Below are 56,099 nucleotides of genomic sequence, written 5' to 3'. Positions count from 1 at the left end.
ACGTCGGTGGTGAGCAGGGAGGCGGTGGCGCCGGCGGAGGTGGTGAGGGTGACGTTGTTCAGGTCGGAGTTGCCGGTGTTGGCCAGGGTGACGAGCTTTTCGACCTTGTCGCCGGGCAGCAGGCCTGCAACGGGGACGTTGAGGGTGTTGTTCGCTCCGGTGCCCAGGGCGATGGTGACGGTTCCTGCGGTGACGGCCTGGGAGGCGGAGGTGGAGGAGGTGAACGCGCCGTAGGTGCCCATGCCGGCGACGGCGGCGGCGGTGCCGACCAGTGCGACCGAAGCGAGGATCTTGCCGGAGGTGGTCTTGAGGCTGATGGCCATGGGAATCAGTGTCCTTTCGGTTGGCCACCGCTACCGGCCGGCCTGTTTCTCTGTCTGCCTGTGTGGCTGACAAGAAATACTTTGCCGGGCCCGGATCAAGAACCAATCCTGTAATCGGTCAACAGTTCCTCAGGAAAACCTCAAGACTTTTGCACCGCTAATCGAGCAGTTTTGGAGAAGCCCCTACCCGCTACCGGGCCTACCGTTAGTGGTGTCAATCAAAAGACCAGGGGAGAGGATTGCCATGACGGACAACCAGGAGACGGCTACCAAGGAAAAGTCCTACGACGGCTTCACCGAGGAAGAACGCGCCGCGATGAAGGAGCGTGCGCAGGAACTGAAGAAGGCTCCGCGCAAGAAGGCCTCCAAGGCAGACGGTGAAGCGGATGTCTTGGCCAAGATCGCGGAGATGCCTGAAGCGGACAAGGCCATGGCCGAACGCCTCCACGCGATCGTCAAGGAGCACGCTCCGGAACTCACCCCGAAAACCTGGTACGGAATGCCCGCCTACGCCAGGGACGGGAAGAACATCGTGTTCTTCCAGAGCTCCCATAAGTTCAAGGCCCGGTACGCCACGCTCGGCTTCGAAGAGAACGCAAAATTGGACGACGGCGACATGTGGCCCACGTCGTTCGCTCTCACGGAAATCACTCCCGCCGTCGAGGCGAGGATCGTAGAACTCATCAAGAAGGCACTCGCCTAACGCCCCAGAACCGACGACGGTGGCGGGTTACCCACCACGGTGACCCGCCGCCGTCGTGCCTCCCGCCTGGAGCGGCGCCGCAGCCGCTACGTCGGCTGGCTGTTGGCGGGTGGAAGATCCGGATTCATCGATTCCAGGTCAGGGTCTTCTGCCGTCCACACCTGGACGATGGCCCACGCGACTGCGGCGATGGGGACGGACAGGACGGCTCCGATGATCCCGGCGAGGATGGTGCCGGCAGTCAGTGCCATCAGGATTACCAAGGCATGCAGCTGCAGGGACTTTCCCATGACCACCGGCTGGAGCAGGTCACCCTCCAGTTGGTTGACCGCAATCACTGCGATGACCACAATCAGCGCCACGATCGGACCGTTGGCCACGAGAGCCACCAAAGCTGCCAGAATGCCGGCGACGGTAGCGCCCACCAATGGAATGAAAGCGCCGATGAAGACGATGATTGCCAGGGGGATGGCCAGCGGAACCTGAAGGATGAGAAGCACGGCTCCGATCGCGACCGTGTCCACCAATGCCACAATCGCCGTTCCCCGCACGTAGCCGCCCAGGACCTCCATGGTCCGCTTGCCCACGCGGCGAAGCTTGGCTTCGCGAGTGCCCTTGAAAGGCCGCAGGAAGAAGTCCCAGATCTTGGCGCCGTCCTTGAGGAAGAAGAACAGTATGACCACCATGAGGCTGGCGCCGGCAAGGAACTCGGTGACGGCGGACAAGCCCGTCACCGCACCGGAACGCACTTGGCTGCTCTGGGCAAAGTCCACGACAGCCTGCCGGGCTTGATTGAGCTGTTCCTGATCCAGGGGGAAGGGCCCTGTGAGCAGGAAGTTTTCCAGCTCGTCCAGGCCTTCCGCGGCTTGGCTGATCAGCTCATCCCATTGGCTGCGCACCGACAAGACGATGACAGTAACCACTCCGCCGAGCACGATCAACAGGCCCAGAAATGCGACGGCGGTGGCGAGCCCCCCGCGCCAGCCACGGCGCCGCAGCATGTTGACGAATGGGCCGATGGCCGCGGCGAGGATGAGTGAGACAAGGACGGGGATTACCAGCAGCCGGATCTGAAGCAGCGCGAAAACCACCACTACGGCCACGAGCAGAATCAGGAGAATCTGGGCGGCCCGGATAGCCGTCCGACCCAGTGAGTCCTTCCACAGATCGGCCTTGGGTTTGTTGCGCGTGGAAAGGGGAGCCGTTTCCTCGGATCGCGTCATGTGAACTCCTGTTCGTTCGCATCGGTTAACCGATGTGATCAAACGTAAGCTTACTGACTATTTCCCTAGTGGGTGGGGTCGGGGTGTGGCGGGACGGGCCCCGGGTCCGGCACCGAGGGGCCCGGTGTTGGATTGGGGTCCGGTATGGGGCTGGGTGGAAACGGTGTGGTGGGGTCAGGTGGCGGCGGGACTGGCCCGGGGTCCGGAGGGAATGGCTCGGGTTCATGGGTTGGAGGAAGTGTCACGGTTTCTCCTAGTGGAACTCGGGTAGGTACTGTGCAGCCTACTCCCGCTCCGTTCCTATCTACAGGGGGTCGCCGTCCACCGGATGAGGACAGAAGCCGACCGCAATGGTGGTTAGCGTTGGTCAACAAGCAAAGGCAAACGGGGGAGGCGTGCAATGCGGATAGCAGTAGCAACACCGTCGGGCCACGTGGGCCGACACCTGGTCCCGATGTTGATCCGGGCGGGCGTGAGGCCGCTGGTGCTGGCCAGGGAGCCGGACAGCCTGGCGCTGAATGTCCGGGCGGAGGTTGATGCCGTCCGAGTGGACCTTCTTGATGCCGACGCTGTGGTCCAGGCGGTATCCGGCGTCGACTCCTTGTACTGGGTGGACCCGTCCCCGGTCGGCGATGAACCCCTGGCCGAGTACGGCCATGCCGCCATCAGTGTGGCACGTGCGGTTACCGAGGGCGGCGTGCGCAGGGTGGTTTTCCAGAGCAGCGTCGGAGCCGAAAAGAGGCACGGTGTGGGCGAAATTGATGGGCTCGCTGCCACGGAAGTCGCGCTGGACCAGACCGACGCCGACGTCACCCATCTGCGCTGTGGATACTTTTTCACCAACCTTGAGTACCAGCTCGATGCAATTCAAGCAGGCAAGCTGCAAGTGCTCCTGCCGCTGGATCAGGCCATGGCGTGGGTGGCTCCCCGGGACATAGCCGAGGTAGCGGCCTCCCGCTTGTTGTCCAGGCAGTGGCGCGGGCACCAGATTCAAGCGGTCCACGGGCCAGCTGACCTTTCGTGGCGACAGGTTGCCCGGATCGTTTCGGAAGCGACGGCCCGGCCTCTTGCTGTGGAGCGGATCACCGAGGATGCCATGCGGGCCGCGCTGGAGGGTTTCGGGATGAGCGTGGCCCGTGTCGACTCGATCATAGGGATGTCTGCAGGTTTCCTTGATGGGTTTGAGCCTGAGCAGAAGCGGTCCCTGCAGACCACTACACCGACTGCGTTGGCGGCGTGGGCGTATGACGAGTTGAGGCCGTTGCTGACTTTTTAGGTCAAATGACCTAAACTCGGATTCATGAACGATTCCCTCAGACTCGACCCCGCCGGTCCCGTGCTGGTAGTCGGCGGCTACGGCACCGTTGGCTCGGCACTTACACACCATGCCGCGAAAGAATGGCCGCTCCTCCTCACTGGCAGAAACCCCGACCGGGGCAACCACCTCGCCGGCGGGAACGTCGCCGTACGTCGATGGGACCTCACCCAGGCCGAGCCGTTCGAAGCCGGAGTCAGGGCAGTGATCGGCACGGTCAACGACCCCGACGACAGGGTGCTCCGCGCGGCAGTTGGGGCCGGGATTCCGTATGTTGACGTCACCCGCTGGACCAGCCGCGTCACCCGGGCCCTCACTCTTGCCACACTCTTGCGACCCCAAGCGCCCGTGTTGCTCAGCTCAGGATGGATGGGCGGCGTCACCAATATCGTGGCAGCGGCACTGGCCCAGGAGGTCGGCGACCCTGAGAAAATCGACGTCTCCATCCGCTACGACACCAACGACCAAGCCGGAGCGGACTCTGTCGACTTCATTGACCGGCTGGGACTGGACTTTGAAGTACGCAAAGGCGGTAAGGCCGCCGTCGTAAGTCCCCTCAGCGAGACCCGCTGGGTGGACATCGCCGGCCATCGCACCAAAGTCGCCCGACTCGATACCCCGGAGCAGTTCACCCTGCCGCTCACCCTTGGTGCGCATTCGGTGGCTACGCGGATTGGCTTCAGCTCCAATTCATCCACGACGGCGTTACTAGCCGCCAGGGCGGTGGGACTGTTCCGTTGGGGTAGCGGAGAGCGGTGGTCGCCGGTGCGGCGGTCCCTTCTCTATTCACCGGGATCCGGCGGAACCGCGCACGTTCGTGTGGACGTGGAAGGACCGGGTGGCAGCAGAACCGCCGTCATTTCCGATCCGAAAGGCCAGGCGCACCTGACCGCCGTGGGTGGCTTGTTGGGACTCCACGAAATACTTCGCGCCGGGGCGCAGCCCGGTGTTTCCTTCCCGGAATCCGCGGCGGACCCCGCCTCGCAGATCGCCAAACTCGAATCGTACGGTGTGACAATATTGAGGTCATGACCGAAAGCAAGGGCGCCCTGCGAAAGGTGGCGCTCCTTGACGCTGCGGAGGACGTGCTGGTCACCAAGGGCAACGCGAACGCAGCAATGCGGGACTTTGCCGCTGCCGCCGGCGTGCGGATAGGGCACCTTCAGCACTACTTCCCAACCCGGGCCGACCTCATCCGCGCCGTTCTTGAACGGACACTCGAGCGTTCCCTGCGGCGGCTCGCAGAGGTGGCTGGGCTGGACCTCGCTCCGGGTGCAGCGGGCAGCCTGTCCCGGGACGATTCCCACCGCCTGCTGACTGCGCTGCTCCAAGAGCATTCGAGCTTGGCGGACGTCAAGATACACCTTGAGATCTGGGCGTTGGCCGCCTCTGACGAGCAGGCGGCCAACGCTTTGAGGGCCTTCTACGCCCAGTATGCCGGTCACGTGCAAGGGGTGGTCCGGCGAGGCAGGTTGGAGCTGCCGGAGCCGGAGGTCGCGGGTATCGCCGCGGCGATCGTAAGCCTCTTTGAAGGTGCCGCCGTCACGCGCTCGGACGTTGCGGGGCTACGAACTGGAGAGGCCGACCAAACCATCATCCGAACGGCACAGTGGTTGATCCACGGACAGGAAGCTTCTCAGTGACTCAGGTGACGCCCACGGCAGCCCAACTCCGCTGGCAACAGCTTGAGTTCGGCGTCTTCATTCATTTCGGCGTCAACACTTTCGCTGGGAAGGAGTGGAGTGACGGCACTATCCCTGCGTCCACTTTCGACCCTGCAGACCTCGACGCCGGTAGCTGGGTTCGCGTGGCCAAGGAGGCTGGTGCGAGGTACCTGATCCTCACCGCCAAGCACCACGACGGCTTTTGCCTCTGGCCTACTGGCACCACGGACTACTCGGTGGCCGCCTCCCCGTGGCGCGGCGGCAAGGGTGACGTGGTCAGGGAACTTGCCGACGCGTGCCGGGAACAAGGGATCGGCCTGGGGCTGTACCTGTCTCCGTGGGACCGGAATGCCGAGTGCTACAGCGATCCCGTGGCCTACGACGACTTCTATATCCAGCAGCTTACGGAGCTGTGCACCGGCTACGGTCCCCTGATGGAGCTGTGGTTCGACGGTGCCGGATCGGTGGGCCGGGAATACGACTGGGGCCGGATCATCGCTGTAGTTAAGGAACACCAACCCGACGCCATGATCTTCAACATGGGCCAGCCGACCATCCGCTGGGTAGGCAATGAGAACGGCCTGGCCTCTGATCCAGTTAATTACGTGGTGGATCGGACTTCCGATACCCAATACACGGACTCCAGTTCCGAACTCAGCAGCCAACACTACCTGCCGCCGGAGTGCGACGTTTCCCTTCGGCGTGGCTGGTTTTGGCACCCCGACGATGAGCCGAAGACCACCGAACACCTCCTGGCCATCTACTACCAATCCGTCGGGATGGGCGCCAACCTCCTGCTGAACCTGCCGCCGGACACCCGCGGGCGCATTCCTGACGGGGACGTACAGGTCCTTAGGGAATGGAAGGCGGAGTTGGACCGCCGCCTGTCCGGCTGTGTTGAGGCAACTCTGGAAAGTTACGACGGCGGAGCCACCTTGAACTTCCCGGCTGCGGTCACGTTCAACCATCTGGAGCTCGTGGAGGACTTGGGCTTGGGGCAGCGGATCACGCACCACGTAGTCTCCACCGATGAGGGTCATCTTGTCGAAGGGATGACGGTAGGGAGCCGGCGCCTTCACCAGGTGCCCGTTGTCACCGCACAAAGCTTGCACGTGAAACTTAGCGGGGACGGCGGAAGGTTGGCCTCAGCTCGCGTTTATGGCGGTGCCCTGGATGCCGGCGTTCCGGGAATCCCTGACGGCTACGAGGCCCCGACGGACGCACCTGACTAGCTGCTTTTTCCTGACGTCTCGGGTTGTCCACGTAGGGCAGGTTGTCCACATAGGGCGGTTGGGGTCTGATGGTGTTTCGTGCTGGCTGGAAGAGTTGGGGCATGGAGCTGATTCGGGACGGGCAAGCGGGCGCAGACGCAGTGGGCGCGGACGCAACGGGCGCGGCGCTTGCTCATGTTGCGGGTTGTTGTTCCAGTGCTTCGCTGCCGCGGGTGTCTGATCTCATCACTCTCCTGCGCTCCGTTCGTCTGGGTGCGGGCAGTGGTGAGTTGGTGGATCAGGTCCGGGGGTTGGAGGAGTTGAAGTCTGCCATCACTGGGTTGCAGGCCCGGGCTGCGGTGGCTTTTGACCTTGCCCGGCGCGGGGAGCAAGAAGCCACCGGTGTCCCGGCGGCCGAGCGGGGCCAGGGGGTGGGTGCGCAGCTGGCGTTGGCGCGGCGGGAGTCCCCGAACAAGGGTTCCCGTCTGTTGGGGTTGGCGAAGGCGTTGGTGTCGGAGATGCCCCGCACCATGGCCGCGCTGGAATCAGGACAGCTCAATGAGTGGCGGGCCACCCTGCTGGTGAAAGAAACGGCCTGTTTGTCCGTCGAGGACCGGTCCGCGGTGGATGAGGAACTCGCCGCCGATACCGGGACCTTCGACGGTGCCGGGGACAAAGCCATCACCGCCGCGGCGAAGGCCGCTGCGTGCCGGCGGGATCCGCGCTCGGTGGCCCAGCGCGCCGCCCACGCCGCGACCGAGCGGACCGTGAGCCTGCGCCCGGCCCCGGATACCATGACCTACCTGACCGCGTTGCTCCCCGCCGCCCAGGGAGTGGCAGCCTACGCCGCCCTGACCCGGGCCGCTGATACTGCCCGTTCCGGTGGAGACGCCCGGGCCGCTGATACTGCCCGGACCGGTGGTGGTTCGCGGACTGGTGGTGATTCGCGGGCTGGTGGTGATTCGAGGTCCCGGGGCCAGGTCATGGCCGACACCCTCGTCGAACGGATCACCGGTAAGAGTGGCGGGATCGGCGGCGTTGAGCTTCAACTGGTTATGACCGACCGGACCCTGTTCCAAAGCGATTCCGAACCCGCCCGGCTCCAGGGGTACGGGATCGTCCCCTCGGAATGGGCCAGAACACTCGTCGGCGCAGGAGGGGAGTTCGCCGTCTGGCTCCGCCGTCTCTACACCGCCCCCGCCACCGGTGAACTCCTGACCACGGATTCCAAGGCCAGGTTCTTCCCGCCACGGCTGCGGCGCTTCATCGAAACCCGGGACGACACCTGCCGCACCCCCTACTGCGACGCGCCCATCCGCCACATCGACCACATCAACCCCTGGCACGCAGGCGGGACCACCACCCTGAGCAACGGCGCCGGGCTCTGCGAAGCCTGCAACCACACCAAAGAAACCCCCGGCTGGAGAAGCAAAACCACACCAACAGACACACCAGGCACCCACACCCTCGAAATCACCACACCCACAGGCCACAGCTACCGATCCACAGCCCCGCCCCTTCCGGGACATGCAGCAGGACCACGGACAGGCAAAATGCGGCCCCAGAAAACTTTTCAAAAAACTTCGTACCCCCCGTAACCCTTTGGCGTGCTGCGACGATTACGTCTTTGAAAGGGCCGAGCTGGAATTTGTCCCCCATCATGTTCCAGCTCGGCTCTTCCTTGTCCCGGGGACTTTTCCGCGGGGCAAGCGGGTCTTCCTTATGGATGGCCCGGCAGAGCAGTTACCCTTGGTGGGGTTGTCCGTCGAGCAAAGGCGGGTGACCTGGCTACAAAGCCACGGACCTGCCGCCGATCGAAAGTCCCAATCCTGTGACCGACGCATTGACCGATGAAGCGCTGCATGCACTCAAAGGCAATAACGCGGAATTGTTCAGCGCCGTCTACCAGGCGTACGCAGGGCAGGTGCTCGGATACTTGACAGCAAAAGGTGTCTCGGATCCGGAAGCGGTGACGCAGGACGTCTTCTTGGCCGTCCTTCCGCGACTGGATGATCTCAATGGCGGCATCAACGGCCTGCGTACCTTCATTTTCTCGGTAGCCCACGCACGCATGGTCGACGAGCATCGGAAGCAAAGCCGATCACCGGACTACCACGAGTTCGAGCCCGAACGGGATACGCGGGAATCGAGTTCCGCCGAGGCCGAAGCCCTGGTGAGGTTGGCGCCGTACGAGGTCATGGCGTTGCTGGACTACTTGGGCGACGACCAGCGGGAGGTCCTGACCCTCCGCATCGTGGCTGGCCTCACGGTCGAACAGGTGGCCGACATTATGGGGAAATCCGCTGGCGCAGTGAAGCAACTGCAACGGCGGGCCCTCATAACGCTCCGTGAGCATTCGGCAGTAAAGGAATATGTGTCGCCATGACATACAGGGACAACGAACGCGAAGCGATCGTGGACGAGCTGCTGCTCGACGCCGATCTCTCCGACCCCTCAGACGTCAGGCTGGCGCTCCTCTCCATTGGTTCCCTCGCCAATCTTCCTGCGCCTGCCCCCGGCGCGGAACTGGCCGCGATGATGGCCGGCCCGCACGACGAACTCACCAAGCGCCGTTGGCGGCACAAGCACCGCACCGCGGTTGTCAGTGTGGCCGTTGTTGCTGCAATGGGTCTGGGCGTCAGCGGTGTAGCTGCCGCCAGCTCCGGCTTTACGCGGGCGCCGTCCTTAGCTGGGCTCATGGGAAACTTCGTGCCGCAGTGGTCTGCCGCGACGCCGGTACTGCCTGCTCCGGACGCACCCAGAATCACCACGGAGCCCGCCCCGGTGGTGGATCCTGCGGCGGTTCCACCTGCAACTCAGGCTCCGGCGATCCCTGCGCCCGCCGATGCTGCGCCGGTGCCCGCCCAGAATCCAGTTATCGTCCCTGAGCCGGTGCCCGCCGCAGCAGTTCCGAACGCCGCGCAACAAGCCGTGCCCGTGCCGCCCGTGGCAGCGCCGAACGCCTCATCGAATGGTGCTGCCCCGAAACCGGTGGATGCCAAGCCCGCCGAGGCCAAGCCGGAACGCCCGGCAGCGGTCAAGCCGAAGCCTGCGCCGAGTGCTCCTGCAGCCGCTGCCAAGCCTGGAACCAGTGACAAGAGACCTGGCCATGCGTCCCCGTCGCTGACCGACAAGAAAGCGGACAAGGAACTGCAGTCTTTCCTGTACAGGCTCAAGCAGTGGACCAAACGCGGGGACCGTTAAGCCAGGACCTGCCGCTTGGAGGACATCACGCCGGTGTCCGAAGCCGGTGGAGCCCGCCGTGGAAGCTGCTGCCATCGCCGCAGATTATTCGGCAAAGCTGCTGGCACATCAGCGGGCGTAGGCTTGGGTCATGATGCATGTCAACGATCCGGCCGTCGTCGAGCGGTTGATGCGAACAAAGGGCACCTGGGCCGTCGTGGGTCTGAGCACCAACCAATGGCGCTCCGCCTATGACGTCTCGCTCTACGTCAGGGACACCATGGGCATGGAGATCATTCCCGTCAACCTGAAGGGCGAGGACGTGCATGGGGAGAAGGGGTACGTGTCCCTGGCGGACATTCCCGAAGCCAAGCACCCCATCGACGTCGTGGAATGCTTCGTCAACTCCCAACGCGTAGGGGCCGTCATTGACCAAGCGATTGCCATCGGCGCGAAAGCAGTGTGGTTGCAGCTGGGTGTTTTCGATGACGAAGCCACGCAGCGCGCAAAGGATGCGGGGCTCGACGTCGTGGTGAACTCCTGCCCGGCGCGCGAAGGCTGGCACTACGGCTTGTAATCCCGGGGTGGATTCTCCTGCTAGATTGCAGCTGAATCATTTCTTGAGTCTTGGGGGACAGCCATGTTCGGCGACCAATCTGCAGCGCCTTATTTCAGACCCAGCAGAAGGGCCGCTTTCAGCGTATTAGGCGCTTCCGTGGTGGCCGGTTTGACGGCCTGCACTGCGGCCGAAGGCGCGTCTGAAAGCTCGACGCCGGTGCTCACGCCCGGTGCCGCTGCGGAGTCGCCGGCTGTGCCGGCCGCCTCTGTTTCCCCGGCTCCGACTCCCACGCCGACCCTCACCGCCACCAAGCGCATCCGGAAATCGTTCATTCCGGACTACCAGCTGCCGCCGATTGTGGGTGGCCTCGCTCCGGTCATCACCAAAATCGAGACCCAGCATCCCGTGGTGTTCCTGACCATTGATGACGGCAACATCAAGACGCCCGAATCGGTCAAGCTCTTGGCCGAGTACGACTACCCGGCATCCCTGTTCCTGACCAAGGACACCATTGCCGACAACCCGGCTTTCTTCAACGCTTTCAAAGCCCAGGGCAGCTTGGTGGAAAACCACACGGTCACCCACAACATCAACATGGTGCGGCAGTGGGGCTATCAGCAACAGCTGACCGACATGGTTGGAATGCAGGAGTACGCCTTCCATCACTATGGCCGCCGTCCCACGCTGTTTCGTCCGCCGGGCGGTGCCTACTCCAATGTGATGCGCAAGGCTGTGGCAGACGCGGGCATGAAAGCAATCGTCACATGGGAGGCCAAGGCAAATGCCGGGAAGATGGATTACCAAGTGGGCAACTCTCTGCGTCCTGGCGACATCGTGCTGATGCATTTCCGCGCGGAGTTTGCTGCGGACCTTGCTGCGTTCCGTGCAGCCCAGTTGGCCGCGGGGCTTGAAGTGGTGCTTCTGGAGGATTTCCTGGGCGTGGCCTAGGACCAAAGTACTAGGCTCAATCCATGGATGTTTCCCGCCTCCGCGAGATCTGCCTTGGCTTCCCCGGCGCCTTCGAAGACTTCCCGTTCGGACCTGAGACGTCCGTGTTCAAGGTTCGTGCCGCCGTCGCTGGTGGGGCCCGCCACGAGGCCAAGATGTTTGCCCTTTCCTCGATGGACCCGGACGACTGGTCGGTGAGCCTCAAATGCGAGCCTGCCTTGGCGGAACAGCTCAGGGCAGCCAATCCGGAAATCACGGGTGCCTGGCACATGAACAAGACCCACTGGAACGGCGTACGGCTGGACGGCGCCCTTCCTGATGACATGATCCGGGACATGGTGGAGGACTCGTACGACCTTGTGGTGGCCACCCTGAGCCGCAAGCAACAAGAGCAACTTGGCTGGGCCCGGCTGGCGCACCCAAAGGGCAGTTGACACACCCCGCGAACACCCTCCCCACGGCGCTGACATGGGACTAGATTGATACTGCAACCTAAAGACCTCAGCTACGGGCTGGTCAGGAGCGGTTTGATGCTGGATCAGAAGACACTGGACCATCTATGGAATTTCCGCGATCCGGCAGCCTCTGAGGCCGCCTTCCGCAATGCAATGACAGAGGGCAGTTACGACGCCGACGAGCGCGCTGAGTTGGCAACGCAACTTGGGCGGGCCATCAGTTTGCAGGGCCGCTTCGAAGAGGCTGATGCGCTGCTGGATGACATCGACGACGACGAGCCCACCGTGGGCGTCCGCATTCTGCTGGAGCGCGGACGGGTTTTGAACGCCGGCGGCCGTGGCGCCATGGCTGTTCCTCTGTTGGAGCAAGCGGCTGAGATGGCGGACCACCTCGGTGAGGAATTCCTGGCCGTCGACGCCCTGCAGATGCTTTCCATCGCAGATGCCGCGAACTCCGAGGTGTGGATGCGAAGCGCGCTCGAGTACGCCTCCACGGCCCATGATGAGCGAACCAAGCGCTGGATGATTGTTTTGCACACAAGCCTTGGCACGTTTCTGCGCGGTAAAGGGCGGCTCACCGAGGCCATGGTTGAGTTCCAATTGGCCGAACAATGGGCGGAAAGACTGGGAACCGAGCGTCAAAGGGAGTTCGCACGCGAGGCCATCACGGAGTGCGGGAAGGCCCTGGCGGAGGGTCCGTAGAAAGATCACGCTTTGACAAATGTTGATCGAAACTGCCACGAAATATTGATTTTCGATCATCCGTGGTGAATTATGTCACAGAAGGTTGGTGCTGCCAGAGCGCCAACCCAGACTGTCTGACTGAACGGCTTTCCCGCCGCAACAGTCGACACTACGAGTCACTGGAGGGTTTAGAAATGAACGTTCAGCACCAGTCCGTTGGTCGCCGTGGATTCCTGCGCGGAGCACTCGCAGCAGCCGTGCTCGTGCCCATGGGGGGAACCATTGCCTCATGCGCTGCCGGAGGCGGCGGTACAACCACCGGCCCCACGGGTACTGTCTCCGACACCAACCCGTTCGGTATGGCAGAAAAAGCCACCCTCGACGCCGTGATCTTCAAGGGCGGCTACGGCATCGACTACGTCGAATTCGCTGGCAAGATCTTCGAGAAGACCCACGAGGGCTCCACAGCCAAGATCTCGCCTTCAACTGACATCGCCCAGGAACTGCAGCCGCGCTTCGTCGGTGGCAACCCGCCGGACCTGATCGACAACTCCGGCGCCAAGGCCATTGGCTTCAGCACCATCCTGGCCCAGCTCGAGGACCTCACCCCCTTGGTAGAGGCCAAGAACCTCGAGGGCAAGGTCATCAAAGACACCCTGTACACAGGCGTACTGGCTCCGGGAACCTTCGATGGCAAGCTTGCCGCCCTGAACTACGTGCTCACTGTCTTCGCCATGTGGTACTCGGATTCCCTCCTCAAGGAGAACGGCTGGACCGTTCCCAAGACCTGGGATGAGATGTACGCGCTGGGTGAGCAGGCCAAGGCCAAGGGCAAGTACCTGTTCGTGTGGGGCAAGGAAGCTGCCACGTATTACCAGGAAATGGCGATCGCCTCCGCTATCAAGGAAGGCGGCGACGAGGTTCGCCTCGGCTTGGAAAACCTCACGGCCGACTCCTGGTCGCACCCGGCCATCCAGTCCGTTTTCACCGCACTGGACAAGATCGTCAAGGCCGGCTTCTTCAAGCCGGGCGGCTCGGGCACGCAGTTCACGGCAGCCCAGGCACAGTGGAGCAACGCCCAGGAAGCAGTGTTCTACCCGTCCGGTTCGTGGATTGAAAACGAAATGAAGGACCAGACCAAGTCGGGCTTCAACATGATGGGTGCGCCTGTGCCCACCGCAACCGCGAGCCCCAAGATGCCGTACACCGCACTCCACAGCGCTGCCGGCGAGCCGTTCATCGTCCCGTCGCAGGGCAAGAATGCTGCCGGTGGCAAGGAATTGCTCCGCATCATGCTCTCCAAGGAAGCTGCCACCAACTTCGCCAAGACCAAACTGGCTCCCACCATCGTCAAGGACACCGTTCCGGCCGATGGCTTCGGTTCCACGGCGCTTGTCTCGCAGACCAAGCTGCTGGGTGACGCAGGCGAGGACATCTTCACCTGGAACTTCGTTGACCTCTATGGCACCAACAAGGACCAGCTGGTTGTCTGGAACTCTTTCCTTGACGGTAAGTCGGACGTCGCAACCCTGACCTCCGCGCTGCAGAACATCACCGACAAGGTCCGTAACGACAGCTCGGTCAAGAAGATCGAAGTGAAGTGACCTCAGTGAAGACTCAGCAGAGCCGGAACGACGACGGCCTGGCCGCCGTCGTTCCGGCCACCGCTCCACAGCAGTTGGTTAAGCGGCGGCGGAAACCGTTGACGTGGGACAAGGTCAGTTTCTTCGCGGTATTCCTCGGACTGCCGCTGGCGATCTACCTTTTGTTCGTGATTTGGCCCTTCCTCCAGGCGTTCCAGTATTCGCTGACCGACTGGTCAGGTTTCTCGCCCAACCCGAATTTCATCGGTTTGGAGAACTACGCCAGGATTTTCACGGACGACATCTTCATGAAGGCCATGGCGAACAACATTCTCCTGGTCATCGTCCTGCCGGTAGTGACCATCATCCTGAGCCTGGTGCTTGCCACCTTGGTGACGGTGGGCGGAAGCAGCAAGGGCCAAATCAAGGGCCTGCGGAATTCCAGTTTCTACCGCGTGGTGTCATTCTTCCCGTACACGATTCCCGCTATCGCCATCGGCATCATGTGGGGCCAGATCTACGATCCCTCGGGCGGGTTGCTTAACGGAATTCTCACTGGGCTGGGCTTTGACCAGTTCAAGGATTTCGCCTGGTTGGGGAATAAGGACACGGCCATGATTGCCACCATGTTTGTGATCGTGTGGGGCTTTGTGGGCTTCTATATGGTCCTGTTCGTGGCGGGCATCAAGGGCATTCCGGCCGAACTTTTCGAAGCTGCGAGGATCGATGGTGCCGGTCGCTTCCGTACCGCCGTGTCCATCACCATTCCGTTGATCCGCGACAACATCCAGACTGCCTACATCTACATGGGCATCCTGGCATTGGATGCCTTCGTCTATATGGCGGCACTGAACTCGGGCGGTGGCCCGGACAACTCGACGCTCGTGATGGCGCAGCAGCTGTTCTTCACGGCCTTCAGCAAGGGCCAGTTCGGACTGGCCAGCGCCATGGGCGTAGTGCTGGCCATTACTACCCTGATCTTCTCCGGCCTGGTGTTCTTGGTTAACCGGCTCACTGGCGGCGACAAGGATGTGAGCAACTGATGACTACCAGAGTTGAGACCCCGGAACGGAAGTCCTTGCACTTCCAGCCGCGAACACCGGCGTCCACGCCCGGCGACAAAGTGGTGGGTGCGATCTCGCACACAGCCTTGACCATTTGGTCGCTCATCGTGATCCTGCCGCTGCTGTGGACGTTCATGTCGTCGTTCAAGACGTCCAGCGAGATCTTTGCTTCGCCCTTCGCTTTGCCGTCGGTGTGGCGTTTCGATAACTACGTCAAGGCGTGGACCGAGGCAGGCATCGGCAGCTACTTCCTGAACTCGGTGATCGTAGTCGGGTCGGCGTTGGTAATCGTCATGGTGCTTGGTGCCATGTGTGCCTACGTTCTTGCCCGCTACACCTTCCCGGGCAGCAGGGCCATCTACTACCTGATGCTCGCGGGCCTGACATTCCCGATCTTCCTGGCCATGGTTCCGTTGTTCTTCGTCCTGAAGAACATGGGCCTGCTGAACACCTTGCCAGGACTCATCCTGGTCTATGTAGGCTTCGCGCTTCCGTTCACGGTGTTCTTCCTGTTCTCCTTCTTCAAATCGCTGCCTCACGAAATCACCGAAGCGGCAGCCCTTGACGGAGCAGGGGAGTGGCGGACGTTCTTCCAGGTCATGCTGCCGATGGCCAAGCCGGGCCTCGCTTCGGTTGCCATCTTCAACTTCCTGGGGTTGTGGAACCAGTTCCTTATTCCGGTGTCCATCAACGCCGCCGGTCCGCGCGTCCTGTCCCAGGGCCTCGCGGCCTTCGCGGGCCAGATGGGCTACGCCGTGGACTTCGGTGCGCTGTTCGCGGCTGTGACCGTCACGGTCATCCCGGTGCTCATCGTTTACGTGATCTTCCAGCGCCAGCTGCAGGGTTCCGTCTCGCAAGGCACCTCAAAGTAGTACAACCGCGCTAAAACAGCGTTCGACGGCGGTCCGCACCTAACGGTGCGGGCCGCCGTCGGGCGTTAAGGCAGCGGGGGAGGGGCGCGGTCCGGCTCAGTCCCTGCCGGCCTCAATGAACTTGAGGGCGGTGTACCCGGGGTTTGTCAGGAGGACCTCGTGGCTGCCTTCCATGCTGACCAGCCGGAAGACACCCAACCTGTTTGATAGCCGGGGGTGCCGTCCCCATTCCCCCTGGGTGATGTCGTTGTCGTCCAAAGGCGCGATGTAGCTGAACGCCTGGGTAACGCGCTCCCAACCTGTCATGTCTGCAGGGTCGGTGAATGCGCCGAAGGGCTGGGGGCGCAGTACATCGTAGATTTCCTGGGCCTGTTCGGCGCTTCCATCGTTGAAGATTCCGTCCCTCCACACGAAGAACGGCAGGACCACCGAGCCGTCAGCGCGTTCGTCGGCGCTTGCCTGCAGGGCGGCCCGGAGGTGCGGCGGTACCTCGTCCACCAGCGCTTTGCCGTGCTCAGGCACGAACGCTGCAAAGTAGACGAGTCGTCGGATCCGTTCGGGCATTTCAATGGCAATCCTGGAGATCAGATAACCGCCCCAGCTGTGGCCCACCAGCACAAAGTCGCTGAGGTTGTGCTCCCTGATGTAATCGATGATCGGCTCGGCCGCACCGTTCAGGTTGACGTATTTGCTGTCGTTCGGCCCCAGTCCACCCGCAGTGGGGGTATGAACTTCGTGCCCGGCCGCCTCAAGGTGGGTGCGAACGGGGTCCCACATTTCGCCGTAGTGCCAAGCGCCGTGTACAAGGACAAACTTCATAGTTCTCTCCGAATCCGGGATCAATTGTCTGTCATCGAAGTATGTTCAACGGCGGATGGGGCCGCTATCGGAAAGACGACGGCGGTCCTATCGGATTCGCGCAGCCTTCAGGACAACGGAGGGCGTCGTGCCGTAGCGGGACTTGAACTGCGTGGAGAACTCACCCAAATGGAAGAAGCCGCACTGCAACGCGACCTCGGTGACGCTGGTCCCGTCCGGATCTGATTCCCGCAGAATCCGGTGGGCGGTTTCGAGCCGTTTCATTTTCAGCCATTGGCCGGGCGTCGTGTCCAGCTCGCGGCGAAAGCTTGCCTGCAGGCTGCGGATGCTGATGCCGCAGTAACGTGCGACGCTGCTGAGGCTTACTGGTTCGCCAATACTCTCCAGCATGTACTCGGTTGCCCGGCGGACACGCAAAGACGCAATCCCGCCCGGGCTCCGTGGCTGGAAGGGGGTGGGAAGGTCTCCGCTGGGGATGAGGAGGGACTCGATGATGAGCTCTTCAAGGTGAAGGCTCACCCGATGCTGCCAGCTGGAGTCTTTCACCGTCGATATGCTCATGCTGCTTTCGATCAAGCTGCAAAGCAGGGCCGGCGGCAGCCCCAGGGACAAGGGGAGCTCGACTCTTCGGCCTGGGCCAGTGGTCATTGCCTGGCCGGCCACGGTCTCGACGCGATGACGATCCAGCCTCAAAACCACTTGGTCGTAGTCGGCGTCGAGGTCGAATTGAAAGAGGTCATACGGGCCGACAACCACTGCGTTGTCAGGCGTTGCGACGGCGGTCTCCGAGCCGTAGCGAAAAAGTGCGCGGCCGCGGACGGGCATGCTCACCAGGAAGCTGTTCTCGTCCGGCTCCGCCGGCGACACCGTGACTGCAGCGCCGTAGTGCAGCCGGTTGATCGAAAGCGAACCAATCTGCTGATGGTCGAGCCGCGCCGCAAGCCGGGATGCCCTGCCGTTTAGGCGCAACGTGTGGGGGCGCAGGGTCCGCGTACATGCCTCCACCACCTGGTCCTTATCGTGCGCCGGGTCCAACATCCTCTGGGCTGTGGAGCTGAGGGTGGCAGCAATGCGTGAAAGCGTCATTGGGATCTCCACGGCGGAGGGAAGTACAGGAATTCTGACAGTATGGACGGTAAACCGCAACGCAACGAAAGGCAGCAACCGTGATCTTCATCGTGGTCAAGTTCAACGTCAAGCCGGACTGGTCCGATCGCTGGCTGGATCTCGTCGGTGACTTCACCGAGGCCACCCGCGCGGAACCCGGGAACCTGTGGTTCGATTGGTCCCGCAGCGTGGAGAACCCGAACGAATTCGTCCTCGTGGAAGCCTTCCAGGACGATGCCGCCGAGGCGCACGTGAACAGCGAACACTTCAAGAAGGCCATGTCGGACATGCCGCAGGCACTCGCCGAAACGCCTCACATCATCAGCCGCCAGATCGAGGGCAGTGGCTGGGACCGCATGGGTGAGCTGACCATCGCCTAGCCGGACGGTAGAGGTGGTGCCCGGCTCAAACGAGCCGGCCACCACCTGTTTAACTCCTCAGAACATCCACGGAATCTCCGCGTGGCCGAAGTCGGAGAAGGATCCGAACCGTCCGGCCTTGAACGCGAGCACCTCGCCGTCCCGGTCCCGGCACGTGGTGACCTGGCCGAAGAAGACCTGGTGATCGCCGACGTCGTACTTCTGCACAACGGTGCAATCCGCCTGGGCGAGGGCGCCCTTGATCACGGGCAGGCCGCTTTCGGTGACGTCAAAGTCCCCGTCGCCGAAGCGGTCACCGCCGCGCACCGCGAACCGCCGCGCGATCGACTCCTGCTTGGACCCCAGGATGGACACCGCGAACTTGCCGCTCTCCATCAGGGCCTCACCGGTGCGGGTACCGAAGTTCAGCGAGATCATCAGGATGGGCGGCTCCAGGCTGATGGACGTCAGCGAACTGATGGTCATCCCGTATTGCTCGTCCTCGTGTTGGGTGGTGACCACGGCAACGCCCGTCAGGAACCGGCCCATGGCCCGGCGCATCCCCATGGCATCGGGAACAGTGAAAAGCGGTGCGAGGCTCATGTCAGTTGCTCCGCTCAGCTGGTGTTGGATCCGTGTAGTAGCGGACTTCGAACATCTTGGCACCGTTCTCGGAAACCCACGGGCCGTGTTCCATGCCGGGCGGGCGGGTAGCCCAGTCGCCGGCTTTGAAGGTCCTGCCCAGGCGCTGGTCAACGAACGAGCCTTCGAAAATGAACACTTCTTCCCAGAAATCGTGGGTGAGGACGCCGTTGGGGGAGGTGTCCGTTCCAGGTTCGAACTTCAGGATTCGGGTGACTGAGTCGTTGTCCGAGTCCCGAGCCAGGATGGCCTCGGACAAACCCTCAATGTGCGGGTGGCAGGGTGCAAAGTCCACCGAGTCCGTGGGCGTGAACTCGAATTCGGGCTTGGCCATGATCAGATCTCCTCCGACTCGGTGGTGCCGGCAATGCTGTAGGAACCAAGGAAGGTGTCCAGCTCGGCGACCAGTGCGTCGTAGCCGTAGTTCCGGTAGGTGTACGCACCCCGGACTACAAACGGGGCGCCGGCGTAGAACATTTCGTACTGCTGGTGGCGGCCAGCGAACTCCGAACCGATGATGTCCCAGGCGAGCTTGAACAGCTTGACGCGTTCCTCGCTGGTGACGCCGGGGGACTGGACATAGCGTTCCATATCCGGCCGCGTCACGCTGCTGGTCATGTCGGCGACGCTGGAGGGCAGCTGCAGCACGCCGCCGCCCACGAGGTCGCGGAGGATGGAAATCACTCGCGGGTACGTCTCGGACTGCAGGCCCATGGCCCCGTACAGTGCGCTCTTCCCGGGAACCCGCATGCCGGCGTCGTCCGTTGTTGCGGTGTACTCGGCGGCGAGCACCGCCGATTCGACGGACTGGACGATTGCGGCGAGTTCTCCGAGCTTCTCCTGCACGCCGGGGATCTTGTCCGTTCCATTCACCTGGGTGACCTTGCGGGCGACGGAGGCGATGAACTTGAGCTTGGTGGAGAACCGGATCTGGGCCTGCCAGTTGCCTAGGGCATGGGCGCCGGTCTCGAAGAACTGGCGGCGCAGCGTGTCGATGTTCCGGTTGATGAATACCCGGTCCCAGGGGATAAGGACGTCGTCGAAGACCACCAAGGCGTCCGGCTCGTCGTAGTGGCTGGAGAGCGGGTAGTCGAAGTCGCTGGTGGCGGCAGGCGCGAACGGGCGGCGGCAGTACAGCTTCAGGCCATCGGTGGCCACCGGGATGGCGAAGCTGACGGCGAAGTCGACGTCGTCCGGCCCCAGCGGTTTGATGCAGGTGACGAAAACTTCGTCGGCGATCGCAGCGCCCGTGGCGAGCATTTGCGAACCCCGGACAATGATGCCCTCTTCGGTTTCGCGCACGACGCCGACCTGCAGGTATTCGCCTTCCCATCCTGACGCTGTGGTGGCGCGGGAGACCTGCGGCGGGATGATCGCGTAGGAGAGGTACAGGTTCTCGGACAGGATCTTCTTGTAGTACCGCTCCACGTTGCCAGCGAAGTCGCGCTCGTCGTTCTGGAAGACCTCCGGATGGGAACCGAACGCGGCAAAGAACGTGCCGACGTGGTCAGGGCTGCGGCCCACCCAGCCGTGCGTGTGCTTGGCCCACTTTTCGATGGCCTGCCGGCGCAGCACCAGCTCTTCCTGGTTCCGGGGAGCCGCGAACGTGCGGTTTGCCGGCCCGCCGATTTCCTCCGAATGGAACTGCATTCCATTGGCGGGATCAGCCGCGATGTCGAACAGCTCGGACATGGTCCGGGCAACCTTCGCGAAGGCCGGGTGTTCCAGGACGTTGCCGACAACCTCGCCGTCGAGGATAACCGTCCTGCCGTCATTCAGGGACTTCAGGTACTCTTTTCCGGTCCTCATCAGAGTGAGCCTTTCTTGATTTTGTAGTTATGTTCAATGGTGGTCCCATTTGGGAACGAGAGCTCCAACTTCCAGGAAGTTCCGTCTATGAACTTTCCGTCCAGAAGCGGCAGGGTGCCGCCGAGGCACATGAAGTCGGCGTCGCCGATGCCGGTCCGGGCCAGGAGACGCTCGACGACGTCGGCCGGCTTGCGCAGGCCGCTCAGCGAACCTTCCTGGTACAGGACTCCGTCAACCCACGAGCGCGCTGTGCAGTCGTCGAGGTCGAGATTTTCCAGGTTCTCTACGGCGATCACCTCAGCGGCCACCGGCTTGGGGCACGCGCGCTTGGAATCGCCGATATCCCGGGCTTCAATGTCACGGTCTGTGTGGTCGGATCCGATGCCGAGGTAGTACTGGCCGTTGTGGCGGATGTACAGGGGCTCAATCTCACCGGAGGTCAGGTTTTCCGAAGCGTCGTGCTCGCCCGAGGTCTCGAAGAGGTCCGAGTCCATGCGGTAAAACATGGGCACCTCCGGGGGCGGGGCTACGCCGATGGCAGCCAGCTCGTCAATATGGTGTTGCACCGCTTTCGGATCCCGGCCTGTGTAGCCGGCCACCACTGCGTGGAAATCCGAAATGACGATTGTCTTGTCCGTGCCCACCACCCTGAAAGTGAGTGGGACTTGCCGTGTTGTTTGCTGTGTTTGCATTGGACTTCCTCTAGACGGTCAGAGTTTCGTAGCTGGCCAAGCGGTCATTGAGCACCGGGAACTCGTTGCGGACAATGCCCACCTGCTGCGGATCGATGTCCACCATGAGCACGGACTCCCCGGCGCCGGCCTCGGCCAGCACGTTGCCGGCGGGATCCACCACCCTGCTGTGGCCGCCGAGCTCCACGCCCTCCTGGATACCGGCAGCGTTGCAGGCAACCACGAAGATCTGGTGCTCCAGGGCGCGGGCGGTGGTGAGGAGACGCCAATGTTCGCGCCGGGCTGCGGGCCAGGCTGCCGGAACGATCACGATTTCTGCGCCGCGGGTGCTCAGCTCCATCCACAACCCCGGGAAACGCAGGTCGTAGCACGTGATTCCTGCCGTGGCCCCGAAGGGGAGCGGGACCACGGGCAGGGCGGCCCCGGCTGTCAGGAGACTGGCTTCCTTCGATTTGTAACCGAAGACGTGGATCTTCCTGTACGTGTGGACCACGCTGCCGTCCGGGCCCAGCAGGATTGATGTGTTGCTGAGTTGCCCGTCTGCGCCGGCTTCAATGATGCTGCCGAGATGGAGATGGACGCCCAGTTCTTTCGCAACCCGTGAGCACATTGAAACGGTGGGGCCGGAGAGTGTCTCTGCCAGGGTCGCGTAGTCATCGAAGTGGAAGTAGCCTGCACTCCACAGTTCCGGGAGGACGATCAGCTCGGCGCCGCTGATGTTGCGAAGAATCTTCTCGACCCGGTCGATCCGGTCCCCGCGGCTTTCGGTGTCCGGACTGGCTACCTGGACCAATGCGATTTTCATGCTTGTTCCTTCTCTTTGCTGCTCGGCTCGTCCAGATCACTGAGCTTCAGGCCCTTGGTTTCCTTGGCAAACATCACCGAGACCATGGAGATCAAGCCCATCCCTGCCAGGTAGATGCCGATCGCGTAGCCCGTACCGAAGGCGCTGTAGAGGGCCAACGCAATGATGGGAGACAGCGAGCCGGCGATCAGCGAAGCCAGGTTGTAGGCTACGGAGGTGCCGCTGTACCGGACATCGGTGGGGAAGAGTTCGGAGAAGAAGGCGCCGATCACCGAGCTGTACGCGGCGAAGATCAACAGGCCACCTACCGCCGCGGCGATGATGCCCCACATCTGTCCGGTGTTGAGGAGGGCGAAGAAGGCGAATGCCCAGACTACGGTGGCGATCGAAGCCCCGATCATGATGGGCTTCCGGCCTACGCGGTCCGCGTAGATGGCCAGGACAGGAATAGCGACGACGGCCGCTGCCTGACCGATCATGACGGCGGTGAGCCCGGCTTGCCTTTGCAATCCCATGATTTGGGTGACGTACGTGATGATGAACAGCGAGTAGATGTAGAAGCCTGCGTTCTCACCCATGCGGCTTCCTGTGGCGATGAGGATTTCGCGCCAGTTGCGGCGGAAAAGGATGGCCAAGGGCATCTTGCGCTCGGACACTGCCATGGTCTCGCGCTTTCGCTGCGCTTCTTTGAACAGCGGTGTTTCCTGCACGTAGAGGCGGAGGACCAGGCCAATGATGACCAGCAATGCGGACAATCCGAATGCTATGCGCCAGCCCCATGCAAGGAATTCGCTCTCCGGCATGGTGCCGGCGAGGATAGCGAGCACGCCGGCTGCCATGAGATTGCCCAGGGGCGGGCCCACGTTCGGCCAGGAGGACCAGAACGCGCGGCGGGAACTGTCATTGCTGTGCTCCGACACGAGAAGGACAGCGCCGCCCCATTCCCCTCCGAGTGCGAACCCTTGGATCAGCCGCAGCAACAGCAGCAGCAACGGTGCTGCAATACCAATGGCCGCGTATGGCGGGATGAAGGCGATGAGGGTCGTCGCGACCCCCATGAGCATGAGGCTTGCTACCAACGTGGCGCGTCGGCCGTGTTTGTCGCCAAGGTGCCCCAGGACAATCGCGCCGAGGGGCCGGGCGAGGAAGCCGGCGGCGAATGTGCCCAGCGCCAGCATGGTGCCGACGAGGGGATCATCCGTGGGGAAGAAGAGCTTATTGAATACCAGTGCAGCGGCTGTGCCATAGAGAAAGAAGTCGTACCATTCCACTGCCGTACCGGCGAGGCTCGAAGCAGCAACCACGGGCAAGCTGGAGTGCTTTTGCTGCCTTAGCTCGGCTTTCTTCAAATCGGTCATTGTGGGGATCCTTTTGCGATTGGGAGCGGCCGGGCTTCTTGCGAGGCGGGCCGATGTCCCAAGAAATTGAGGGGTTCCAATGCGTGAGCGGAATCACTTGAGCCGCCACTGAAAACAACTGTAGACGAGTTGTATACAACCTGTCTATAGTTGGGATTAAAGATTCTTCCAGACGTCCGGGACCCTCCTGGAGGCAACTCGTATACTGGGCTTCGCGAGAAAGGCTCTCCATGATCCAAATGACTCCCACTGCGCAATCCCAGCCCGAAGTGGCTTATCAGTGGATGAAAAGCTACATCGCTGCCCTTCCGCGGGAGGAGGAAACGTTCCTTAACGAGGCCGTCCTCGCCAAGACCACGGGCACATCCCGTACACCGGTACGGGAGGCCCTGCTGCGCCTCGAAGCGGAAGGCTTCGTCAAGCGGATCCCCCACAAGGGCGCGTTCGTGCCCCCAATTTCAGACCCCGATGTGCGGGCAATCCTGCAGGCCAGGGCCGTGGTGGAAAAGTGGGCCGTGTCAGCCCTGGACACCATGACCGACGGACAGATCGACGCTTTCCAGAGCGTCATCGACCAGCAACGGGAAGCCAAGGATGATCCCGCGCGCTTCATTGAGCTGGATACCGAGTTCCATACGCTCATGGTTCAGGCCGGCGGAAATCCGGTCCTCGCCGACTTCTACGCCTCGCTCCGGCAGAAGCAGCTGAGAATCGGCGTCAAAGCAGTCTCCCGGGGATCGGATCGCGCCGGTGATGTGCTTCGCGAGCATCAACTGATTGTGGACGCCCTGCGCAGCCGAAGCCTGGAAGCGGCCCACCAAGCCATCGATGCACACTTGGACTCCACCCGATGGGCCGTCATCGGCTACTAGTCCTCGCTGTGGAGCTCCCGCTGCCGTGCGCTGAGCAGCTCAAACTCAGGCCTGGCAGCCACGAAACGTTCAACGGCGTCGAGCACTTGCTGAAGGTGGGCGTGATCCGCGGCCACCACAGCCGCCCCCACCAAGGCGCGCCGGTGCTGATCCAGCATTCCGGTCTCGGCTGCTGAGACGTCGAATCGCCGCTTGAGTTCCGCCACGAGGGGTCGCACCAGCGAGCGCTTCTCCTTGAGGCTATGGACATCGCCTAAAAGGACGTCGAATTCAATCCAGCCGATCCACATGATTCATTATCACCGCAGGTCACAGGCGAAGAGGCTCGGATGGTCTTGAGCCAATCTTGAGGCATTGCAGCAAGGGGCCTTGAGTTCCACCCGGCAGTGTCTAAGAGGTTGGCCCACAACGGCCGACGAACTCATTCGCTGCTAGTTACTCAGGACTGACATCGTGACCCAAACCCCTGCCAGACCCCGCGCCCGATCGCATGCCGGGGCCATCATTCTCGCCTGTGCCGCAACGCTGGCTCTTTCCGCCGTCACAGCGCCGGGAGCCATCGCGGCTCCCCCTGAAGGAGCTGCACTGCGGACATCCTCCAGCGTTTCGGCCCTGGCCGGCCAAAATGAGCAGACGCTGGTGGTGCCGGTGACGGCAGGCTTGGAACCCACACGGGTAAAAGGGACCATCGTGGTGTCCGGGAAGCCGGAAGGGACGGTCCGGGCGACGGTCAATGGCAGGGTGGTCCTGGAAACCAAAGCAGCGGCAAGCATTCCCCTCGACGCAGCAGTAAGTGCCGCGGACATGACAGCGGCGGACGTGGCGGGCCAGCAACTGACGGTGGGGCTGCAGTTCGTGGCGGCAACGCAAACCATGTGCGTCGTCTCCAACGCCACGGCCACTCTCAATAACCTGGCGGTCGATTTCAGCGGAACGGCCAAGGTTCCCACCACGGTGGGCGAATTCTTCCCGGCGTCCGTGCCCGCCGTCGTGCTTCCCGTCCCCGCCGAGCCGGGAGCCGATGTTTCCGCTGCCATCATGACGGCCTCCGCCGCCATGTCACACCGCTATCCGGATGCCGCCGTCAGCGTGGTTCCGGACACTGAACTTGCGGCGCGCGCGGCCAACCTTCCGGCGGGCAGCCGGGTTCTCAGCGTTGTGGCCGACCAAGGCGAGACCAGTACCGAGCTCGCCACCGCTGCCGGACTGCCGCAGCTCATCCTCAGCGGCCACGACGACCAGCTCCGCACCGCGGCCCGGGCGCTCTCCAGCGACAAGACCGCGCTCGCCGTGACGTCATCGGTCACCGGGCTGACCTCCGCCTTGCCCGCCGCGCCCGGCCTGGTCCAGAGCCTCAAGGACCTGGGCAGCAGCACCCTCAAACTGTCCGGCTACGGCACTCCGGAATCTTACGTGGGTGTCACCCAGTCGCAGTTCGGCGGCCCGGTTTCATCGGTGAAGGTCCAGCTCAAGGGCACGCACACGGCCGTTCCGGATAACGCTCAGGCGCAGGTTTCGGTCTTCTGGAACGATTACCTGTTGAGCTCCAAGAACCTCGACGGCGGCGACACCTTCACGGTGGACGCCGACGTTCCAGCCGGCCAGCTTCAGGCGAAGAACGGGCTGCGGATACGCCTCGCAGCCCTCCCGGTCGGCGGCGATTGCACCGGACCGGCGGGCGTCATGCCCATGGAAGTCACCGTGGACACAGCCGGCAGCACCCTCACCGCGGTCCGCGGCGGCTCCACGAAAGCCGGTTTCGCACGCTTCCCCCAGACATTTGGCCAAAGCGTTCCCGTGGCATTCGGCGATGGCAACGCTCAGGCGAACACCGTCAACGCAGCGTCGCTGGTAGCGTCCTTGCAGCGGGACAGTGCCACCCTGCTGGACACCCGCATGGTGGGCCTCGATGATTTGGCTGGCTCCAGTGAGTCCGGGCTGGTGGTGGGCGCCACCGCGGACGCTGCCAACAGGCTCTCGGCACCCCTCCGGTTGGCAGAGTTCCGCACCATCGCGCCCGCCGACGTCGAGTATGGCGTAGGCACCACGGCACCGTTCGGCGTGCTGGAAGCCTTCGAGCAAGGTGGTCGCGATCTGTTGCTCCTGGGTGCCTGGGCACCGGAAGGTGACACTGCGGCGGCGTCCACGCTTCAGGCATCGCTGGCCTCGCATGTCAGTGGTGTTGAGGGCGGGTGGGCTTCGCTGTCCCGCAACCTCCTGGTGACGCAGCCCTCGGGAACACCCGTCCTGCTGGAAAGCAACGTGGTGGTTCCGCAAAAGGCCGTCACCGACGACTACCGTCCTTACGCCTGGTGGATCGGTGGCGCGGTCCTGATCCTGGGCCTGGCTTTCGCCCTCCGGACCGTCCTCATGAGGCGACGTGCCAAGGCAGCACAGGACTATGTGGACGCAGAACAGAAGGCGACCGAACCGGGTCATGGCAACTAGCGTTGCCACGCGCCGCCGGGCTGCCCACCGGCAGCCGGCGCTGCGGTCCCTGACATCCCTGGTCACGTGGGGCTGGGAACGGCTGGGCGCTCCGGTGGATGGCCGCAAGGTCCCCGGCACCAGGATCGTCGCGGTGACTTCATTGCTGGTGGGATACCTCGCCTGCCTGTACACGATCGGCCAGGGCACCAACCTGGACTACTCGGACGCCCAAAGCCACCTGACAATCGCCCGGCGCATCTTCGACAGCAAGGCGCCCGGCTTTGAACAGCTCGGCACGGTGTGGCTGCCAATGCCCCACCTTCTGCTGGCGCCATTCGTGCTGAACATGTGGCTGTTCAGCACGGGCTGGGCCGCCGGACTGTTGGGGATTCTCGCCTTGTCCGCTACCACCACAAGCCTGTACCTGATCGCAGCGCGCCTCGGTTTGGGCCGGGCAGGTCGACTGGCCACCACCCTGGTGGTCCTGGCCAACCCGGCCGTTCTGTACGTCTACACCACGGCGCTGACTGAACCGGTGCTGATCATGTGCATCGTGGGCGGAATGGCTGGCCTGGCGCACTGGGCCACCAGCCGGCGTCGAATGAGTGCCGGCGAACTGGCAGTCTTCGCCGGCATTCCCTCTGCCGCTGCAGTGCTCTCCCGCTACGAGGGGTGGGCGCTGGTGATGACCGGAACGCTCTTCGTGCTGGTCGTGGCCAAACGCCGAACCGGTGGGTGGCGCGAAGCGTTCATCATGGCCGGCGGTTACGTGATGGTCCCGGCCGCCGCCGTGCTGTGGTGGATCTCCTACAACTGGGCCATCTATGGCAATCCGTTGGAGTTCATGTTCGGGCAGTATTCCGCCTACGCGCAGCAGAAAAACATCACCGACGGCGGTCTGTTGCCTACCAAGGGCAACCTCGGACTGACGCTGACTACTTTCCACTGGTCGCTGCTGGAAACCGCGGGGGTGGTGGTCCTCGCCCTGGCGGCGTGCGGCGCCGTCGTGTTGGTCTTCAGGAGGGGCTTCGCCAACAGCACTTTGCTGGTGGCGGTCACCGGCAGCGCCTACGCATTCGCACTGCTGAGCTTGTTCCTGGGACAAACCGCCATCAACAACGATCACTCGCTGCCGTCCACGTGGTGGAACAACCGCTTCGCCCTCACGGCGTTGCCACTGGTGGCCATCCTGGTGGCGGTGTTCGTCCATGAGATCACCAGGCCCGCCCGGCTCAGGCCTTGGGTGATTGGCGCTTTGCTGGCGACGCTGGCAGCGCAGAATGCGTGGTGGAATGAGGACCCCACGGGCCGACTTGCCGTGCTGGCCGAGGGGCGAATGTCCGCCGAATCCACCACCAATTCCACAGCGGCAGCACGCTGGCTCCACGATCACTACGAGTCCGGCGGAATCCTGATGGACGAGAGTGCCCGCGGCAATGCTGTACTCCCCGTGATGGGCATTCCGCTCAAGGAGATCTACAACCGCGCCGCCGGAGACTACTTTGGCCCGGCGCTGAAGGATCCGGCGAAATACGCCAAGTGGGTGTTCGTCAACGTTGAAGCCGGAACGGGAGCCAGGGACTCGGGCCCCACGGACCTCGTGTACCGGGCAATGGTCAGCGACCCTTCCTTCAACGTCCGCTACTCCGTCGCCTTCTCCACACCAACGCACCGGATCTATGAAAGGTCCTCAGACTGATGACGTCCTCTTCACACGTTACGGAGCCACAGCTCAACCGACAATCAATCGGACAGACACTGCTGGCCGCCGGCCTGGTCACCCCGGAACAGCTGCAGCGCGCCCTCGCCCGTGCCGCGAGCGAAGGCGGGTTGCTGGGCCGGCACCTCATCCTGGAAGCCGGGCTGGACCGCCGTCGGGTTTATGAAGTGCTGGCGGAGCAATGGGATGCGCCGCTGGTTGACCTGGTAGCCGAACCTGTCGACGACCAGCTGATGGAGATGCTGGGTTACAGCGAACTGGGTGAACCGCGCTGGCTGCCCTGGCGGATGGACGGTGAAACACTGACGGTGGCTACGGCCGTGGCCCCTTCGGCGGCCATCGCGCACGAGGCGGCGCTGACCTTTGGCGTCCAAGACGTTGTCTTCCGCACCACCACCGACTGGGACATCAACCAATCCATCCAGCGCTCCTTCCGCCGCCACCTACTGTACGAGTCCGCCGAACGCCTCGCCGAGGAGCGGCCAGGGGAGTCCGCGCGCACTGCCCTGACGCAATGGCAGCGCTACCTTCCGGTGGTCTTGGTTGCAGGAATTGTGGCCGCCTTCATCGTCTCGCCGCTGACGGCCATCATTGTGCTGCTGGCCGCAGCCAACATCGTCTTCCTGGTCAGTATCGGATTCAAGTCCTTGGCTAGCCTGCGCAGCCCCTTTGACAGGCTGCACGATGCCGGAGTCACCAAAGCCAGGAACAGGGAGCGGGCCCGCCGCGGCCTCCCGCCCCTGGCGGAGGAGCGGGTTCCTGACGCGGACTTGCCCATCTACACGATCCTGGTGCCCGTCTTCCGGGAAGCCAACATCATTGACAAACTGCTGACCAACCTGGGCCAGCTGGACTACCCGCGCTCCAAGCTCGATGTCCTTGTCCTGCTTGAGGAAGACGACGCCGAGACCATCGCCGCGGCGAAGGCCTCACGGCCCCCGGAATATGTCCGAATCCTCATCGTGCCCAAAGGCGATCCCCAAACCAAGCCGAGGGCCTGCAATTATGGGCTGACCTTCGCTCGCGGCGAGTATGTGGTGATTTACGACGCCGAAGACCGCCCGGACCCCGGTCAGTTGAGGGCGTCCATAGCAGCGTTCAAGCAGGACGAGTTCGAACGCGAACACCTCAACCCGAACCGCAAACCCCTCATCTGCGTCCAAGCCGCGCTTAACTACTTCAACGCGGACCAGAACGTCCTCACCCGGATGTTCACCATCGAGTACACCCACTGGTTCGACTCCATGCTCCCGGGGCTGGACAACTCCGGCATCCCGCTGCCGTTGGGCGGCACGTCCAACCACTTCGTCACATCCTTGCTGAAGGAAGTAGGCGCCTGGGATCCGTGGAACGTTACCGAGGACGCGGACCTGGGCCTGCGGGCAGCCGTGGACGGGTACCGCGTAGGCGTCATCGACTCCACCACCTGGGAAGAAGCGTGCTCGCAGGTTCCGGCCTGGATCAAGCAACGCACCCGTTGGATCAAGGGCTACATGGTCACCTCGGCCGTGAACACCCGTAACTCCCTGCGCTACATCAAGAGCACCGGGGTGGCCGGCACCATCGGCTTCCTGGGCCTCATCCTTGGCACGCCGCTGGCGTTCCTTGCCTACCCGTTGGTGGTGGGCTTCACTGTGGTGACCTACATCGGCTACGACATTGTTGGCCTGGTCCTGCCCGAATGGCTGCTGGTGGGCGGCGTGGTGTCCATGCTGTTTGGGAACGCCATGATGATCGTCGTTTCCGGTGTTGCCACGCTGCGGCGCCACGGCTGGCGGATCGCCATCTTCGCCTTGCTGAATCCGTTTTACTGGGTGCTGCACTCGGTTGCCGCCTGGCGGGCCGCCTGGCAGATGGTCACCAGCCCGCACAAATGGGAAAAGACACCCCACGGACTGGAAGCGGAATACCACGACGACGGGCACTGGGCTGGGTGAGGATACGTTGGATGCCACCCGCGGGCGATCTTGAGCCAATCTTGAGCAAACGCCGCATCCGGGTTGAGTAACCCCCACCACACTGGACTCAAAGGCCGAAGGATGACCAGCTGAGGGGGTTGGACATGGTGCTCGATGCGTTTTCCGTGAGAGTCGCCCTGGGCGTGGTCACAGTTACCCTTTTGGTGCTGTTCTGCATCTCCTTCCACCGCACGCGCTCGCCGTATGCCGGCTGGTGGAGTGTTGCCCTGCTGGAATTCATGGTGGGCAATGCGGCGTTCCTCCTCAACGGCACGGCCCACCAACAATGGGCCAACCCCGTGGGCAACGTCCTGGTGGTGGCCGGCGCCTTCAGCGTGTGGGCGGGAGCTCTTACCCTGCGGGACATGAAGGCCGCCCCCTGGCAGTTGGCGGTGGCCCCGGTGGTTACTGCCGTTGCTTCCGTGCTGGAGAGCCCCGGGACCAACGTATGGTCCGGGGGTTTCGTCTATCTGGCCATGATGACCGTGGGCATTGCGTTGGCTGCCAAAGATCTGTGGTTCATCAAGGCCGCACATTCCCAAGTCCACAAAGCGTTGTCGGTGGCGGCCGGGCTGCTGGCTGCGTATTATCTGGCGCGTTGGCTGGTCTACGCGCTGGAGGGACCCACCAGTGACACTTTCCGGACGTACTTTGGACCCGGACCGTCCGGACTGATATCCATGGTGCTGCTGGTCACCGTGTCCTTCAGCATGACGGCCCTCACCAGTGACCAGCTCATCAAGGGACTCAAGGAGCGGGCCACCCGTGACCACCTGACAGGTCTCCTCAACCGCGGTGCCTTCCTTGACTTGGCCGCCACGGAGCTCAACCGGCTGCACGCCACGGATTCCGGTGCAGCCGTTGTCCTGGCGGACCTGGACCACTTCAAAGCCGTCAACGACGAACACGGTCACGGCGCCGGCGACGCTGCCTTGAAGGCGTTTGCCGAGGCATGCACAGCATCGGTCAGGTCCACGGACCTCATCGGAAGATATGGCGGTGAGGAGTTCATCCTCTTCCTGCCCGGCGCCACACAGGAACGGGCTGAGAGCATCGCTGTGGAAATCAGCCGGCGGATGGCTTCCACGACGGGTCCGGAAGGTGTCACATTCCCGACTGTGAGCTACGGGCTCACGTCAAGCATTCCCGCTGCAGCGGACCTCACCTTCTTGATCGAGGTAGCGGACGCAGCCCTATACAGCGCCAAGGCGCAAGGAAGAAACCGGATTGTAGGAGCAGACCGCCTCCAGGCGGCAACTATCGCGGATGAGGCACGATCATGAACGAGCTCACCACCAAAATTCAGATCCAGCACACCCAGGAGCTGTCAGCGTTCAGGCAGGACATCACCAGCGCTCCCTACACGGCGGGCACCAACACGTCACTGAACGCTGACCGCCGTTCGGTGAGGATGGGACCCGTTCAGTCCGTGGAAGACGGAAATGCAAACCTGACCATCGTGGCCGACGTCGAAGGCCTTGCCTGGTTCACGGCGGACAAGGGCCTCCTGGGCAGTTGCATCACAGTATCCATTGCAGGGCACCGGAGGAACACCGGGACGCGCATCCACCTTCCGCTGGCCGAATGCGACGCATGGATTGAGGCCATCCTCGGTGGGTCCTGGATTACCCACGTATACCGGGCCGGGAACAAAGTAGAGCCGGACGGCAGGCTGGATATCGCGTCCTACCGGCTCTTCCTGGACGAACGCCGCAATCCGGTGGCAAAACCGCAGGCCGTTGCCGACCCCAGCCTGCGACGCTTGGAAGAGTCGTGACCAGCACCACCCCGGACAGTCCAGCGGACCTTGATCCCCGGATCGGGGAACTGGAACGCCATATTCAGGCCCTGATGCAGGAACTCCACCAAGCACGCTACGAACAGCGGCGCGATACCGTCACGGACACCCTCACCGGGCTCGGCAACCGCCTGGCCTTGGTCAATGCGTTCATGGATGCGCAGGACGCCGCGGCCCGGGGAGCTGCCCCTCCTGCGCTGCTCCTGGTGAACCTGGATGGGTTCAAAGCGCTCAAGAATTCAGCTGGTCACGCCGCGGCCGACCAGATTCTGGTCACGGTCGCCATGCGCATCCGCTCGGCCGTGCGGAATAACGACGTCGTCACTCGCCTGGGCGGCGACGAGTTCGCGGTGCTGTTGCCCGCCACCCCGCAACCCCGGGCCGCCGCCGTCGGGAACCGCATCCTGGCCGCGCTGGAACCGAACATCGACCTCGGTAACAACAGCGTCCGCTGCGGAGCCAGCATGGGATTGCGGGTCGCAGAGCAGCATCACAGTGCCGAAGACCTTCTTCAGGAGGCCGACCTGGCCATGGAGGAGTCCAAAAGCGAGGGCCGGAACAAGCTCAAGGTCTTCGATCCCGCCACACTGCACGCCCGGCAGCTCCAGAGACGGATCGTGGGGGAGCTCCGAGAGGCCATCCGTTCGGATCAGCTGGTCCTCTTTTACCAGCCGATCGTCGAGCTGGCCACAGGAAGGATCGAAGGCTGCGAGGCCTTGGTCCGTTGGAACCACCCCGATCACGGCCTCATCATGCCGGACCAGTTCATTCCCGTCGCCGAGGCCACAGGGCTCATCGCGGAACTGGGCCGGTGGGTGCTCCGCACGGCCGTGGGGCAGTTGCGGCATTGGCGGGATAACCCTGCCACTTCACAGCATGACTTCTCCATCCGCATCAACGTCTCTGCCGCGGACCTTCAAAGCCTGGAGTTCGTGGATGACGTCAGCGAGGCCCTGGCGGAGGAAAGCCTTCCTCCGGAATCGCTCGTGCTGGAGCTGACCGAGAGCGCCATCATCCATAACAACGAGCTGGATCGCTACACCCTTGCCAGTCTGCACAGGTTGGGCGTCGGACTTGAGATCGACGACTTCGGTGCCGGCTATTCGTCCATGGGCTATCTCAGGAAGTTGCCTGTGGACCGGGTGAAAGTGGACCGGCAGTTCGTGAAGGACCTGGGGAAAGACCCGTCCCAGCTCAGCTTCCTGGCCGCCATCCATCAAGTCATCCGCTCCTGTGGTTTGGAGGGTGTTTGGGAAGGTATCGAAACCGCCGAACAAGCAGAAGCCCTCCGGAGCATCGGGTGCGCGAGCGGGCAGGGTTACTACTTCGGCAGGCCGCTGCCCGAGGCGGAGTTCACTGCACAGTTGGTCCGGCAGCAGACTTGGCCGGCGTAAACCCCTGCGGCTACGCGCAAGGCCCCGGCACTCAGGGAGTCCCGGGGCCTGGCGATGTCAGCTGTTTCTAGCCGAAGTACTTCGGCAAGGTTGCTTCGTGGGCTTCGCGCAGGGCGTCCAGCGAGAGCTCATCCACGCCGTTGATCTCCAGCTTTCCACCGGCAGCGTCAACGACGCCGATCCGGAGGTGGGCGAAGCCACGGGCGGTGCACATGTCCTTGAAGCGGACTTCCTCGGAGCGCGGCACGGACACGATGGCCCGGGCCTGGGACTCGGAGAAGAGGGCCGTGAACAGGTCCACGCCGTCGCGCTCCATGAGTTCCTCAAGGGCGATGCGGGCGCCAACGCCGTAGCGCAGCGAAGACTCCACCAAAGCAGCCGCGAGGCCGCCTTCGGAGAGGTCGTGCGCGGCGTCAACCATGCCATCGCGGGAAGCGTTGATCAGGATTTCACCCAAGGCACGCTCCGCTGCAAGGTCAACCTTCGGCGGCAGGCCACCGAGGTGTCCGCGGAGGTTGGACCATTCCGAACCGTCCAGCTCTGCTGCGGTGGTTCCCAGCAGGTAGATAGCCTGGCCGTCCTCGCGCCAGCCCGACGGCGTACGGCGGGCGACGTCGTCAAGCTTGCCCAGGACCGCCACAACGGGGGAGGGGTGGATCGGCGTGGTGCCGGTCTGGTTGTACAGCGAGACGTTGCCGCCGGTTACCGGGATGCCAAGTTCCATGCAGGCGTCCGAGAGGCCACGGATGGCCTCGGCGAGCTGCCACATGACATCCGGGTCCTCGGGGGAACCGAAGTTCAGGCAGTCGCTGACGGCCATCGGAACGGCGCCGGAGGTAGCGACATTGCGGTAGGCCTCAGCCAGTGCAAGCTGTGCGCCCTGGTACGGCTCAAGGTAGGTGTAGCGGCCGTTGGCGTCGGTGGCCAGGGCAACGCCCAGGCCCGTTTCCTCGTCAACACGGACTACGCCGGCGTCATCCGGGAAAGCCATGGCGGTGTTGCCGCCAACGTAGCGGTCGTACTGCTTGGTGATCCAGGACTTGCTGCACATGTTGGGCGATGCCACCAGTTCGGTGACAGCCGCAGCCAGCTCGGTGGGAGCCGACGGGCGGCCGGCGTCCTCAACGGAACCGGTGAAGGAGTTTGCCTGGACGGAATCCTGCCACTCCGGGCGGGCGAACGGACGGTCGTAGACCGGGCCGTCGTGCGCAACCGTGCGGGGATCGACGTCGACGATTACTTCGCCTTCCCAGGTGATGATGAGGCGACCTGTGTCGGTGACTTCACCCAACCAGGAGTACTCCACGGCCCACTTGTCCATCACGGCTTCGAAGGCCTCGATGTTCTCCGGGGTAACCACGGCCATCATGCGTTCCTGCGACTCGGACATGAGGATCTCGCCCGGAGTCAGCGTGGGGTCGCGCAGCAGGACCGAGGTCAGCTCGACCTCCATGCCGCCGTCGCCGTTGGAGGCGAGCTCGGACGTGGCGCAGGAAATGCCTGCAGCGCCGAGGTCCTGGATACCTTCAACCAGCGAGCCCTTGAAGAGCTCAAGGCAGCACTCGATGAGGACCTTCTCAGCGAACGGGTCGCCCACCTGGACGGCCGGACGCTTGGAGGGCTTGGTGTCATCGAAGGACTCCGAAGCGAGCACGGAAGCGCCGCCAATGCCGTCGCCACCGGTGCGGGCGCCGAAGAGGACAACCTTGTTGCCCTTGCCGGAGGCGTTGGCCAGGCGGATATCCTCGTGGCGCATAACGCCCACGGCCAGCGCGTTCACCAGCGGGTTGCCCTGGTAGACGGAGTCGAAGACCATTTCGCCACCGATGTTCGGCAGGCCAAGGCAGTTGCCGTAGCCGCCAATGCCGGCAACGGCACCGTGCATGACGCGTGCGGTGTCCGGGTGGTCGATGGCGCCGAAGCGCAACGGGTCCATCACGGCTACCGGGCGGGCGCCCATGGAAATGATGTCGCGGACGATGCCGCCGATGCCGGTAGCGGCACCTTGGTACGGCTCAACGAACGACGGCGAGTTGTGGGACTCGATCTTGAACGTTACGGCCCAGCCGTCGCCCAGGTTGGTGACGCCGGCGTTCTCGCCGATGCCCACCAGCATGTCCTTCTTCATTTCCTCGGTGACCTTTTCGCCGAACTGGCGGAGGTGGTTCTTGGAGGACTTGTAGGAGCAGTGCTCGCTCCACATGACCGAGTACATGGCCAGCTCGGCACCGGTGGGGCGCCGGCCAAGGACCTTGACGATCTCGTCGAATTCGTTCTGCTTCAGGCCCAGCTCGGCCCACGGGAGTTCCGTGTCCGGGGTCTTGGCAGCGTGCTCAACGGTGTCGATGTTGAACTTCTTGGTGGTTTCCGTGGTCACTTGTCGCCTCCCACAATCTTGGTCAGTACGGAGGTGAAGAAGCCCAGGCCGTCGGTGTCGCGGGGTTCGCCGTTCAGCGACTCGGGGCCGAATCCGGCCTCCACTGCGTGCTCGGGGTGCGGCATGAGGCCCACCACGTTGCCGGCTGCGTTGGAGATACCGGCGATGTCGCGGCGGGAGCCGTTCGGGTTGAAGCCCACGTAGCGGAACACCACGCGGCCCTCAGCCTCAAGGGCGTCCAGGGTCTTCTCGTCGGCGATGTACTGGCCGTCCTGGTTCTTCAACGGCACGATGATTTCCTGGCCATCGGTGTAGTCCACGGTCCAGGCTGTGTTGGCGTTTTCCACGCGCAGCGTCTGGTCGCGGCAGATGAACTTCAGGTGGTCGTTCTTGATCATGGAACCGGGCAGCAGGTGCGACTCGGTGAGGATCTGGAAGCCGTTGCAAATACCCAGAACCGGGAGCTTGGCGTCCGAGTTCGCTGCATCGATGATCTTGGACATCAGCGGCGCGAAACGTGAGATGGCGCCTGCACGGAGGTAGTCGCCGTAGGAGAATCCGCCGGGGATGATGACTGCGTCAACGTCGCCCAGTTCGGAGTCAGCGTGCCAGAGGGACACCGCCGTGCCACCCGCGAGACGCACTGCACGGGCGGCGTCGCGGTCGTCAAGGGTGCCGGGGAAGGTGACGACGCCAATCTTGGCGCCTGCCAACCGGGGTTCTGCGGCGACGGCGACTGCCTCGCCAATCAGGGGGATCGAAGTCATATCAGGCCTCGACGACCTCGACGTTGACAACATCCTCGATCACCGGGTTGGACAGGAGGGTCTCGGCAGCTTCGCGGGCCTGGGCCAGGATAGCGTCGGTCACCTCACCGTCGACGGTCAGTTCAAAGCGCTTGCCCTGGCGGACTGCGCTGAAGCTGTTGAAGCCGAGGCGGGGCAGTGCACCCACGATGGCCTTCCCCTGGGGGTCCAGAATCTCGGGCTTGGGCATGACGTCAACGACGATCCGGGGCATCCGGTAACTCCTGTGCGTGAGTTGGGTGAACCTTAAATAAGGCTGCCGCGGAGGTGCCGTCTCACGCCGTTCAGCCGCATTCAAACAGCGTTATGAACACAGGGTTAAACACGGTTGTGAACTGCAATGTTTGAACGGCATGGGGGCGCTCCGCGAGCTTGCACACCTATTCTACCGGGAGCGGCGCGCATACCCTATTCAGCCCGATTGCGCGAGGCCACCCCGCCGTGGCGGCGGAAATCGGGTCAGATGAACGCTCGACGGCGGCACTTTCGCCGGGTGGCAGGCGTCACTAGGATTGCGGCATGGCTGAGAAACCGAAATCGATGGTGCTGGGCGTTGTGGCCGCAGCCGTTTTTGCAGGTTTGGGCCGGATGGTCATCCAGAAGATCAAAGCGGACAAGGCTGCCCGGGAGCATCGCGTGACCGCGCCCCTGGATAAGGAAACGCGGGCGAAAATCAGCGACGCCCTGCGCACTCCGAGTAAGTAGGACCTAACCTCCCGATGGCCGTTTTCCGGCGGAATGACGCGGATTAGGGCACATACAAATGCGCTATTCAAAGCGGTTAAAGGGCATGATTTCGGCGTAGCTTGGGTAGTACACGCGGGGTTCAGCCCCAGTACCATTCAGGACTCAACCAGGAGGAACAATGACCGAACACATTGCCGAAGTATCCGCCTGTAGCGTTGGAAGCTGCGGATTCAACCATGATGGATGCACCGCTTTTGGCATCACCATCGGTGGCAGCCAGGATCATGCTTCCTGCGCAACGTTCATTGACACGAATGCCATGGGTGGACTGCCCAAGGTCCTGGCCCACGTCGGCGCTTGCCAGCGCTCCGAGTGCGTCCACAACAACAACCTCATGTGCGAGGCACACGACGTCAGGGTTGGCCCCGGACGCGAGGCCGCTGACTGCCTGACGTACGAGCACGCCTGACAATTCCGCGAAAAGCGGGCCTGACCTCTTTCGAGGACAGGCCCGCTTTGTCGTGTGGACTACTTCTTCTTGGCGGCCGCAGGCTTGGCCGCAGCCGACGTGGCTTCCTTGGGGCTGTCGGCTTCCTTCATTTCCTGTTCCGCCGTGGCCTGGATCAAGGCCATGAGTTCAGGATCCAATCCCGGGGCAAACTCTTCCTTGCGTTCCGGCGAGATGGTCATGGGGAATCCGTCAGGCATCTGCTGGGTGCTGAGCTCCGTGCCGTCGTTGGACGGTGATGCTCCGCGGTAGAGCCTGCCTGCTTCGCTGAGGTTGTCAGCGCTGAAGGTGTACTGAATGCTCTGGAGACCCAGGTCAAGGAGCTTCTTCACTTCGGGGAATTGCTCAGCGTTGGTCTTTGGGATGGGAAGGAGCTTGCCCCAGTTCACGCCCAGGCTCTCCAATGCCTTGGCGTAGGCATTCTCGTGGGCTTGGTCGCGAACGATCAGGTACGCGATGGTGGAGCGCGCCGTCTTGTTGTCCGTCATCTCGTAGATCCGGCACTTCTGGAGCCGGCCCGTGGATTCCAACATCAGGTTGTACAGCAGGTCCAGCACCAGGTTGCCACTGTTGTAGACGTAAGAGCCACTCCAGGGATTCCCGGCGGCGTCCACGGGCAACGCACCTTGGGCGCCCACCAGATAGTGGTGGATGTTGCTGGTGTCCAGGGCGATCTTCAGGGGAGCGGCTCCCCCCGCGCCCGGCTGGTCCACAGGATCGGACTTCTTGCCTTGGTAGCGGGGAGAACCATCGAGGAGTTGGGAAATGGTGGTTCCGATGAGCTCCACGTGGCTGATCTCTTCTGTACCGATGCCCTGAAGGAGGTCCTTGTAGGGCTTCGAGGCAGCGTCTCCCCGGAAGTTCATGCTTTGGAAGAGGTACTGCATCATGGTGCGCATCTCGCCGAACTGTCCGCCCAGTCCTTCCTGGAGGGCGTTGGCGGCTGCGGGATCTGGCTCGTCAGCAGCGATTTCATTGATGAGAAGTTGGGTGTGCAGGTACATGCGTTTCCTCACGTTGTCTCATGCTATGCGTGGGATGGAAACCCTCTGCTGGCCACCCCGGACCCAACTAACATAAGCATGCTTACTATTTACGCGCAAGGAATTTCATGGGAAATCGGGATCGCCTAGCCCGCAACCTGGTTGGTGAGTGGTGCGCCGTCTTTGAGCGCGCTGATGTTCGCCTGGACCAGTTTCGCGGAGCCTTTGGGGCGGTTGCCTGCCACGTGGGGCGTGATGATCAGGTTGGGCGCGTCCCACAGTTTTGAGTCGGCGGGAAGCGGTTCAACCTTGGTGACGTCCAGCGCGGCGGCGCGAAGGCGGCCCTCGCCCAGCGCGGCCAGGAGTGCGTCCTCGTCAACGGTGGCGCCGCGGCCTACGTTGACGAAGACGGCGGTCTTTGGCAGGGCGCCGAGGACCTCCTCATTCAGGGCGTCGGTGGTTTCGGGGGTGGCGGGCAGGATTGAAATCAGGACATCGGTGGTACGCAAAACGTCGGGCAACTCCGTTGTTGAGTGGACTGGGAAACCGTAGCGCTCACCCTTGGAGTTGGCCACGCCGGTGACTTTCGCGCCCAAGGCGGCCAGGAGGGGAGCGAGCCGCCCCGCGATGGAACCGAAGCCCCAAATGGTGACGTTGGCGCCGTCGAGCGTGTAAAGCTGTTCGGTCGCCGGGTTGGACTGGGCAGCGTTGTATGGCTGGTTCCACGTGCCGGCTTTCTGGGATTCCAGCAGGATGTCGAGTCGGCGAATCGCTGCCAGCACCAGCGCCAGTGCATGTTCAGCTACCGGGCCGTCATGGAGTGAGCGGCCGGAGGTGATGGCCACGGCGTCCGCAAAGCCGGCGGCGAGTACGGAGTCGGGGCCGGCGGCGAGGGTCTGAACCAGCCTCAGCTTTGGCAACTCCCCGGCGGCGTCCGCCAGGTTCTCTGAGGAGTTCCGCCACACCACCAGGACCTCCGCGTCGCGGTGCTCGCTGGGGATGGGCTTGTCCACTGCGTAGACCACCACGTCGTCGCCTGACGCGGCGAGATCGGAAAGGTCCAGTTCGATGGTGTCCGGGACGAGGATTTTCACGGCAACTCCAAGGTTCATGAGCAGTGACGGTTTGCTCTCGAGGCTACAGCTTCGTTCCGCCGGAGATCTTCTCCAGCTTCATCCCTAGCAATGTGACGGCGAACACGCTTATGGTTGTAGGACGTTCGACGTGGCACGTAGCACGAACGTCCATCCCGAGGTGGCATATCACTGCAATCCCTGAAGCAATACATGGGTGTGATCTGCCAGCTCGGAGCCGATTCGAAAGGACACTGGATTTGAAATCCATACCCCCTGCACCATCGCTCGCCCGCCTCGCAGCTGCCGGCACACTGAGCTTGGGCCTCCTTGCCGGGCTGGGTCTTCCAGCCACCGCCGCCCCTATCCCGCCCAACAACCCCACGGCGGCGCCGGGTACCTTCACCGAGGCCAACATCGGTGCCGACCGCACGGCTGCCAACTTCTTCTACCGGATCCCAGCCCTGACGTACTTGGGCAACAATGTGGTGCTCGCAGCATGGGATGGGCGTCCGGGATCAGCCGCCGATGCTCCCAACCCGAACTCGATCGTCCAGCGACGCAGCACCGATGGAGGCCAGACATGGGGGCCAGTCACGGTGATCGCCGCCGGGCATGTGGGCGATGCCAGCGGACCCAAGTACGGCTACAGCGACCCCTCCTACATTTACGATGCTGAAGCCGGAAAGGTCTTCGCCTTCTTCGTCTACTCCAAGGACCAAGGCTTCGGCGGCAGCCAGTTCGGCAACGACGACGCCGACAGGGCGGTGATCTCCTCAGCTGTCATCGAGTCCTCCGATGGCGGGGTCACCTGGAGCCAGCCCCGGCTCATCACCAACGTGACCAAGCCCGGGACCAGCAAGACCAGCCCGGCGGCCGGTGATGTCCGCTCCAACTTCGCCTCCTCCGGCGAAGGCATCCAGCTCAAGTACGGCCAGTACAAGGGCCGGCTCATCCAGCAGTACGCCGGCGATGTGCGCCAGGCCGACGGCACCAACAAGATCCAGGCCTACAGCGTGTACTCCGATGACCACGGCGCCACGTGGCACAAGGGTGCCAACGTCGGTGACCGGATGGACGAGAACAAGACAGTGGAACTCTCCGACGGACGCGTGCTCCTGAACTCCCGGGACAACGCCAACCAGGGCTACCGCAAGGTGGCCATTTCCACTGACGGCGGCGCCACCTATGGTCCCGTCACGCAGGACACGGAACTTCCGGATCCCGCCAACAACGGTGCCATCGCGCGCATGTTCCCTCATGCAGCGCAGGGCTCAGCCGACGCCAAGAAACTCATTTTCACCAACGCCAACTCCAAAACCGGCCGCGAAAACGTCTCCGCTCGCATCTCCTGCGACGACGGCGCCACTTGGCCGGGCGTCCGCACCATCCGTGCGGGTTTCTCCGCGTATTCCACGGTGACCCGACTGGAGGACGGTAAGTTCGGTGTGCTCTATGAGGGCAACTACACAGACAACATGCCGTTCGCGAAGTTCGACGACGCCTGGCTGAACTACGCCTGCGCCCCACTCTCCGTCCCGGCTGTCACCACCGCGCCGGGAGCTACCCAGCAAGTTCCCGTGACCGTGACCAACCAGGAAGCCACCACACTCTCCGGGGCTACCGCAACGATCTACACGCCCACCGGCTGGGCAGCCACCACGGTGCCGGTTCCGGACGTCGCGCCCGGTGCTTCGGTGAGCGTCAACGTAGCGCTGACGGCACCGGCCAACGCCAGCGGTCCGCGGAACCTTAATGCCGCCTTCACGACGGCGAACGGCCGGGTTTCGCAGTTCACCTTCACTGCCACCGTGCCGGTGGCTCCGCAGGTGGGCCTGACCATCACGGGAACGGCGCCGAGCCGCGACGTCGTGGCCAGTCCGTACCAGGTGGGTGAGGTCCTCAGCTACTCGCTCAACGTCAAGAGCACCGCCAACGTCACCGCCAACTCCGTACCGGTTTCCGGAACGTTCGACTCCGGCTTCCTGCCGCCGTCGGCCCCCAACTGCCGGTTCAACAACCTGGCCGCAGGCGCCAGCTACAACTGCACCACCGCCAAGCATGTGATCACGGCTGCCGACGTCCAGCGCGGCTACTTCGTGCCGGAGGCGAGCTTCAGCGTCACAGCCAGCACGACGCCGTCGCTCACCAAAACGGTGCCGTTCACCGGCGCTGCGGTCGCGTTGCGCGACGGTCTGCTGACGGCCGACATCAGCGGGGCGCGTGCCGACGTCGGGCGTGACCTTGCCACCCAGCCGTACGCGGCCGGGGACCTGGTCCCGTACACCTTCACGGTGAAGAACACGAGCCCGCTGGTGGAGAAAGTAGTGCCTACGGCCGGCAACTTCAGCCCCTTCCTTCCGGATGGCCCGGGCAACTGCCGCTACGGCGTGCTCCCTGCCGGTCAGAGCTACCAGTGCACCACTCCGCGCCACACCGTGACCGCTCAAGAAGCCGAGCAGGGCTTCTTTGTGCCGGCGAGCACGTGGGAGATCAGCTCTGCCGGCCAAACCACTAAGACCATCGCCGTGAACGGCGGCGAAGTGGACCTCAAGGTTCGGGAGCCCAGGCTTGACGGAACCGTGTCTGCCGAGTGGAGCGACGCCGACGGGGACCGGTTCGCCAGCGTCGGAGATCCCGTGACTTACACGTACACCGTGGGCAATGCCGGGAACGTCGCAGTGACCGGATTGGAGGCGCCGGACGCGGGAATCTCGGAAGCCATGCTTGCGGCAGGATCCACTGTGACTGCCACGCGCGAGCATGTGCTCACGGCAGCGGACGTTGCTGCCGGAACCCTCGGTGCAGTTTCCTTCGAGGCCAAAGCGCACAACGGATCCCGTGAAGTTGCCGCAGCTGCTGAAGGTGATCCGCTGGTACTGGCCGTGCAGCCGACCCAACCGGTTGCCGAGCCCGCGCTGACCGTCCAGGAACTGGGCACTCCACCCACTGATCTGGGAACTGCGGACAAGTACCGCACGGGGCAGAAGGTGGTGCTGAAGGGCCTCGACTATGGGAACTGGTACTACGTGTACCTGAACAAGACGAGCTACCGCTTGGGCTGGATCTTCCCCACCACGGACAACACGGTGGAATTCATCCTTCCCTCGGACGTCAAGAACGGGCGGGACGATGTGGTGGTCCTGGACAAGGATGGCGTCCAGGTCTCCTTTGACCGGCTTCAGGTGACGCCCAAGGGGTAACGCTTCGCAGCGTGGACGGGCGACGGACCGCGGGACATTCCTGCGGTCCGTTGTTTGTCCTTCCATGACGAATCACCCGTCCTGTGACAAGACAAAATTCCTGAAATGTGCTGTATGTCATATTCGGCTCTCACTAGGTACTCTGTGACTCGGCTGGTTGCGCATTTTTGACAAGAACTGTCACTAATCCAACCAACTCCAGTTGACAGGCCTTGGCGATGGAGCCCGGGCCTCCCTCAGTGAAAGGTGCAACCACTCGTGAAATCACAAGGAAAGAGCTTCGTCAGAAGCGGGGGACTTCGGAAGGCCGCGGCGCTCGCCGTCGGACTGCCGTTGCTGCTCTCGTCGATGGCGATGCCGGCCCAGGCCGCTCCCGGCCCGGAGACGCCCGGGAATGTTGCAGGTGTGGCCAAGAAGAACCTTGACCCCAGCGCGTATAAGGACGGCCGCTACATGGTGGTCCTTGCCGAGAAGCCTGCGGCTACTTACGACGGCGGCACGGCGGGTCTTGCGCCGACCAAGCCGGAGGAGGGCAAAAAGCTCGACGCCGACAGCGCCGAGGTGAAGGAGTACCAATCGCACCTGCAGCAGAAGCAGCAGGAAGTCGCGAAACAGGAAAACATCACCATCGAGCGTGACTTCACCACCGCCGTCAATGGCTTCAGCGCCAACCTGACGGCGGACCAGGCCATCAACCTGGCCAAGGACCCCAAGGTCCTCATGGTGGCACCGGACACGCAGTACGCACCGGATTACTCCACCACCGATTTCCTGAAGCTCAGCGGCCCGAACGGCACCTGGGCCACCCAATACGGTGGCCAGGAAAACGCCGGCAAGGGCACGGTCGTGGGTGTTATCGACACCGGCTATACCCCCTCAAACCCGTTCTTTGCCGGTGAACCGGTTGGTCCGCTGGTCGGCAACCCCCAAGTGGGCGTTCCCTACCGCACCGCCGACGGCAAGATCGCCATGCTCAAGGCTGACGGCGATACCTTCATAGGTGAATGCCAGCCCGGCACGGATACCGGTGCCGACTACGATGGCAGCGCCTGCAACTCCAAGGTCCTGAGCACCCACTACTTCGCTGACGCTTTCCTGGAGACCGTTCCGCCGGAAAACCGCGCCCCTGAAGAAGTCATCTCTCCCGTGGACGTGGACAGCCACGGCACCCACACAGCCAGCACTGCGGCAGGCAACGCCAACGTCGATGCCGTGGTTGACGGTCGCAGCTTTGGAACCACCAGCGGCATCGCACCCGCCGCCAAGCTCTCTGTCTACAAAGTCTGCTGGGAAGACACCGACCCCGCCACGGGTGGTTGCTATGGCTCCGCCTCCGTTGACGCGATCGAGCAGGCCATCCTGGACGGCGTGGACGTGTTGAACTACTCCATCTCCGGTTCCACCACCACCACCACGGACCCCGTCTCGCTGGCATTCCTGTCCGCAGCGTCCGCTGGCATCTTCGTGGCAACCTCGGCCGGTAACTCCGGGCCCACCGCCAGCACCGTGAACCACGGAGCCCCCTGGCTGACCACGGTTGCGGCTACGTCCTTCTCGCAGGAACTCCAGGGCACTGTTGAGTTCTCCGATGGCAGCAAGTTCCGCGGAGCGAGCATCATGAACCGCGAGGTGAGTGGGGCCGGCGTCGTGCTGTCCACCAACGCCGCCAGCGGCCAAGGCAACGCGGCCCTGTGCGCTCCCGGGTCCTTGGACCCGGCCAAGGTGGCCGGCAAGGTTGTTGTCTGTGACCGCGGAGTGGTTGACCGCACCGCCAAGAGCGCCGAGGTCCTGCGTGGCGGCGGCGTCGGGATGATCCTGGTGAACCTGACGGATTCGTCCCTGGACACCGACAAGCACGTAATCCCCACTGTCCACGTCAACCCGCCTGCAACGCAGACCATCAAGGACAAGGTCACTGCCAACCCGGCCATCACCGTGTCCCTGTTGAACCGCGACACCACGGGCCTGCCTGCCGAAGCGCAGCCGCAGATCGCTGGATTCTCCTCCCGCGGACCGCTGCTTGCCACTGATTCGGACCTGCTCAAGCCCGACGTATCCGCTCCCGGCGTTGCCATCCTCGCGGGTGTTTCACCGATCGGTACCGGTGGCGACGACTTCGGCTTCCTCTCCGGGACCTCGATGGCGTCACCGCACGTTGCCGGCTTCGGCGCACTGATCCTGGGCAAGAACCCACAGTGGTCCCCGGCCACCGTGAAGTCCGCCATGATGACCACCGCTGGTCCGGTCAAGTTGGCCAACGGCGCCGTCAACAAGGACGTCTTCGCCACCGGCGCGGGGCAGGTTGACCCCGCGAAGGTCCTCAGCCCGGGCCTGGTCTACGACGCCACTACCGAGGACTACCTCAAGTTTGTCCAGGGTACGGGCATGGACCTGGGTATCGAGGGGCTGGGCACCACACAGCCCCGCGACATGAACGTGCCGTCCTTCGCACTCGGAAACCTCGCAGGCAAGATCGAGGTCACGCGTACTTTGACGGCGCTGACGGCGGGCACTTACCGTGCAACGGCCAACGTTCCCGGAGTCAACGTCAAGGTCACGCCGTCCGTGCTGACCTTCGGCGCACCCGGCGAAAAGAAGACCTTCAAGGTGCAGTTCGAAAACAAGAACGCCGAACTGGGCAAGTTCGCCATGGGTTCGCTGAGCTGGCAGGGTGCCAACAAGACCGTCACCTCGCCCATCGCAGTGCGGCCACAGTCCGTCATCGCGGACAAGGCACTGGCGTTCACGGGAACGGGCCCCAACGGTTCCGGCACCATCAACATCACCTCCGGTACCAACCTGCCGGTGGGCGTGACCATTGATGGCCTGTCCAAGGCGGACTCCTCCGCAGTTGAGTTGGTTCCGGGCCCGTTTGCCGGCGAAACCAATGCGTCCAACTACGTGAAGAAGGTGACCGTTGGTGAGGGCAGTGCCCTGGCCAAGTTCTCGGTCATCTCCTCCAACGAGGCCGCGGACTTCGACATGCTGGTCCTGACGCCGTCCGGCCAGCAATTGCCGGCCGCAACGGCCTCGGCCAGCGAAACCCTGTCCGTGCCCAACCCAGCACCGGGCGACTACTACGTGTTCGCCAACCTCTATGCGAGCCCCAACAACCAGCCCACCAAGGCCACTGTTGATGCTGCGGTCCTGGGAGCCAACCAGGGCAACGCCACCGTGACGCCGAATCCGATCCGACTCGCCAACGGCAAGACGGGCCAGATTTCGCTGAACTGGAAGAACCTGGAACCAGGCTCCTACATTGGCCGACTCACCTTCGCAGGTACCAGCGAGCCGAGCTTCGTCACGGTCATGGTCAACCCCGGCGGAGCTGTTGTGGTTCCGGATGAGGAAGACCCCAAGAAGGACAAGAAGGACAAGAAGCCGCGGGGCAAGATCCGCGGCGATGAGCCGACACAGAGCAATAACGCCGGCTAAACCCCTGCAAGACACGCAAATGGGCTGAGGACTCCCGAATCCGGGCGTCCCCAGCCCATTTGCGTGTCGCGAGCCGGAAGGTGTGTCCTAGACGGCGCCCGTGGAGCCTCCGGTATTGCCCAGCAGCGCAGCCAAGGTCTTCCACCGTGCGATCTCGCACCCGTCCGTCCGGCTGAAATGGCTGTGGACTTTGCGTCCACGGAACCAGCCCTTGACCACCGCAACCTGCGGACCGCCATACTGCTGCGTGCAGATCCGGTCCGGCCGTGGCTCGGGAAAGAAGATTTCCTCCCCGAACTGTTCGACGGCGGCAAGCGCCGCAAGCGCGTCCGGCAAGTTTGAGTGCATCGAATCCGGGTCGGGCGAGAGGAGGCCGGCAGCGGACCGTAGGTGGAACTCCCGACTCTCAGCGCCAGGTGCCTCTGTCAGCGTGACCGTGAGGTCGACGTCGTACTCGCTGCTGGCTGGCTCGCTGTTCTTTTCGGAAACCATGGTTACCTTTCGCTGGTGGCGGCGGGTGCTCCGACCATGAAACCGCTCAGCTCGTCCAAGAGCGGTTCTACTGCCTGGAGCACGCGGGCCCGCAGCTCCTGTGATTCGGCCGCGAAAGCCCGCTGGTACTCAACGTACTCGGCCTTGCCCTGTGGTGTCTCAATCCTGATGGGCGGGTAGCCCCATTCTTCAAGATCGTACGGAGAGGCCTGCATGTCCATGGCCCGGATCCGCCACGACAACTCGAAGCAGTCCATCACCAGTTCACTCGGCAGGGCCGGCGTCAGCTTGTAGGCCCACTTGTAGAGGTCCATGTTGGCGTGCAGGCAGCCCGGTTGTTCCATGGTCCGTTGGTTCTCGCGGGTGGGCGTGAGCTCATTGAGCGGCAAAGCGTCCGGAGTGTAGAAGCGGAAAGCGTCAAAGTGGGAGCAGCGGATGCGGTTCTCTTCCACCACCGTGTCCGTGCCTTCGCCTCCCAGCCGCAGCTTCAGGTATTCGTGGCGCAGCTCGAACTTCTCCTGCCGGTACACCATGGCCCACTCGTGCAGTCCGAAGCAGCCGAATTGGGCTGGACGCTTCGCTGTCCCCGCAAGGATGATGCCCGCAAAGCGAACCGCTTCGGCGCGGTCGGCCAGGAAGCCGGCCCGGTCGAAGGTGACCGCCGGTGTACCGGGGGACAATCCCAGAGAGGTGAGTTCGCCGTCGTCGAGCATCCGGTAGAACTTCCAGTTGGCGCGCTCAAGGGCGTGAACGCCGCTGAGGACCACGCCGTCGCCCGGGTGCCAGCGCAGCAGTTGGCCTGGCTTCTGGGTGTAGTAGGTGAAGAGGAAATCCTCCACGGGGTGTTTCTTGCCGGCCGAGCGCCGGGCCAGGTAGGGATCTGCGTAGCGCGCGACCCGAGCATGATGGGCTGCCTCCAGCCCGAGCCATTGCTCCTGGGGGAGGTGCTGCTGCCTAGAGGCCGCCATCTGATCCGAGGATGCTCTTCGCCGCATCCCAGAGCGCTATCTGGCAGCCGTCCGTGCGGCTGAAGGCTGCGGTGACTTCCTTGCCGTCCACGGAGCCGGTCACCTTGGCCGTCGCGGGACCGCCGTACTGCATGGTGCAGGCCTGGTCGGTCTTGGTGGGGGCCGGGTTGAGGATGGCCGGGTTGTCCTTGATGGCAGTGCACGCTTCCGCGGCTGATGGGTGCTCGCTTTCGGCCGCCGGCGTGCCCGCTGCGCACACGAGCGTGAAGGCCTTGAGCGGGGCATCCGGAGCCTCGAGGAGCGTAATGGAGAGCTCGGCGTTGCCCTGGCCGGGGGTGGCTGGCTGGCTGCTGGGGGAGGCGCTGCCGGGGGCTGTGGGGCTGCTTGAAGCAGCCGACGACGACGGCGCTTGGGTTGCGCTTCCCGTGGACCCTTGAGTGGGGGTGCCTGAGCATGCGGCGAGGCCGGTGACGGCCAGTACTGCCAGCAGGGGGCCAACAAATCGCATGCGCATGGAATCTCCTAGGTTGCGTCCATTTTACGTGGCACTTTCGGTGCTCGTTTCAAGAAGACCACTGAGGCCGTGCGCTTGGCTAGGGAGTTGTGCTTCCGATTGGCTAACGGCTGGCGCCGTTTTCCATGGAGGGGGCATCGCTCGGGTGGGCGCCGCTTCGCTGGGTTGCCGCGATGAGGCCAGTCATGGCTTGGTGAAGCTCAGCGACCTCCTCGCGGCTTAGCTGCAGGCGCTCGCGGATCTCGCCCGGAACGGCTGTGGCCTGCTCGCGGAGCGCGGCGCCCTTGTCCGTCAACCTGATGGCCAATGCGCGCTCATTGCCGGTAACGCGCTCGCGGGTGATGAGCTCAGCCTCTTCCAGGCGCTTCAGGAGCGGCGACAGTGTGGCCGGTTCATGCAGAAGGCTGTCGCTGATGTCCTTGAGGGTTCTGGGGCTGCGCTCCCAGAGAGCCAGCATTACCAAATACTGGGGATGGGTGAGGCCGAGCCGCTCCAGTACGGGTTTGTAGACACCTACCACGCTCCGCGAGGCGACGGTGAGGGCGAAGCACAGCTGGCGCTCCAGCAGGAGGTCATCGGTGTCCTGGGTGGTCTCGCTGACGCTGGTCATGGCTGCCTCCTGTGCTCGCTGCGGCAATTAGTTAGTGTACTAACAATTAGCGTACTATGGAGATGTTGAACCGTCTAAAAAGGAGTCGATCTGCGTGGCAAAGGAATCCCTTACGCGGAAGTTCATGCGCGCCACTGGCAAGTTCAGGGTCATCTTTGGTCCGGCCCACAGCAGCTCCCTTGATCACGAGATGACCGAGGCCAACCGGAAGCTGCTGGTCCAGCGCCAAGCCGAAGCGCAGCAGTGGGAGACCCTCCGTCGCCCGGACGGCAGCACCTACGTGGTGCCCCGCAATCCCGACGACAAGTCCCTGCGGTAAACGCTCCCCACCTTCCGCCGAGTTGACAGTTAATGCCCATGTTTCCTGGGAGTATTGCCATCAACTGTCAGTTCGGTGTTGACTGCACTGACCCGGCCGGCCGGCGTCGACGTTCCAGAAGGCATGGTCCTGGCAGCCGGGCAGGCGTTCTAGGATCCCCGCGAGATGACAGTTAATGCCCATTCTTCGGCGGAACATTGTCATGAGATGCCAACTCGGCGTTGACTTTGCTTAGCTCAGGGCCGCGCCTTTTTCCTTTTCCGGGCGTAAAATTACCTCACTGAACGGCACGCACCAGCCCTGCCGCTTTTTCGCTCTCCGGTAAGAAGGGAGGTGGAAAACATGGGACGCAGAATGGAAGGCTTCGTCCACGTGACCGAGCGGCTGCAGTCCGTTTTTGGACCGGCAACCCACGGCGACACGGACAGCCCCGTGGTGCATAAGCATGATGATTTCGAGTCCGCTTCAGAGGAAGACCTGAAGCATTTCGATGTAGAGACTGACTCCGAGGGTCATCATTATGCCGTCCGGAACGACGATCCTGGCCCGACCACCACTGACTACTCCCTGTAACGGGACGTGAAATGCCGAAGGACCGGACCGCGAACTCCGGTCCTTCCTTAAGTGATGACTGGTGCGCCACCTTGACCCTGCTTTGGTGGCCGTGCCACTGTTGAGCAACTAGTCAGCATGCTTATTATGTGAAGTGCACGGTAGGTGCTGATGCAAAGGGGGACGTCAATGAGTTTCCAAGAAGATGCAGCAGGGGTTCCGGGCAGTTCCGCGCGCCCGGACCGGGGCAGTTCCCAGGACCGAGTGCTTCCGCCGCCGGCGCCAGGTCATGCCCGGCCCACCCGCACCGCCGCCTTGTGGGTGGCGGTGGCTGTCGGCTTGGTGGTCCTGGTGATGCTGATCGTGTTCTTCGTCCAAAACCAGGACATGATCACCGTCCGGTTCTTTGGGCTGGAAGGGACGCTGGCGCTCGGCACCACGTTGTTCATAGCGGCTGTGGGCGGGGGCGTGCTGGTTGCCCTCGCAGGCGGCGCGCGGATCCTCCAGCTGCGGATGAGCAATCACCGCCGCAAGAGGACAGTGGGCGGCACGGGACTGGCGCCTTAGGCCATTAACTGCGGAAGGACCGGAGCGTTTGCTCCGGTCCTTCCGCAATTTAATCCCGACGGCGGCACTCCCTGACGATGTAAGTCCGCCGGGGTGGTGTGTCGTCCTAGCCTTCGCAGTCGGTGCAGTAGGCGACGCCATCTTTTTCGCGTGCGATCTGCGAGCGGTGACGGACCAGGAAGCAGGAGTGACAAGTGAACTCGTCGTTTGCCTGCGGAATGACCTGGATAACAAGTTCTTCAGCGACGATTTCGCCGCCGGGGCCGTTGGCGTCAAGGCCATCGGTTTCGTCCAGTTCAAGCACGACACTCTTGGCCGTGGGAGCGCTGGCGGACTGGAGAGCCTGGAGGGACTGCTCCTGGTTCTCTTTTACATCGGTACGGAGTTCGTCGTAATCGGCTGCCACTTTTTAATGCCTCTTCGTGTTAGGGGGTTACCGGGTATGCAACGTACAGCATGCCACGAAAATTCCATACCATACCCCAGTTCTACCGCTTGTGGCGAAAACCACGTGGGTGGCGGCCCGAAAAAGCCGCCACACACGGTGTTTTCGCCCTGTATTACCGGAGTTCGATGTCCAGGGTTTGGAATTCGTCGGCTGCGTGGCGGCCTACCAGCAGGCGGAAGGTGCCCCGCTCAAACTGCCAGCCGCCGTCGTAATGTGCAAATGCTTTGGCGGGGACGCGGATTTCCACGCTGTCCGTACCGGCCGGGGCAAGGTGCGTTCCAGCGTAGCCGGCAAGCCAGCGGACCGGGCGTTCAACCGTGGAGAGCGGGCGGTCCAGATAGACCTGCACAACCTCGCGGCCTGTCCGCGTGCCGGTGTTCTTGATGGGCACGTGAACCACAACGTCGTTCCCCGCGGTAACCACCTGCGGTGCGTGGGCTGTGCCGAGCTCGAACGTCGTATAGCCAAGGCCATAACCGAAGGGAAGAGCCGGAGCGGCGCCACCTTCGGCTTCCTGCTTGAGCCACGCACGGTAGCCGAGATGGATTCCCTCGGCATACACCACTTTGCCGTCGACGGGCGTGGTGCTGAGCACCGGAACATCCGCCAGCGCTGCCGGCCAAGTGGTGGGAAGGCGGCCGCCGGGCTCTTCGATGCCCAGCAGGATGTCGGCGATTGCGCTGCCGAATTCCTGGCCTCCGAACCACCCGAGCAACACTGCGTCCACCTTGTCGAGCCATGGCATGAGGACCGGCGACCCGGAGTTCACCACAACCACCGTGCGCGGGCTGACCGCGGCCACAGCTTCCACCAGCTGGTTCTGGAAGCCGGGAAGGTCAAGATCACTGCGGTCAAAGCCTTCGGACTCAATCGCCGCGTTGGTGCCCACTACGATCACAGCGACGTCGGAGTTCCGGGCAGCGTCCACGGCGGCGTCCATCTCGGCCCCCGGATCCGCAACCACCGTCTCCTCGCCCAGCAGGATCGCCGTGAACGGGATGACCTGTTCCTTGGGCAACTGGTACTCGGCCTCGATCCGAACAGTCTGGCCCACCGAGGTTTCGAGGGCGTGGACGGTTTTGGGGGGATCGAAGAGTGCCGCGCCGAGGACTTCGGTATCGTCCTCAAGTTCGCTGTTGAACACTTCCGTGCCGTCCAGGACAAAGCGGATCCGGCCCACGGTGCCGACGCCCAAGTGGTGGACGCCCGCTGTTTCGGCAGTCCAGTCCGCCTCCATGCGGATGGAGGCGGCGCCGTCGGGAATTCCGATGCCGAACCAGATCAGGTGCGAGGCCAAGCGGTCTTCGCCGGAGATTTCGGTGCCATCTTCCGCCAGGAAGGTCACGCGTAGCCCAGGCTCCCCGGAAACAGGATTGTGAAGGGACTCGCGAGGGAACGCCTGGATGCCCTCGGCCACCTTGGCGCCGCGCGCGTAAGTGACCTTGACGTCGTCGGGCAGCGCCTTCCGCAGGCCTTCCAAAGGCGAGACGGTGTACTTGGGCATGACGGTGGCACTTCCACCGCCCTGCGTGCGGGCTTCGTCGGCGTTATGGCCGATCACGGCCACGCTCGTGAGCGCCTTGGCATCAAGGGGGAGGAGGCCCTTGTTGCGGACCAGTACGGCACCGCGGACTGCCACTTCACGCGCGACGGCGGCCCCGTTCAGTTCGGTGGGGAGCTGGGTAACTGCGGGTTCGAAACCTTCCAGTGATCCCACTCTGGCAGCGAGCCGCAGGATGCGGGTGACCTTTTCCAGGATGGCGTCCCGGCTGACGCGCCCGTCTTGCACGGCAGCGAGCAGCTTGGGGCCCCAATGGCCTGCCGGACCGGGCATTTCCAAATCCTGGTGCGCATTGGCGGCGTCGACTGACCGCACGCCGGTCCAGTCGGAGACGACGACGCCGTCGAAGCCCCATTCGGTGGACAACGGCGTTTCCAGGAGCTTGTTCTCGCTGGCTGTGGTGCCGTTGATGGAGTTGTACGAGCTCATCACCAACCAGGCACGGGCTTCGGTGATGGCGTCCTCGAAGGCTGCCAGGTAGAGCTCGCGCAAGGGCCGCTCGTCCACCACGGAATCAGCCGTGAAGCGCTCGCTCTCGGCCTCATTGGCCAGGTAGTGCTTGGGAGTGGCGCCAACGCCCATGGACTGGACGCCGGCAACATACCCCGCAGCCATGGTTGCGGTGAGCCTCGGGTCCTCGCTCATGCACTCGAAGTGACGGCCGCCCAGCGGGGAACGGTGCAGGTTGATGGTGGGGCCCAGGACGGCGTGAACGCCCTTGCGGCGGGCCTCCTGGCCAAGGACCTGGCCGTACCGGCGCGCCGTTTCGACGCTCCAGGTGGCGGACAGGGCGGACGACGACGGCAGGGAAACGGAGTCGTGCCGCTCATCGAAGTCTTCGCCGCGGACACCGGCAGGGCCATCCGACATGACCACGCGGCTCAGGCCAATGTCCGGGATGGCGTGCGTGGACCAGACGTCCGCGCCGGTCAGCAGTTGGATCTGCTGCTCAAGGGACAGGCTCTGGGCGAGCTCACGGATGCGTGCTTCGGCATCCGGGGAGCCGGCAGGCGGTGCCGTGGCTGCAGCTGCGAGTGTGGGATTCATTTACTTGACTCCTTTGATTCGTGTGACGAGGAGGGCGCCGATGATGCCGACTGCCGCACCACCGAGGAACAATGCGGGGTACCCGCCCACGGCGATCACGGGGAAGGCGATGGCCGGCACCAGGGACTGCGGAAGGGCCTGGGCGATATTGAAGACACCAAAGGTCTTGGCATTCTCGGACTGGTTGCCAGGCAGGAGGTCCGTGATGAGGGCTACGTCCACCGCGCTGAAGACGCCGAGGCCGAGCCCCAGGATGCCCTGGCCGACCAGAACCTGACTGGTATTGGTGCTGGTGGCAATGACAACCAGGCCCGCCATCATGATCAGCGCCGAGATGATCACCATGCTCTTCCTCTTACCAATGCGGTCACTGATCCAGCCGCCGGCGAGGCTGGTGATCACGGTGCCTGCGGAGCTCACCAGCGTTGCCTGGAAGACCAGGCTGGTGACCTGGCTTTCGGCGACTTGGAGGTGGTCCGTGAAGAAGTACGGCAAATAGAGCAGCCCTGCGCAGTACCCGACGTAGACCATGAACTTGGTCAACCATGCCCAGCCCAGGCCGGGGAACACCCGGGGGTTGAAATAGAACGAGCCGATGATCTCCTTGGCGTTCAGCGGTGCCGGCTTCTCCGTGAGGACGCGGTCCTTGAACGTAAATGCGAAGGCGACAGCTACTGCCGTCCCAACGATCCCGGGGACAACAGCCATCTGCATGGCGTTGTCGAACATCTGCGCGAAGAAGGCTGCGGCAACCAGGCCGATGGGAAGCGTCATGCCGATGAGGCCTGAAAGGCGGCCGCGCTCCGACGGGGCGGCTTGATCGGGGAGCGTGGCCACCAGGGCGGAGAGTGCCGCGTTGAAGCCCAGCTGTGCTACTACCCAGGCCACCAGGACCGTGAGGACGTTGGTGCCGGAGCCCAGCATGAAGAGGGAGGCCAGTCCCACGAGTGATCCGCCCACGATCCATGGTTTGCGCATGCCAAAGCGGGATGTGGTCCGGTCGCTAAGGCGTCCGAACAGCGGGTTGGCGAGCAACGCGACCGTTGCGCCGACGCCTGCCACGAGGCTGAGGGCCCCGGCGCGCGTATCCGGGGTGGTGATTTCCGAAACCTTGATGGCCAGGACCACCAAGGCCGGAGCGAGGACGGCCATCCAGAGGCCTGCGCTCGCGATGGGCATGCCGATGACGTAGGCGCGGGAAGCTGCCGTGGGCGGGGTGCTGCCGGGCTCCGTGCCGAGGGTTTCCGCGCCTGCCGGTTGCGGATTGAGTTTGAGGGCCACATTGCCTCCTGATGAACGGGTGACCCACCGTTGGGTCTCGAGGAATGACTCTAGCTTCAAAAATCTAGTGTGACTAGGTTTTAAGGAAAAAAGTCGAGTGATGCTCGATTTTGAACCGTGAAATACACTGTTCGGATGTCAACGTCGAGGGCCCGGGGCCAGTACGCCAAGGGAGCGGAACGCCGCGAACAGATCATCCAGACGGCAACCGATGTTTTTGCCACCGAAGGTTTTGAAGGAACGGCGCTCAAGCGCGTGGCCGAACTGGTAGGCGTCAAAGAAGCCACCCTGTTCCATTACTTCAAGGGAAAGCAGGAACTCCTCACCGCCGTGCTGGCCGAACGTGACCGGCGGTCCCTGACTGCCAGCGGGCAAGAAGACGTTGGTGTGAACCTCATGCCGTCCATCGCAGAGCGGAATGTACGCGAGCCTGGCCTGACCACGCTCTATGCCGTGGCGTCAGCAACGGCCAACGATCCCGGGCACGATTCCCACAGCTACTTCAAGGAACGCTACGAGACGGTGGTTCGTGACATCGCCGCTGACATCGAACGGCGCCAGGCCTCCGGAGAGGTCCGTGCCGACGTCGAGGCTGTCATGCTGGCCCGGCTGACCGTTGCGGCCTTCGACGGCCTGCAATTGCAGTGGCTCTACGACAAGTCCGTGGATATGGCTGACGGCCTCCGGCAGCTCATTGACGTCCTGTTGGCACCCACGGATCGGAGCTCGGCGCAGCTATCCGGTTTGTGAATCCGCACAGAAGATTCTACGCTGCGTAGAATTACTGCATCAGCGATGAGGGCAAGCTTGGACGCTGCCTCGGAGGGCGGGAGGGACCATGACGGCACGCAAAGCGCGTTTCCTGCGCGCTTGGGCCGGCGCCGCCGCCGCTACCCTCATCGCCGCCGCCTCCCATGCGTTGGCAGGAGGAAACCCGCCAGCGGTGCCCGTCCTGATGCTGTCCTTGGCCCTCTCCGGACCAGTGTGCATTGCCCTTGCCGGGAGAGTGTTGTCGCTGTGGCGCCTAACTGCCGCCGTGGTAACGAGCCAGGCCCTCTTCCACGGCCTGTACAGCCTTGATCCGACATCCCACCGCGACGTTGGGATGCTGGCCGCCG

At 63.3% G+C, this 56,099-nt stretch carries 55 protein-coding genes (1 of these 55 running past the window's edge); 32 read left to right on the top strand and 23 right to left on the bottom strand.

Annotation, left to right across the window (positions count from 1 at the left end; translation table 11 throughout):
- Positions 1–323: TasA family protein (locus ACR30Z_RS15430; RefSeq protein ID WP_434373383.1), on the bottom strand; the 323-nt coding region annotated here is incomplete at its 3' end.
- 244 nt (positions 324–567) lie between these two features.
- On the opposite strand from ACR30Z_RS15430, the gene ACR30Z_RS15425 reads away from it, so the two are divergent.
- Complete coding sequence (locus ACR30Z_RS15425; RefSeq protein ID WP_144653370.1) at positions 568–1,026, top strand: iron chaperone; 459 nt, start codon at positions 568–570, stop codon at positions 1,024–1,026.
- Between the two features lie 86 nt (positions 1,027–1,112).
- Here the strand turns inward: ACR30Z_RS15425 and ACR30Z_RS15420 are convergent, their stop codons facing one another.
- On the bottom strand, positions 1,113–2,249 hold the full coding sequence (locus tag ACR30Z_RS15420) for an AI-2E family transporter (protein WP_144653373.1): 1,137 nt from the start codon (positions 2,247–2,249) through the stop codon (positions 1,113–1,115).
- A gap of 400 nt (positions 2,250–2,649) precedes the next feature.
- Here ACR30Z_RS15420 and ACR30Z_RS15415 point away from each other — a divergent pair, with 400 nt between their 5' ends.
- The 14 genes from ACR30Z_RS15415 to ACR30Z_RS15350 all read left to right on the top strand — a co-directional run bounded on the left by ACR30Z_RS15415 (position 2,650) and on the right by ACR30Z_RS15350 (position 15,787).
- Positions 2,650–3,525 (top strand): NAD(P)H-binding protein, encoded by an 876-nt coding sequence (locus ACR30Z_RS15415; RefSeq protein ID WP_434373381.1) that lies wholly within the window; start codon positions 2,650–2,652, stop codon positions 3,523–3,525.
- 24 nt (positions 3,526–3,549) lie between these two features.
- A complete protein-coding gene (locus ACR30Z_RS15410; RefSeq protein ID WP_434373379.1) occupies positions 3,550–4,596 on the top strand; it encodes a saccharopine dehydrogenase in 1,047 nt (348 codons plus the stop codon).
- Positions 4,593–5,207: a TetR/AcrR family transcriptional regulator gene (locus ACR30Z_RS15405; RefSeq protein ID WP_144653379.1), complete on the top strand. Its 615-nt coding sequence runs from the start codon at positions 4,593–4,595 to the stop codon at positions 5,205–5,207. The genes ACR30Z_RS15410 and ACR30Z_RS15405 overlap by 4 nt, the downstream gene beginning before the upstream one ends.
- Positions 5,204–6,460 carry an alpha-L-fucosidase gene (locus tag ACR30Z_RS15400; protein ID WP_434373377.1) on the top strand — a complete coding sequence of 419 codons (1,257 nt, stop codon included), beginning with the start codon at positions 5,204–5,206 and terminating at the stop codon, positions 6,458–6,460. Before ACR30Z_RS15405 ends, ACR30Z_RS15400 begins: the two co-directional genes overlap by 4 nt.
- Before the next feature lie 101 nt (positions 6,461–6,561).
- Positions 6,562–8,037, top strand: coding sequence for an HNH endonuclease (locus tag ACR30Z_RS15395; RefSeq protein ID WP_434373376.1), 1,476 nt, complete (start codon positions 6,562–6,564; stop codon positions 8,035–8,037).
- 233 nt (positions 8,038–8,270) lie between these two features.
- Positions 8,271–8,825 (top strand): RNA polymerase sigma factor, encoded by a 555-nt coding sequence (locus ACR30Z_RS15390; protein WP_144650062.1) that lies wholly within the window; start codon positions 8,271–8,273, stop codon positions 8,823–8,825.
- On the top strand, positions 8,822–9,643 hold the full coding sequence (locus ACR30Z_RS15385) for a hypothetical protein (RefSeq protein ID WP_434373374.1): 822 nt from the start codon (positions 8,822–8,824) through the stop codon (positions 9,641–9,643). Before ACR30Z_RS15390 ends, ACR30Z_RS15385 begins: the two co-directional genes overlap by 4 nt.
- Before the next feature lie 130 nt (positions 9,644–9,773).
- On the top strand, positions 9,774–10,199 hold the full coding sequence (locus tag ACR30Z_RS15380) for a CoA-binding protein (RefSeq protein ID WP_434373372.1): 426 nt from the start codon (positions 9,774–9,776) through the stop codon (positions 10,197–10,199).
- Between the two features lie 138 nt (positions 10,200–10,337).
- The gene (locus tag ACR30Z_RS15375; protein WP_434373371.1) at positions 10,338–11,129 is read left to right on the top strand and encodes a polysaccharide deacetylase family protein; all 792 of its coding nucleotides are present in this window, start codon (positions 10,338–10,340) and stop codon (positions 11,127–11,129) included.
- Between the two features lie 23 nt (positions 11,130–11,152).
- Positions 11,153–11,563, top strand: a complete 411-nt coding sequence (locus ACR30Z_RS15370) for an MmcQ/YjbR family DNA-binding protein (RefSeq protein ID WP_144650070.1) — start codon at positions 11,153–11,155, stop codon at positions 11,561–11,563.
- Between the two features lie 96 nt (positions 11,564–11,659).
- Complete coding sequence (locus ACR30Z_RS15365; protein ID WP_144650072.1) at positions 11,660–12,286, top strand: hypothetical protein; 627 nt, start codon at positions 11,660–11,662, stop codon at positions 12,284–12,286.
- Between the two features lie 176 nt (positions 12,287–12,462).
- On the top strand, positions 12,463–13,872 hold the full coding sequence (ngcE, locus tag ACR30Z_RS15360) for an N-acetylglucosamine/diacetylchitobiose ABC transporter substrate-binding protein (RefSeq protein WP_144650074.1): 1,410 nt from the start codon (positions 12,463–12,465) through the stop codon (positions 13,870–13,872).
- 5 nt (positions 13,873–13,877) lie between these two features.
- Positions 13,878–14,894 carry a carbohydrate ABC transporter permease gene (locus ACR30Z_RS15355; RefSeq protein ID WP_144650076.1) on the top strand — a complete coding sequence of 339 codons (1,017 nt, stop codon included), beginning with the start codon at positions 13,878–13,880 and terminating at the stop codon, positions 14,892–14,894.
- On the top strand, positions 14,894–15,787 hold the full coding sequence (locus ACR30Z_RS15350) for a carbohydrate ABC transporter permease (protein ID WP_144650078.1): 894 nt from the start codon (positions 14,894–14,896) through the stop codon (positions 15,785–15,787). Before ACR30Z_RS15355 ends, ACR30Z_RS15350 begins: the two co-directional genes overlap by 1 nt.
- Positions 15,788–15,883: 96 nt before the next feature.
- On the opposite strand, the gene ACR30Z_RS15345 is transcribed toward ACR30Z_RS15350, so the two are convergent.
- Together ACR30Z_RS15345 and ACR30Z_RS15340 are read right to left on the bottom strand one after the other, a co-directional pair.
- Positions 15,884–16,606, bottom strand: coding sequence for an alpha/beta fold hydrolase (locus tag ACR30Z_RS15345; RefSeq protein ID WP_434373370.1), 723 nt, complete (start codon positions 16,604–16,606; stop codon positions 15,884–15,886).
- Between the two features lie 87 nt (positions 16,607–16,693).
- Positions 16,694–17,692 (bottom strand): AraC family transcriptional regulator, encoded by a 999-nt coding sequence (locus ACR30Z_RS15340; RefSeq protein ID WP_434373369.1) that lies wholly within the window; start codon positions 17,690–17,692, stop codon positions 16,694–16,696.
- A gap of 80 nt (positions 17,693–17,772) precedes the next feature.
- Between ACR30Z_RS15340 and ACR30Z_RS15335 the strand changes: the two genes are divergently transcribed.
- Positions 17,773–18,093, top strand: a complete 321-nt coding sequence (locus ACR30Z_RS15335; protein WP_018780008.1) for a putative quinol monooxygenase — start codon at positions 17,773–17,775, stop codon at positions 18,091–18,093.
- A 57-nt stretch (positions 18,094–18,150) separates the two neighbouring features.
- Here the strand turns inward: ACR30Z_RS15335 and ACR30Z_RS15330 are convergent, their stop codons facing one another.
- From ACR30Z_RS15330 to ACR30Z_RS15305, 6 genes are read right to left on the bottom strand one after another with little or no spacing between them, the layout of a single operon-like run.
- Positions 18,151–18,675 (bottom strand): flavin reductase family protein, encoded by a 525-nt coding sequence (locus tag ACR30Z_RS15330; protein WP_018780007.1) that lies wholly within the window; start codon positions 18,673–18,675, stop codon positions 18,151–18,153.
- 1 nt (position 18,676) lies between these two features.
- Complete coding sequence (locus ACR30Z_RS15325; protein ID WP_434373367.1) at positions 18,677–19,048, bottom strand: cupin domain-containing protein; 372 nt, start codon at positions 19,046–19,048, stop codon at positions 18,677–18,679.
- Positions 19,049–19,050: 2 nt separating this feature from the next.
- Positions 19,051–20,523: a 4-hydroxyphenylacetate 3-hydroxylase family protein gene (locus ACR30Z_RS15320; protein WP_434373365.1), complete on the bottom strand. Its 1,473-nt coding sequence runs from the start codon at positions 20,521–20,523 to the stop codon at positions 19,051–19,053.
- The gene (locus ACR30Z_RS15315; protein ID WP_144650088.1) at positions 20,523–21,215 is read right to left on the bottom strand and encodes a DUF2848 family protein; all 693 of its coding nucleotides are present in this window, start codon (positions 21,213–21,215) and stop codon (positions 20,523–20,525) included. Before ACR30Z_RS15315 ends, ACR30Z_RS15320 begins: the two co-directional genes overlap by 1 nt.
- 10 nt (positions 21,216–21,225) lie before the next feature.
- Positions 21,226–22,020 carry a carbon-nitrogen family hydrolase gene (locus ACR30Z_RS15310; protein WP_144650090.1) on the bottom strand — a complete coding sequence of 265 codons (795 nt, stop codon included), beginning with the start codon at positions 22,018–22,020 and terminating at the stop codon, positions 21,226–21,228.
- Complete coding sequence (locus tag ACR30Z_RS15305) at positions 22,017–23,378, bottom strand: MFS transporter (protein ID WP_434373363.1); 1,362 nt, start codon at positions 23,376–23,378, stop codon at positions 22,017–22,019. The genes ACR30Z_RS15310 and ACR30Z_RS15305 overlap by 4 nt, the downstream gene beginning before the upstream one ends.
- A gap of 230 nt (positions 23,379–23,608) precedes the next feature.
- Here ACR30Z_RS15305 and ACR30Z_RS15300 point away from each other — a divergent pair, with 230 nt between their 5' ends.
- Positions 23,609–24,250: a GntR family transcriptional regulator gene (locus ACR30Z_RS15300; RefSeq protein ID WP_434373362.1), complete on the top strand. Its 642-nt coding sequence runs from the start codon at positions 23,609–23,611 to the stop codon at positions 24,248–24,250.
- On the opposite strand, the gene ACR30Z_RS15295 is transcribed toward ACR30Z_RS15300, so the two are convergent.
- Positions 24,247–24,540: a DUF503 domain-containing protein gene (locus ACR30Z_RS15295; protein ID WP_144650095.1), complete on the bottom strand. Its 294-nt coding sequence runs from the start codon at positions 24,538–24,540 to the stop codon at positions 24,247–24,249. The two genes, ACR30Z_RS15300 and ACR30Z_RS15295, sit on opposite strands and share 4 nt — an antisense overlap.
- Positions 24,541–24,703: 163 nt before the next feature.
- Here ACR30Z_RS15295 and ACR30Z_RS15290 point away from each other — a divergent pair, with 163 nt between their 5' ends.
- The 6 genes from ACR30Z_RS15290 (at position 24,704) to ACR30Z_RS15265 (ending at position 33,550) form a co-directional block, all read left to right on the top strand.
- A complete protein-coding gene (locus ACR30Z_RS15290) occupies positions 24,704–26,698 on the top strand; it encodes a cellulose biosynthesis cyclic di-GMP-binding regulatory protein BcsB (RefSeq protein WP_434373361.1) in 1,995 nt (664 codons plus the stop codon).
- Positions 26,688–28,379, top strand: coding sequence for an ArnT family glycosyltransferase (locus ACR30Z_RS15285; RefSeq protein WP_434373359.1), 1,692 nt, complete (start codon positions 26,688–26,690; stop codon positions 28,377–28,379). Before ACR30Z_RS15290 ends, ACR30Z_RS15285 begins: the two co-directional genes overlap by 11 nt.
- The gene (locus tag ACR30Z_RS15280) at positions 28,379–30,337 is read left to right on the top strand and encodes a glycosyltransferase family 2 protein (RefSeq protein ID WP_434373358.1); all 1,959 of its coding nucleotides are present in this window, start codon (positions 28,379–28,381) and stop codon (positions 30,335–30,337) included. Before ACR30Z_RS15285 ends, ACR30Z_RS15280 begins: the two co-directional genes overlap by 1 nt.
- A 125-nt stretch (positions 30,338–30,462) precedes the next feature.
- Positions 30,463–31,641 (top strand): GGDEF domain-containing protein, encoded by a 1,179-nt coding sequence (locus tag ACR30Z_RS15275; protein ID WP_144650103.1) that lies wholly within the window; start codon positions 30,463–30,465, stop codon positions 31,639–31,641.
- Complete coding sequence (locus ACR30Z_RS15270) at positions 31,638–32,135, top strand: hypothetical protein (RefSeq protein ID WP_144650105.1); 498 nt, start codon at positions 31,638–31,640, stop codon at positions 32,133–32,135. The genes ACR30Z_RS15275 and ACR30Z_RS15270 overlap by 4 nt, the downstream gene beginning before the upstream one ends.
- Entirely contained in the window at positions 32,132–33,550 is a 1,419-nt protein-coding gene (locus ACR30Z_RS15265) for a putative bifunctional diguanylate cyclase/phosphodiesterase (protein ID WP_244296688.1), read from the top strand. The genes ACR30Z_RS15270 and ACR30Z_RS15265 overlap by 4 nt, the downstream gene beginning before the upstream one ends.
- 67 nt (positions 33,551–33,617) lie before the next feature.
- Here the strand turns inward: ACR30Z_RS15265 and purL are convergent, their stop codons facing one another.
- Genes purL through purS form a run of 3 tightly spaced genes read right to left on the bottom strand, consistent with a single transcriptional unit; the run spans position 33,618 to position 36,947 of the window.
- The gene (gene purL, locus ACR30Z_RS15260; protein ID WP_144650107.1) at positions 33,618–35,927 is read right to left on the bottom strand and encodes a phosphoribosylformylglycinamidine synthase subunit PurL; all 2,310 of its coding nucleotides are present in this window, start codon (positions 35,925–35,927) and stop codon (positions 33,618–33,620) included.
- Entirely contained in the window at positions 35,924–36,694 is a 771-nt protein-coding gene (gene purQ, locus ACR30Z_RS15255) for a phosphoribosylformylglycinamidine synthase subunit PurQ (protein WP_144650109.1), read from the bottom strand. Before purQ ends, purL begins: the two co-directional genes overlap by 4 nt.
- Position 36,695: 1 nt before the next feature.
- Positions 36,696–36,947 (bottom strand): phosphoribosylformylglycinamidine synthase subunit PurS, encoded by a 252-nt coding sequence (gene purS / locus ACR30Z_RS15250; RefSeq protein WP_011773385.1) that lies wholly within the window; start codon positions 36,945–36,947, stop codon positions 36,696–36,698.
- A gap of 305 nt (positions 36,948–37,252) precedes the next feature.
- On the opposite strand from purS, the gene ACR30Z_RS15245 reads away from it, so the two are divergent.
- Together ACR30Z_RS15245 and ACR30Z_RS15240 are read left to right on the top strand one after the other, a co-directional pair.
- Positions 37,253–37,438 (top strand): hypothetical protein, encoded by a 186-nt coding sequence (locus tag ACR30Z_RS15245; RefSeq protein ID WP_144650111.1) that lies wholly within the window; start codon positions 37,253–37,255, stop codon positions 37,436–37,438.
- 160 nt (positions 37,439–37,598) lie between these two features.
- Complete coding sequence (locus tag ACR30Z_RS15240; protein ID WP_144650113.1) at positions 37,599–37,889, top strand: DUF1540 domain-containing protein; 291 nt, start codon at positions 37,599–37,601, stop codon at positions 37,887–37,889.
- A 59-nt stretch (positions 37,890–37,948) separates the two neighbouring features.
- On the opposite strand, the gene ACR30Z_RS15235 is transcribed toward ACR30Z_RS15240, so the two are convergent.
- Together ACR30Z_RS15235 and ACR30Z_RS15230 are read right to left on the bottom strand one after the other, a co-directional pair.
- On the bottom strand, positions 37,949–38,932 hold the full coding sequence (locus ACR30Z_RS15235) for a manganese catalase family protein (protein WP_434373355.1): 984 nt from the start codon (positions 38,930–38,932) through the stop codon (positions 37,949–37,951).
- A gap of 125 nt (positions 38,933–39,057) precedes the next feature.
- A complete protein-coding gene (locus tag ACR30Z_RS15230; RefSeq protein ID WP_144650117.1) occupies positions 39,058–40,005 on the bottom strand; it encodes a phosphoglycerate dehydrogenase in 948 nt (315 codons plus the stop codon).
- 239 nt (positions 40,006–40,244) lie between these two features.
- On the opposite strand from ACR30Z_RS15230, the gene ACR30Z_RS15225 reads away from it, so the two are divergent.
- Both ACR30Z_RS15225 and ACR30Z_RS15220 read left to right on the top strand, forming a co-directional pair.
- A complete protein-coding gene (locus tag ACR30Z_RS15225; protein ID WP_434373354.1) occupies positions 40,245–43,187 on the top strand; it encodes an exo-alpha-sialidase in 2,943 nt (980 codons plus the stop codon).
- 348 nt (positions 43,188–43,535) lie between these two features.
- Positions 43,536–46,622 carry a S8 family serine peptidase gene (locus ACR30Z_RS15220; protein WP_434373388.1) on the top strand — a complete coding sequence of 1,029 codons (3,087 nt, stop codon included), beginning with the start codon at positions 43,536–43,538 and terminating at the stop codon, positions 46,620–46,622.
- A gap of 87 nt (positions 46,623–46,709) precedes the next feature.
- Here the strand turns inward: ACR30Z_RS15220 and ACR30Z_RS15215 are convergent, their stop codons facing one another.
- The 4 genes from ACR30Z_RS15215 to ACR30Z_RS15200 all read right to left on the bottom strand — a co-directional run bounded on the left by ACR30Z_RS15215 (position 46,710) and on the right by ACR30Z_RS15200 (position 49,206).
- Positions 46,710–47,114, bottom strand: coding sequence for a serine protease inhibitor (locus ACR30Z_RS15215; protein ID WP_144650118.1), 405 nt, complete (start codon positions 47,112–47,114; stop codon positions 46,710–46,712).
- A gap of 2 nt (positions 47,115–47,116) precedes the next feature.
- Positions 47,117–48,082 (bottom strand): 3-methyladenine DNA glycosylase, encoded by a 966-nt coding sequence (locus ACR30Z_RS15210; RefSeq protein WP_434373353.1) that lies wholly within the window; start codon positions 48,080–48,082, stop codon positions 47,117–47,119.
- Positions 48,069–48,596 (bottom strand): SSI family serine proteinase inhibitor, encoded by a 528-nt coding sequence (locus tag ACR30Z_RS15205; protein WP_434373352.1) that lies wholly within the window; start codon positions 48,594–48,596, stop codon positions 48,069–48,071. Before ACR30Z_RS15205 ends, ACR30Z_RS15210 begins: the two co-directional genes overlap by 14 nt.
- Before the next feature lie 103 nt (positions 48,597–48,699).
- Positions 48,700–49,206 carry a MarR family winged helix-turn-helix transcriptional regulator gene (locus ACR30Z_RS15200; protein WP_434373351.1) on the bottom strand — a complete coding sequence of 169 codons (507 nt, stop codon included), beginning with the start codon at positions 49,204–49,206 and terminating at the stop codon, positions 48,700–48,702.
- A 94-nt stretch (positions 49,207–49,300) separates the two neighbouring features.
- Between ACR30Z_RS15200 and ACR30Z_RS15195 the strand changes: the two genes are divergently transcribed.
- The 3 genes from ACR30Z_RS15195 (at position 49,301) to ACR30Z_RS15185 (ending at position 50,644) form a co-directional block, all read left to right on the top strand.
- Positions 49,301–49,525, top strand: coding sequence for a hypothetical protein (locus ACR30Z_RS15195; protein WP_144650127.1), 225 nt, complete (start codon positions 49,301–49,303; stop codon positions 49,523–49,525).
- A gap of 342 nt (positions 49,526–49,867) precedes the next feature.
- Positions 49,868–50,098, top strand: a complete 231-nt coding sequence (locus tag ACR30Z_RS15190; RefSeq protein ID WP_167510458.1) for a hypothetical protein — start codon at positions 49,868–49,870, stop codon at positions 50,096–50,098.
- A gap of 168 nt (positions 50,099–50,266) precedes the next feature.
- Positions 50,267–50,644 carry a LapA family protein gene (locus ACR30Z_RS15185; RefSeq protein WP_434373349.1) on the top strand — a complete coding sequence of 126 codons (378 nt, stop codon included), beginning with the start codon at positions 50,267–50,269 and terminating at the stop codon, positions 50,642–50,644.
- Between the two features lie 106 nt (positions 50,645–50,750).
- Here ACR30Z_RS15185 and ACR30Z_RS15180 read toward each other — a convergent pair whose 3' ends face one another.
- The 3 genes from ACR30Z_RS15180 to ACR30Z_RS15170 all read right to left on the bottom strand — a co-directional run bounded on the left by ACR30Z_RS15180 (position 50,751) and on the right by ACR30Z_RS15170 (position 54,981).
- On the bottom strand, positions 50,751–51,050 hold the full coding sequence (locus ACR30Z_RS15180; protein ID WP_011773410.1) for a DUF4193 domain-containing protein: 300 nt from the start codon (positions 51,048–51,050) through the stop codon (positions 50,751–50,753).
- Between the two features lie 154 nt (positions 51,051–51,204).
- Positions 51,205–53,700 (bottom strand): beta-glucosidase, encoded by a 2,496-nt coding sequence (locus ACR30Z_RS15175; protein ID WP_434373348.1) that lies wholly within the window; start codon positions 53,698–53,700, stop codon positions 51,205–51,207.
- The gene (locus tag ACR30Z_RS15170) at positions 53,701–54,981 is read right to left on the bottom strand and encodes an MFS transporter (protein WP_434373347.1); all 1,281 of its coding nucleotides are present in this window, start codon (positions 54,979–54,981) and stop codon (positions 53,701–53,703) included. It lies immediately after the preceding gene.
- 135 nt (positions 54,982–55,116) lie between these two features.
- On the opposite strand from ACR30Z_RS15170, the gene ACR30Z_RS15165 reads away from it, so the two are divergent.
- Together ACR30Z_RS15165 and ACR30Z_RS15160 are read left to right on the top strand one after the other, a co-directional pair.
- The gene (locus ACR30Z_RS15165) at positions 55,117–55,731 is read left to right on the top strand and encodes a TetR/AcrR family transcriptional regulator (protein ID WP_434373346.1); all 615 of its coding nucleotides are present in this window, start codon (positions 55,117–55,119) and stop codon (positions 55,729–55,731) included.
- An 88-nt stretch (positions 55,732–55,819) separates the two neighbouring features.
- Positions 55,820–56,099 carry the 5' portion of a hypothetical protein gene (locus tag ACR30Z_RS15160; RefSeq protein ID WP_434373344.1) on the top strand. The gene runs 356 nt beyond the window's last position, so 280 of the gene's 636 nt are visible here — the first part of the coding sequence; the start codon lies at positions 55,820–55,822; the stop codon falls past the right edge of the window.

Source organism: Paenarthrobacter sp. FR1 (assembly GCF_051106045.1).
Taxonomy (GTDB): Bacteria; Actinomycetota; Actinomycetes; order Actinomycetales; family Micrococcaceae; genus Arthrobacter; species Arthrobacter nitroguajacolicus_A.
The sequence above is the reverse complement of the archived record's forward strand: the minus strand, read 5'-3'. Positions and strand labels throughout refer to the sequence as shown.

Excerpts from the sequence above, each read along its gene's own strand:
- ACR30Z_RS15330 (WP_018780007.1), bottom strand. The coding sequence starts at position 18,675 with ATGAGCCTCGCACCGCTTTTCACTGTTCCCGATGCCATGGGGATGCGC.
- ACR30Z_RS15245 (WP_144650111.1), top strand. The coding sequence starts at position 37,253 with ATGGCTGAGAAACCGAAATCGATGGTGCTGGGCGTTGTGGCCGCAGCC.
- ACR30Z_RS15285 (WP_434373359.1), top strand. The coding sequence starts at position 26,688 with ATGGCAACTAGCGTTGCCACGCGCCGCCGGGCTGCCCACCGGCAGCCG.
- ACR30Z_RS15315 (WP_144650088.1), bottom strand. The coding sequence starts at position 21,215 with ATGCAAACACAGCAAACAACACGGCAAGTCCCACTCACTTTCAGGGTG.
- ACR30Z_RS15275 (WP_144650103.1), top strand. The coding sequence starts at position 30,463 with ATGGTGCTCGATGCGTTTTCCGTGAGAGTCGCCCTGGGCGTGGTCACA.
- ACR30Z_RS15310 (WP_144650090.1), bottom strand. The coding sequence starts at position 22,020 with ATGAAAATCGCATTGGTCCAGGTAGCCAGTCCGGACACCGAAAGCCGC.
- ngcE (WP_144650074.1), top strand. The coding sequence starts at position 12,463 with ATGAACGTTCAGCACCAGTCCGTTGGTCGCCGTGGATTCCTGCGCGGA.
- ACR30Z_RS15295 (WP_144650095.1), bottom strand. The coding sequence starts at position 24,540 with ATGTGGATCGGCTGGATTGAATTCGACGTCCTTTTAGGCGATGTCCAT.
- ACR30Z_RS15205 (WP_434373352.1), bottom strand. The coding sequence starts at position 48,596 with ATGCGCATGCGATTTGTTGGCCCCCTGCTGGCAGTACTGGCCGTCACC.
- ACR30Z_RS15420 (WP_144653373.1), bottom strand. The coding sequence starts at position 2,249 with ATGACGCGATCCGAGGAAACGGCTCCCCTTTCCACGCGCAACAAACCC.
- ACR30Z_RS15235 (WP_434373355.1), bottom strand. The coding sequence starts at position 38,932 with ATGTACCTGCACACCCAACTTCTCATCAATGAAATCGCTGCTGACGAG.
- ACR30Z_RS15210 (WP_434373353.1), bottom strand. The coding sequence starts at position 48,082 with ATGGCGGCCTCTAGGCAGCAGCACCTCCCCCAGGAGCAATGGCTCGGG.
- ACR30Z_RS15300 (WP_434373362.1), top strand. The coding sequence starts at position 23,609 with ATGATCCAAATGACTCCCACTGCGCAATCCCAGCCCGAAGTGGCTTAT.
- purQ (WP_144650109.1), bottom strand. The coding sequence starts at position 36,694 with ATGACTTCGATCCCCCTGATTGGCGAGGCAGTCGCCGTCGCCGCAGAA.
- ACR30Z_RS15185 (WP_434373349.1), top strand. The coding sequence starts at position 50,267 with ATGAGTTTCCAAGAAGATGCAGCAGGGGTTCCGGGCAGTTCCGCGCGC.
- ACR30Z_RS15340 (WP_434373369.1), bottom strand. The coding sequence starts at position 17,692 with ATGACGCTTTCACGCATTGCTGCCACCCTCAGCTCCACAGCCCAGAGG.
- ACR30Z_RS15415 (WP_434373381.1), top strand. The coding sequence starts at position 2,650 with ATGCGGATAGCAGTAGCAACACCGTCGGGCCACGTGGGCCGACACCTG.
- ACR30Z_RS15305 (WP_434373363.1), bottom strand. The coding sequence starts at position 23,378 with ATGACCGATTTGAAGAAAGCCGAGCTAAGGCAGCAAAAGCACTCCAGC.
- ACR30Z_RS15410 (WP_434373379.1), top strand. The coding sequence starts at position 3,550 with ATGAACGATTCCCTCAGACTCGACCCCGCCGGTCCCGTGCTGGTAGTC.
- ACR30Z_RS15215 (WP_144650118.1), bottom strand. The coding sequence starts at position 47,114 with ATGGTTTCCGAAAAGAACAGCGAGCCAGCCAGCAGCGAGTACGACGTC.
- ACR30Z_RS15380 (WP_434373372.1), top strand. The coding sequence starts at position 9,774 with ATGATGCATGTCAACGATCCGGCCGTCGTCGAGCGGTTGATGCGAACA.
- purS (WP_011773385.1), bottom strand. The coding sequence starts at position 36,947 with ATGCCCCGGATCGTCGTTGACGTCATGCCCAAGCCCGAGATTCTGGAC.
- ACR30Z_RS15370 (WP_144650070.1), top strand. The coding sequence starts at position 11,153 with ATGGATGTTTCCCGCCTCCGCGAGATCTGCCTTGGCTTCCCCGGCGCC.
- ACR30Z_RS15220 (WP_434373388.1), top strand. The coding sequence starts at position 43,536 with ATGGCGATGCCGGCCCAGGCCGCTCCCGGCCCGGAGACGCCCGGGAAT.
- ACR30Z_RS15325 (WP_434373367.1), bottom strand. The coding sequence starts at position 19,048 with ATGGCCAAGCCCGAATTCGAGTTCACGCCCACGGACTCGGTGGACTTT.
- ACR30Z_RS15350 (WP_144650078.1), top strand. The coding sequence starts at position 14,894 with ATGACTACCAGAGTTGAGACCCCGGAACGGAAGTCCTTGCACTTCCAG.
- ACR30Z_RS15240 (WP_144650113.1), top strand. The coding sequence starts at position 37,599 with ATGACCGAACACATTGCCGAAGTATCCGCCTGTAGCGTTGGAAGCTGC.
- ACR30Z_RS15200 (WP_434373351.1), bottom strand. The coding sequence starts at position 49,206 with ATGACCAGCGTCAGCGAGACCACCCAGGACACCGATGACCTCCTGCTG.
- ACR30Z_RS15190 (WP_167510458.1), top strand. The coding sequence starts at position 49,868 with ATGGGACGCAGAATGGAAGGCTTCGTCCACGTGACCGAGCGGCTGCAG.
- ACR30Z_RS15385 (WP_434373374.1), top strand. The coding sequence starts at position 8,822 with ATGACATACAGGGACAACGAACGCGAAGCGATCGTGGACGAGCTGCTG.
- ACR30Z_RS15365 (WP_144650072.1), top strand. The coding sequence starts at position 11,660 with ATGCTGGATCAGAAGACACTGGACCATCTATGGAATTTCCGCGATCCG.
- ACR30Z_RS15405 (WP_144653379.1), top strand. The coding sequence starts at position 4,593 with ATGACCGAAAGCAAGGGCGCCCTGCGAAAGGTGGCGCTCCTTGACGCT.
- ACR30Z_RS15270 (WP_144650105.1), top strand. The coding sequence starts at position 31,638 with ATGAACGAGCTCACCACCAAAATTCAGATCCAGCACACCCAGGAGCTG.
- ACR30Z_RS15425 (WP_144653370.1), top strand. The coding sequence starts at position 568 with ATGACGGACAACCAGGAGACGGCTACCAAGGAAAAGTCCTACGACGGC.
- ACR30Z_RS15165 (WP_434373346.1), top strand. The coding sequence starts at position 55,117 with ATGTCAACGTCGAGGGCCCGGGGCCAGTACGCCAAGGGAGCGGAACGC.
- ACR30Z_RS15395 (WP_434373376.1), top strand. The coding sequence starts at position 6,562 with ATGGAGCTGATTCGGGACGGGCAAGCGGGCGCAGACGCAGTGGGCGCG.
- ACR30Z_RS15320 (WP_434373365.1), bottom strand. The coding sequence starts at position 20,523 with ATGAGGACCGGAAAAGAGTACCTGAAGTCCCTGAATGACGGCAGGACG.
- ACR30Z_RS15280 (WP_434373358.1), top strand. The coding sequence starts at position 28,379 with ATGACGTCCTCTTCACACGTTACGGAGCCACAGCTCAACCGACAATCA.
- ACR30Z_RS15175 (WP_434373348.1), bottom strand. The coding sequence starts at position 53,700 with ATGAATCCCACACTCGCAGCTGCAGCCACGGCACCGCCTGCCGGCTCC.
- ACR30Z_RS15345 (WP_434373370.1), bottom strand. The coding sequence starts at position 16,606 with ATGAAGTTTGTCCTTGTACACGGCGCTTGGCACTACGGCGAAATGTGG.